General features: G+C 56.9%; 46 protein-coding genes, 1 pseudogene and 1 riboswitch. Of the genes and pseudogenes, 23 read left to right on the top strand and 24 right to left on the bottom strand.

What is annotated here, in order from left to right:
* Positions 1-12: 12 nt before the first annotated feature.
* Positions 13-1,320 (bottom strand): OFA family MFS transporter, encoded by a 1,308-nt coding sequence (locus DDA898_RS21235; RefSeq protein WP_038912310.1) that lies wholly within the window; start codon positions 1,318-1,320, stop codon positions 13-15.
* 642 nt (positions 1,321-1,962) lie between these two features.
* Here DDA898_RS21235 and DDA898_RS21230 point away from each other — a divergent pair.
* The 3 genes from DDA898_RS21230 (at position 1,963) to DDA898_RS21220 (ending at position 3,858) form a co-directional block, all read left to right on the top strand.
* Positions 1,963-2,859: a LysR family transcriptional regulator gene (locus DDA898_RS21230; RefSeq protein ID WP_038902435.1), complete on the top strand. Its 897-nt coding sequence runs from the start codon at positions 1,963-1,965 to the stop codon at positions 2,857-2,859.
* Positions 2,860-3,221: 362 nt separating this feature from the next.
* The gene (locus tag DDA898_RS21225; RefSeq protein ID WP_161624732.1) at positions 3,222-3,371 is read left to right on the top strand and encodes a hypothetical protein; all 150 of its coding nucleotides are present in this window, start codon (positions 3,222-3,224) and stop codon (positions 3,369-3,371) included.
* A gap of 4 nt (positions 3,372-3,375) precedes the next feature.
* A complete protein-coding gene (locus DDA898_RS21220) occupies positions 3,376-3,858 on the top strand; it encodes a GNAT family N-acetyltransferase (RefSeq protein WP_038912309.1) in 483 nt (160 codons plus the stop codon).
* Positions 3,859-3,876: 18 nt separating this feature from the next.
* On the opposite strand, the gene DDA898_RS21215 is transcribed toward DDA898_RS21220, so the two are convergent.
* A complete protein-coding gene (locus DDA898_RS21215) occupies positions 3,877-4,317 on the bottom strand; it encodes a MarR family winged helix-turn-helix transcriptional regulator (protein WP_038902432.1) in 441 nt (146 codons plus the stop codon).
* Positions 4,318-4,350: 33 nt separating this feature from the next.
* Between DDA898_RS21215 and DDA898_RS21210 the strand changes: the two genes are divergently transcribed.
* Positions 4,351-4,728, top strand: coding sequence for a DUF3861 domain-containing protein (locus tag DDA898_RS21210; protein ID WP_013320066.1), 378 nt, complete (start codon positions 4,351-4,353; stop codon positions 4,726-4,728).
* A gap of 140 nt (positions 4,729-4,868) precedes the next feature.
* The gene (gene glk, locus DDA898_RS21205) at positions 4,869-5,837 is read left to right on the top strand and encodes a glucokinase (RefSeq protein WP_038902431.1); all 969 of its coding nucleotides are present in this window, start codon (positions 4,869-4,871) and stop codon (positions 5,835-5,837) included.
* Between the two features lie 74 nt (positions 5,838-5,911).
* On the opposite strand, the gene DDA898_RS21200 is transcribed toward glk, so the two are convergent.
* The 6 genes from DDA898_RS21200 to DDA898_RS21175 all read right to left on the bottom strand — a co-directional run bounded on the left by DDA898_RS21200 (position 5,912) and on the right by DDA898_RS21175 (position 13,681).
* Complete coding sequence (locus DDA898_RS21200) at positions 5,912-7,030, bottom strand: alkylhydroperoxidase domain protein (RefSeq protein WP_038912308.1); 1,119 nt, start codon at positions 7,028-7,030, stop codon at positions 5,912-5,914.
* Positions 7,027-8,067 (bottom strand): putative FMN-dependent luciferase-like monooxygenase, encoded by a 1,041-nt coding sequence (locus DDA898_RS21195; RefSeq protein WP_038912307.1) that lies wholly within the window; start codon positions 8,065-8,067, stop codon positions 7,027-7,029. Before DDA898_RS21195 ends, DDA898_RS21200 begins: the two co-directional genes overlap by 4 nt.
* Positions 8,068-8,543: 476 nt before the next feature.
* The gene (locus DDA898_RS21190; RefSeq protein ID WP_038912306.1) at positions 8,544-10,208 is read right to left on the bottom strand and encodes a dipeptide ABC transporter ATP-binding protein; all 1,665 of its coding nucleotides are present in this window, start codon (positions 10,206-10,208) and stop codon (positions 8,544-8,546) included.
* Positions 10,205-11,065, bottom strand: a complete 861-nt coding sequence (locus DDA898_RS21185) for an ABC transporter permease (protein ID WP_038912305.1) — start codon at positions 11,063-11,065, stop codon at positions 10,205-10,207. Before DDA898_RS21185 ends, DDA898_RS21190 begins: the two co-directional genes overlap by 4 nt.
* Before the next feature lies 1 nt (position 11,066).
* Positions 11,067-12,008 carry an ABC transporter permease gene (locus DDA898_RS21180; RefSeq protein ID WP_038912304.1) on the bottom strand — a complete coding sequence of 314 codons (942 nt, stop codon included), beginning with the start codon at positions 12,006-12,008 and terminating at the stop codon, positions 11,067-11,069.
* Positions 12,009-12,037: 29 nt separating this feature from the next.
* Positions 12,038-13,681 (bottom strand): TIGR04028 family ABC transporter substrate-binding protein, encoded by a 1,644-nt coding sequence (locus DDA898_RS21175; protein WP_038912302.1) that lies wholly within the window; start codon positions 13,679-13,681, stop codon positions 12,038-12,040.
* 330 nt (positions 13,682-14,011) lie between these two features.
* Here DDA898_RS21175 and bhsA point away from each other — a divergent pair, with 330 nt between their 5' ends.
* On the top strand, positions 14,012-14,263 hold the full coding sequence (gene bhsA / locus DDA898_RS21170) for a multiple stress resistance protein BhsA (protein ID WP_013320057.1): 252 nt from the start codon (positions 14,012-14,014) through the stop codon (positions 14,261-14,263).
* Positions 14,264-14,772: 509 nt separating this feature from the next.
* Here the strand turns inward: bhsA and DDA898_RS21165 are convergent.
* Entirely contained in the window at positions 14,773-16,029 is a 1,257-nt protein-coding gene (locus DDA898_RS21165) for a valine--pyruvate transaminase (RefSeq protein WP_038912301.1), read from the bottom strand.
* 392 nt (positions 16,030-16,421) lie between these two features.
* Between DDA898_RS21165 and DDA898_RS21160 the strand changes: the two genes are divergently transcribed.
* The gene (locus DDA898_RS21160) at positions 16,422-17,630 is read left to right on the top strand and encodes an aldose 1-epimerase family protein (RefSeq protein WP_038912300.1); all 1,209 of its coding nucleotides are present in this window, start codon (positions 16,422-16,424) and stop codon (positions 17,628-17,630) included.
* 102 nt (positions 17,631-17,732) lie between these two features.
* On the opposite strand, the gene ghrB is transcribed toward DDA898_RS21160, so the two are convergent.
* Positions 17,733-18,695: a glyoxylate/hydroxypyruvate reductase GhrB gene (gene ghrB / locus DDA898_RS21155; protein WP_013320054.1), complete on the bottom strand. Its 963-nt coding sequence runs from the start codon at positions 18,693-18,695 to the stop codon at positions 17,733-17,735.
* 754 nt (positions 18,696-19,449) lie between these two features.
* Between ghrB and DDA898_RS21150 the strand changes: the two genes are divergently transcribed.
* From DDA898_RS21150 to ptuB, 3 genes are read left to right on the top strand one after another with little or no spacing between them, the layout of a single operon-like run.
* Positions 19,450-20,388, top strand: a complete 939-nt coding sequence (locus DDA898_RS21150) for a retron St85 family RNA-directed DNA polymerase (RefSeq protein WP_038912299.1) — start codon at positions 19,450-19,452, stop codon at positions 20,386-20,388.
* Positions 20,385-22,040: a retron Ec78 anti-phage system effector ATPase PtuA gene (gene ptuA, locus DDA898_RS21145; protein ID WP_038912298.1), complete on the top strand. Its 1,656-nt coding sequence runs from the start codon at positions 20,385-20,387 to the stop codon at positions 22,038-22,040. The genes DDA898_RS21150 and ptuA overlap by 4 nt, the downstream gene beginning before the upstream one ends.
* The gene (gene ptuB, locus DDA898_RS21140; RefSeq protein ID WP_038912296.1) at positions 22,037-22,684 is read left to right on the top strand and encodes a retron Ec78 anti-phage system effector HNH endonuclease PtuB; all 648 of its coding nucleotides are present in this window, start codon (positions 22,037-22,039) and stop codon (positions 22,682-22,684) included. The genes ptuA and ptuB overlap by 4 nt, the downstream gene beginning before the upstream one ends.
* Positions 22,685-22,742: 58 nt before the next feature.
* Here ptuB and DDA898_RS21135 read toward each other — a convergent pair whose 3' ends face one another.
* Complete coding sequence (locus DDA898_RS21135) at positions 22,743-23,198, bottom strand: N-acetyltransferase (protein ID WP_038912295.1); 456 nt, start codon at positions 23,196-23,198, stop codon at positions 22,743-22,745.
* Positions 23,195-23,755 carry a DNA-3-methyladenine glycosylase I gene (locus tag DDA898_RS21130; RefSeq protein ID WP_038902415.1) on the bottom strand — a complete coding sequence of 187 codons (561 nt, stop codon included), beginning with the start codon at positions 23,753-23,755 and terminating at the stop codon, positions 23,195-23,197. Before DDA898_RS21130 ends, DDA898_RS21135 begins: the two co-directional genes overlap by 4 nt.
* A 245-nt stretch (positions 23,756-24,000) precedes the next feature.
* Here DDA898_RS21130 and DDA898_RS21125 point away from each other — a divergent pair, with 245 nt between their 5' ends.
* The 3 genes from DDA898_RS21125 (at position 24,001) to glyS (ending at position 27,960) form a co-directional block, all read left to right on the top strand.
* Positions 24,001-24,807 (top strand): sulfite exporter TauE/SafE family protein, encoded by an 807-nt coding sequence (locus DDA898_RS21125; protein WP_038912294.1) that lies wholly within the window; start codon positions 24,001-24,003, stop codon positions 24,805-24,807.
* Positions 24,808-24,951: 144 nt separating this feature from the next.
* Complete coding sequence (gene glyQ, locus DDA898_RS21120) at positions 24,952-25,866, top strand: glycine--tRNA ligase subunit alpha (RefSeq protein ID WP_013320049.1); 915 nt, start codon at positions 24,952-24,954, stop codon at positions 25,864-25,866.
* A 9-nt stretch (positions 25,867-25,875) separates the two neighbouring features.
* Positions 25,876-27,960 (top strand): glycine--tRNA ligase subunit beta, encoded by a 2,085-nt coding sequence (glyS, locus tag DDA898_RS21115; RefSeq protein ID WP_038912293.1) that lies wholly within the window; start codon positions 25,876-25,878, stop codon positions 27,958-27,960.
* A gap of 95 nt (positions 27,961-28,055) precedes the next feature.
* Here glyS and DDA898_RS21110 read toward each other — a convergent pair whose 3' ends face one another.
* Complete coding sequence (locus tag DDA898_RS21110) at positions 28,056-29,165, bottom strand: ABC transporter ATP-binding protein (RefSeq protein ID WP_038912291.1); 1,110 nt, start codon at positions 29,163-29,165, stop codon at positions 28,056-28,058.
* Between the two features lie 337 nt (positions 29,166-29,502).
* Positions 29,503-30,702 carry an ROK family transcriptional regulator gene (locus tag DDA898_RS21105; RefSeq protein ID WP_013320046.1) on the bottom strand — a complete coding sequence of 400 codons (1,200 nt, stop codon included), beginning with the start codon at positions 30,700-30,702 and terminating at the stop codon, positions 29,503-29,505.
* 249 nt (positions 30,703-30,951) lie between these two features.
* On the opposite strand from DDA898_RS21105, the gene DDA898_RS21100 reads away from it, so the two are divergent.
* Genes DDA898_RS21100 through DDA898_RS21080 form a run of 5 tightly spaced genes read left to right on the top strand, consistent with a single transcriptional unit; the run spans position 30,952 to position 36,883 of the window.
* Positions 30,952-32,073, top strand: coding sequence for an ROK family protein (locus DDA898_RS21100; protein ID WP_050570300.1), 1,122 nt, complete (start codon positions 30,952-30,954; stop codon positions 32,071-32,073).
* The gene (locus DDA898_RS21095) at positions 32,070-33,827 is read left to right on the top strand and encodes a glucosidase family protein (RefSeq protein ID WP_038912290.1); all 1,758 of its coding nucleotides are present in this window, start codon (positions 32,070-32,072) and stop codon (positions 33,825-33,827) included. Before DDA898_RS21100 ends, DDA898_RS21095 begins: the two co-directional genes overlap by 4 nt.
* Before the next feature lie 52 nt (positions 33,828-33,879).
* Entirely contained in the window at positions 33,880-35,124 is a 1,245-nt protein-coding gene (locus DDA898_RS21090; RefSeq protein WP_013320043.1) for an ABC transporter substrate-binding protein, read from the top strand.
* Positions 35,121-36,068, top strand: coding sequence for a carbohydrate ABC transporter permease (locus DDA898_RS21085; RefSeq protein WP_022631591.1), 948 nt, complete (start codon positions 35,121-35,123; stop codon positions 36,066-36,068). Before DDA898_RS21090 ends, DDA898_RS21085 begins: the two co-directional genes overlap by 4 nt.
* The gene (locus DDA898_RS21080) at positions 36,065-36,883 is read left to right on the top strand and encodes a carbohydrate ABC transporter permease (RefSeq protein ID WP_038912289.1); all 819 of its coding nucleotides are present in this window, start codon (positions 36,065-36,067) and stop codon (positions 36,881-36,883) included. The genes DDA898_RS21085 and DDA898_RS21080 overlap by 4 nt, the downstream gene beginning before the upstream one ends.
* Before the next feature lie 159 nt (positions 36,884-37,042).
* Here the strand turns inward: DDA898_RS21080 and uca are convergent, their stop codons facing one another.
* The 6 genes from uca to DDA898_RS21050 all read right to left on the bottom strand — a co-directional run bounded on the left by uca (position 37,043) and on the right by DDA898_RS21050 (position 44,800).
* Positions 37,043-40,636 (bottom strand): urea carboxylase, encoded by a 3,594-nt coding sequence (gene uca / locus DDA898_RS21075; RefSeq protein WP_038912288.1) that lies wholly within the window; start codon positions 40,634-40,636, stop codon positions 37,043-37,045.
* Between the two features lie 100 nt (positions 40,637-40,736).
* Positions 40,737-41,372 carry an urea amidolyase associated protein UAAP2 gene (locus DDA898_RS21070; RefSeq protein ID WP_013320040.1) on the bottom strand — a complete coding sequence of 212 codons (636 nt, stop codon included), beginning with the start codon at positions 41,370-41,372 and terminating at the stop codon, positions 40,737-40,739.
* A 2-nt stretch (positions 41,373-41,374) separates the two neighbouring features.
* Positions 41,375-42,094, bottom strand: a complete 720-nt coding sequence (locus DDA898_RS21065; RefSeq protein ID WP_038912287.1) for an urea amidolyase associated protein UAAP1 — start codon at positions 42,092-42,094, stop codon at positions 41,375-41,377.
* Between the two features lie 16 nt (positions 42,095-42,110).
* Positions 42,111-42,890 (bottom strand): ABC transporter ATP-binding protein, encoded by a 780-nt coding sequence (locus tag DDA898_RS21060; protein ID WP_038902406.1) that lies wholly within the window; start codon positions 42,888-42,890, stop codon positions 42,111-42,113.
* 25 nt (positions 42,891-42,915) lie between these two features.
* Positions 42,916-43,728: an ABC transporter permease gene (locus DDA898_RS21055; protein ID WP_038912285.1), complete on the bottom strand. Its 813-nt coding sequence runs from the start codon at positions 43,726-43,728 to the stop codon at positions 42,916-42,918.
* Positions 43,729-43,744: 16 nt separating this feature from the next.
* Positions 43,745-44,800 carry a putative urea ABC transporter substrate-binding protein gene (locus tag DDA898_RS21050; protein WP_038912284.1) on the bottom strand — a complete coding sequence of 352 codons (1,056 nt, stop codon included), beginning with the start codon at positions 44,798-44,800 and terminating at the stop codon, positions 43,745-43,747.
* 71 nt (positions 44,801-44,871) lie between these two features.
* Positions 44,872-44,966: riboswitch (guanidine-I (ykkC/yxkD leader) on the bottom strand.
* A gap of 572 nt (positions 44,967-45,538) precedes the next feature.
* Here DDA898_RS21050 and DDA898_RS21045 point away from each other — a divergent pair.
* The 4 genes from DDA898_RS21045 (at position 45,539) to DDA898_RS21030 (ending at position 50,561) form a co-directional block, all read left to right on the top strand.
* Positions 45,539-46,249, top strand: a complete 711-nt coding sequence (locus DDA898_RS21045) for a DUF3053 domain-containing protein (RefSeq protein WP_013320035.1) — start codon at positions 45,539-45,541, stop codon at positions 46,247-46,249.
* Positions 46,250-46,739: 490 nt separating this feature from the next.
* Positions 46,740-48,647, top strand: coding sequence for a PTS mannitol transporter subunit IICBA (locus DDA898_RS21040; protein WP_038912283.1), 1,908 nt, complete (start codon positions 46,740-46,742; stop codon positions 48,645-48,647).
* 75 nt (positions 48,648-48,722) lie between these two features.
* Positions 48,723-49,871, top strand: coding sequence for a mannitol-1-phosphate 5-dehydrogenase (locus DDA898_RS21035; protein WP_038902401.1), 1,149 nt, complete (start codon positions 48,723-48,725; stop codon positions 49,869-49,871).
* A 159-nt stretch (positions 49,872-50,030) separates the two neighbouring features.
* The gene (locus DDA898_RS21030) at positions 50,031-50,561 is read left to right on the top strand and encodes an MltR family transcriptional regulator (RefSeq protein ID WP_033112155.1); all 531 of its coding nucleotides are present in this window, start codon (positions 50,031-50,033) and stop codon (positions 50,559-50,561) included.
* A 120-nt stretch (positions 50,562-50,681) separates the two neighbouring features.
* Here DDA898_RS21030 and DDA898_RS21025 read toward each other — a convergent pair whose 3' ends face one another.
* The 3 genes from DDA898_RS21025 to fdhD all read right to left on the bottom strand — a co-directional run bounded on the left by DDA898_RS21025 (position 50,682) and on the right by fdhD (position 54,637).
* Complete coding sequence (locus DDA898_RS21025; protein ID WP_038912282.1) at positions 50,682-52,568, bottom strand: methyl-accepting chemotaxis protein; 1,887 nt, start codon at positions 52,566-52,568, stop codon at positions 50,682-50,684.
* Positions 52,569-52,959: 391 nt separating this feature from the next.
* Positions 52,960-53,586 (bottom strand): superoxide dismutase [Mn], encoded by a 627-nt coding sequence (gene sodA / locus DDA898_RS21020; protein WP_038912281.1) that lies wholly within the window; start codon positions 53,584-53,586, stop codon positions 52,960-52,962.
* Positions 53,587-53,812: 226 nt separating this feature from the next.
* Positions 53,813-54,637 carry a formate dehydrogenase accessory sulfurtransferase FdhD gene (gene fdhD, locus DDA898_RS21015; protein WP_038912684.1) on the bottom strand — a complete coding sequence of 275 codons (825 nt, stop codon included), beginning with the start codon at positions 54,635-54,637 and terminating at the stop codon, positions 53,813-53,815.
* Between the two features lie 367 nt (positions 54,638-55,004).
* On the opposite strand from fdhD, the gene exaC reads away from it, so the two are divergent.
* Positions 55,005-56,543 carry an acetaldehyde dehydrogenase ExaC gene (gene exaC / locus DDA898_RS21010; RefSeq protein ID WP_038912279.1) on the top strand — a complete coding sequence of 513 codons (1,539 nt, stop codon included), beginning with the start codon at positions 55,005-55,007 and terminating at the stop codon, positions 56,541-56,543.
* A gap of 627 nt (positions 56,544-57,170) precedes the next feature.
* Here exaC and DDA898_RS21005 read toward each other — a convergent pair.
* Positions 57,171-57,671 (bottom strand): annotated as a pseudogene (locus DDA898_RS21005) (IS110-like element ISEch3 family transposase); the annotation flags it as partial.

Below are 57,671 nucleotides of genomic sequence, written 5' to 3'. Positions count from 1 at the left end.
GAATGTGGGTTGTTAGTGTGTTGTTATTAGCACGCCATTGGTTTCTTTCCAGACCGGCGGATGTTTCCAAAGTGGAATCAGAATGAGCCCGGAAAGTAGCGCCATGATGGAAGAAACAATAATGGTGAAGGGGTGGCCATAGGTGGAAATTAAATAGGCGGACAGCACGCCACCATAAATTCCGCCTAATCCCTTGGCTGAGGCATAAAGCATGCCGTAGTTGGAACCGGAAGCGACTTCGCCGTAGTAATAACCAACGATTGACGCAAACAGTGAATATAACGCCCCCCAGAAGAAGATCGATATAATACAGCTGCTGATGAACCCTGTTGCGCTACCCGCTTCAGCAAGAAACAGCGCGACAAGGGAAAACACACCGCACAGGATATAAAAGATGGTCATGGTTTTATCGATGCCAATCTTATCTGCAATCCAACCGCCCACAACCCGGCTAAGACCACTGGTGACTGCCATCCCGACGGTGACAACGGTGCCTGCTGTCAGGCTAAAGTGGAACGCTGACGCAAACTTGATGCTATTTGAAATAAAGGTTAAACCAGACGCGGATACCAAAACGAAAGAGGCAATTAACACCCAGAACTGCCAGGTATGCATTGCTTCTCCCATACTGTATTGCTTCTCACAAGGCCGTTTTGCCACTTTATTCTTTGTTGCCGATGATGGCGTGGAATGACGCCAGCCTTTCGGCGGGTCTTTCATTAATAGGCCCGTGATAATAATGACGCCGGAGATGACCGCGGTCATAATGAAAATAACATTGAAGAATGTACTGTCAGGGGCACTCTCCGGAATACTACGAATTGGGAAAATAAAAGGTAATGCTCCCCAGGAGAAAGCAGCAGAAATAAGACCTATGGTGATGTTCCTGTGGTCAGGGAACCACTTGTTGCAGGTGGTAATCGCCGCGTTATAGACGAATCCGCAGAAAAAACAACCAATACACCAGACAGTGAGCACGACGTTATAGGATAGCTCCTGCCCAAATGCACAAACCAGAAGACCGATGCCCGAAAAAATACCGGCGACGACAGAAACTGCCTTCGGGCCAAACTTGTCACGAAAAATCCCTCCGGGCAAGGTGCCGAACGCCTGAAAAATGACGAACATGCTAAACATCAGCGATATTTTGGTTGGCTCCCAGCCATAAATTTTTGCAAAATGCGGGGCAATAACCGACCAGGCGTATTCATAAGGACTAATAACGGACATTGCCAAAAAAGCCAATGCAAAAAGCCACCATCGGTTAAAACCGAGTATGTCCTTATCCGTTCGATTTTGCATAGTTATTATTTCACTCATAATACACTCTCCTGATTTAGAGAATTTGAAAATAAGAGTTGGAGCGAAACAGGAAGGGAATAATGTGGCCATAATAATAGCCACTTATTCACAACATGTTTACTTGATTTATCTATTTATGATTTCTTTTATTTGCAGGTGTATTGATTGTCTTACTTGCCTCCATTTCTTTACTTATTCCAACAATATGGCTTTACGCGATGGTTACATGTGTGTCGGATGAGTTATTTTTCACCCGACTAATTGATTCGGTTTTAATTATTTCTCTTCGCTAAAGGCGAAGTCTGATGGATTTTTAAATCACTGTATTTTTCTGGATACAGATGGTTACGATTTTAAAATCGAGAATGATTAAGAACATACTTATACAACTCATCAGAAATAGACCTCCTGCGTAATTCAATGTTATCGACGATAAAGCAATGTGAAACATTGTCGTTACTAATTAATAACCATTCACCTTTTATTTGTATTGACTGCTTCCTCTTTAATAAATTATGGAGGTTTTTCTGGTCATTTTGATAACTGATTTGTTGTCGTCATAATAAAATTGCTCTTCGTTCTTTTTCTGGTATTTATTAATAACCACAAGCTGCTGACTGTGGAAATTGTTTTTTTTTAATCTATCGATGACTTAAAATCATGAATATTTCAAATATATCGTTAAGACAGTTACGCATTTTTTTAGCCGTTGCAGAGCATCATGGCTTTAGCCGTGCTGGCAACATGATTTCCCTGACTCAGTCTGCTATGAGTCACAGTATCGGTGATCTGGAAAGCGAGTTGGGGATCCGGTTATTTGAGCGCACGACCCGGGAGGTGTTGTTAACGCAAGAGGGGGCTGAGTTGTCAGAAGCACTCCGTCGTGTGCTGGGTGAACTGGAAACGACACTCTGTACTGCTCAAAGCCGGGCGGAGCGACGACGTGGGTTGGTTCACGTAGCGACCAGTCCGACGATTTCGGCGGGAATCATGCCGGATTGCATTGCGCAGATTGTTGAAAATTACCCACAGATCAATCTGATAATCCATGATCAGGTACAACAGCAGGCTATGCAGATGGTATTGAATGGTGAGGTTGATTTTGGTGTGATTATCGAACCTTCCGTACCGTCTGACCTGTACACGGAAACGTTCATGGAGGAACCATTTTGTCTGGTATTGCCTGAGCACCACCAGATTGCACGTCTGAAAAAGGTGACGTGGCGTGACCTGCAGAATCAAGAGCTGGTGTTACTTGACTATGCCTCAGGCAGTCGCCCCTTAATCGATAATGCATTGATTCGTCATGGTGTTACTCCACATGTCATTCAGGAACTTGGGCATGTAACCACAATATTTCGCATTTTACAGTCGGGTATCGGGGTGTCGGTCATCCCGCAGCTGGCGTTATCTTCCCTTGAATGCTCTGGTCTGGCCGTACGTCAGTTATGGCCAATAGAGAACCGACGATTGCAATTGGTACGCCGTCGTAACCGTTCGCTCTCCACCGCGGCAACCGCAGTGTGGACGTTAATTCAGTCGTTGTGTCAGGTCTAAGTTTTACCTGTTTTCGTCAACGGGTACATTTCGTATACATAATGAAAAAACAGATTAACGATGAGCATTATAAACAAGCGGCTAACTCGCCTTGCCATCGGTTATTCTCTGGTCGATATTCTTCACGCTTGCAGAAAAACGAAGCTGGCAATGCTGAGAACCGTTGAGGAACGATAAAGGCCGGCTATTCGCAATATTCATTGCGCCAATATCAGGGAAGGTACCACGCTTCAGGTGGGTAAGCGTTTTATTTGCGAGGCTTGCCGACCAGAACCAACTGACATGCCATGCGGTGGTAATGTGTTTAAGGTTTGGATTTCGTCTCCGGCGATTTTTTGGATTCGCCGGGCAGAGAAGAGCAAATGTCGGATGCCGACGGCATTCGGGATTACGCCGTCGCCTGCTTACAGGCGGTGCTGCTGGTGGTGCCGGGGGTTTATCGTTGTCATCGGCGTTGTTCAGGTGGGCTGTCTGGTGGGATGATGAACCCTCATCACGATCAAAAGGAGTAATACTGTGTCAGCACAATGGGAGAAAAAAGACTACCAGGTATCGACGGATCCGCAGCGGCTCGAACTGGACATCATTCATGGCTACCTCACCACCTCCAGTTGGGCGGAGGGTATCGACCGGGAAACGGTCGCGCTGTCCGTCGCCAACAGTCTGTGTTTCGGGCTGTATCATCAGGCGCGTCAGATTGGTTTTGCCCGCATGGTGACCGATTTCGCCACCTTCGGCTATCTGTGTGATGTGTTTGTGCTGCCCGCGCATCAGGGCGCCGGGCTGGGCCGTTTTCTGGTGGAATGCACGGTAAACCACCCACGCTTACAGCGCCTGCGTCGTCAGCTGCTGCTCACCTCTACCGCGCCGTGGCTGTATCAGAAAGTAGGATACGAGCCGGTCAATCGTCAGGATTATGCCTGGACGTTTGTTCGCAAGGACATCTACAGCAATGATGTTTACAACAAAAACGTCTACAACACCGGGACGATGTCCTGAGCTGACCTGATGCCGGCGTTATTCCGGCGTCGTCAGGTTGGCCTTCATTTTCTGCAATACCTGCACAAACTGGCGGCGCTCTTCCGGCGTGACGTCGGCAAAAGCGCGCTGCAACAGGTCGGTGCGCGCATCGGCGAAACGGCGATGCGTCTCTTCGCCTTTTGCCGTTAGCGATACCACCTGCGCCCGCCGGTCGGCCGGCGAAGGCTGGCGGGTGATCAGCCCCAGCGTTTCCAGATCTTTCAGCAGACGGGCAATCTGCGCCTTGTCTCGCCCCATGTACTGCGCCAGAAAATGCTGGCTTTGGCCGGGATGACGGGCGATCAGCGCCAGCGTGCGCGCCTGAAACGGGGCGAGGCCCGTCTGCGTCAGCGCGTCGCTCTCCTGCAGACGCTGTTTAAAACCGTGGATCAGTTCTCCCAGTAACTCGAAGGTCTGGGTATCAAGGGTGTCACGCATTAATTTGTTGACCTTATCAACTATTCGGATTATATGGTTGACAATATCAACCATGTGGCGACGCCCGGTCGCCACTCATCGTGCCATTCAATCGCACCACTCAACCGCAAGGATAAAACTATGCCTTATCACTATCGTATCACGCTGGAAAATCTCACCGATAATCGCGACGAAACGCCGCAAAATCGCGCACTGACGTTTGACGTCATCAATCATGACGATATTCTGGAAATCATTGAGAAAGTTCGGTCAAAGGGGATTTTGCCGGACTCGGAAGTCGCCGCGTTCTGCACCGGATTGAAGCTGTTTAGCGAGGTCATGATGACTCATCGCAAAGAGGCTTTGTTCCAGGAATTGGCTCCCGCATTTCGGGACTTTATGCTGCGGCTGAAACGGGGGGAGACGGCCTGATTTATTGCGTCACGTCTCCCTGATGGCATGGACTGCCGGTGAATGTGAGTGAGATTCGGGCGTACTCGCCGTCATCGGCGCGCGGTTTTTTCCGGGCGCTCAAGTACGCATGATGATATTTCAATGGGAGATCGTAATTTATGCATCAGTATGCGCTGGTAGGTGATGTCGGTGGCACCAACGCACGTCTTGCCCTTTGCGAACTGGCGAATGGGCATCTGTCACACAGTAAACAGTACGCGGTTCAGCAGCATGACAGCCTGGAAGCGGCGATTCGTCTGTTTCTGGCGGAACACGCGGATCTCACCATCAAGGAAGCCTGTATTGCCATTGCCTGCCCGGTGACCGACGACTGGGTGGAGATGACCAATCATCACTGGGCGTTCTCCATTGACGCCATGCGGCAGAACCTGGGGTTTGAGCGTCTGGACGTGATCAACGATTTTACCGCCGTCAGCATGGCGATTCCGGTGCTGACGCCGGAGGATGTGATTCAACTGGGCGGCGCCGACGCGGTCGCCGGTAAGCCGGTGGCGGTGTACGGCGCCGGAACCGGGCTCGGCGTGGCGCACCTGCTGCCGGTGAACGGCACGTGGTTAAGCCTGCCGGGTGAGGGCGGTCACGTGGATTTTGCGCCCAACAGCGAAGAAGAGGACATCCTGCTACAGGTATTGCGTCAGGAGCTGGGACACGTCTCCGCCGAGCGCGTGCTGTCCGGGCCGGGGCTGGTGAATATTTACCGGGCGATAGTCAAAGCGGACGACCGGGTGCCGGAAGCGCTGACCCCGCAGGTGGTGTCTGAACGGGCGCTGGCGCACAGCGATGTTGACTGTCTGCGCGCGCTGTCGTTGTTTTGCGTGCTGATGGGGCGCTTTGGCGGCAATCTGGCGCTGACGCTCGGCACCTTCGGCGGCGTCTACATCGCCGGCGGCATCGTGCCGCGTTTTCTGGAATTCTTCCGCAACTCCGGTTTTCGCAGCGCTTTTGAAGACAAAGGCCGTTTCCGCGATTACCTCGCCGATATTCCGGTGTTCATGATCACCCACCCGCAGCCGGGGCTGCTGGGCGCCGGCGCGTACCTGCGTCAGGCGCTGGGTCAGACCCTGTAATCTACTCTCGTCAGCGTCCGGTAACCTTGCGGGTTACCGGATCGTCTGCGCTTTCATCCGCAGAACAACAGCATTTACCGCAGCGGCCAGAACGGTTCGCCCAGCGTCAGCATCAGCCGGTTAGCCCAGGCGAAGAACGCGGTGGACTGAATCAGGTCGAGAATCTCCAGCGTGTCCAACCCCTGCTCGCGCAGCCGCGCCAGATCCTGCGCGTTGGTCTGTGACGGCGTGGTGGACAGCCGGGCGGCGAAGGTGATGATCGTCTGCCAGCGCGCGTCCTGCCCGGCAGCGAGATCGCCGCCCGGCGGCACGTCGAGCAGGCGCTGTACCGCACCGTCCTGTTTCGACAACTGGCTGGCTTTGCGGGCATGCACCGAGGCGCAATAAATACAGCCGTTGACCTTGCTGACCACCGCGGCAGCCAGCTCCCGGTCTTTGCGCGGCAGGCCGCCGGACGTATAGAAAATCCCCTTGTCGGTGAGGGTGCGTTGTTCCAGCACCGGCAGATTACGGCCCAGCAGGCGGAAATAGTCGGAATCGGTATGGCCGAAACGCGCCAGAATCGCCTGCTCGTCGGCGGTGAATGCCGCCAGCGGTTTGGCGGGGATCCACGGTTCCCAGCCCAGTTCGGCCTGTGTAAATGCATCCGGGGCGGTTTTGCCGCTGTGGGTCTGCGGCTGGGTGTGCCAGCGACCGGCGACGGCGGCGGGCACGGAGAGCGCCGGGTCTTCAGCGTGACCGACCAGCAACCGGTAACCGTGCAGCAACCGGCTTTGAAAACTGACAAACGCCACTAACTGCGACAGGGTGACGATATCATCCCCCGACCAACCGGCCTGTTGCAGCGCCTGCAGTTGCTCCGGTTGCGCCGCCACCGGCTGGTGGGTCAGGCGTTCGGCATGTTCCAGCGCCCGGTCCAGCGCCGCATTGGGCGTCGGGGCCGGAAAGTCCGCCAGCCGTTGGGCGTAAAAGTGCTGTAACCGCGTGTTCTGATGCCAGCCGCTGACCTTTTCGGCGATGAAAAAGCGCAGCGCCAACGGCAGGTTACCGTCCTCAGTGTGGCTGAACAGCGCTTCATAACTGCCCTGCGCGTGACGGGTGGCGGCATCGCGGGTGGCTCTGGCTTGCGCCAGCGGTGAATCCGGGGCGATTTCCGCCAGTGTATCCAACATGTCGGATGTTGACTGTGTCATGCGACCTCCTGCCCGGCCGGGCTGGTGTGTTTATCTGTAGCGGGCGACCAGCCCAGCGCGGGCGCTACCCGGGCGGCGATCAGTTCCAGCGAGCGCAGAATATGGGCGTGCGGCGGGTCGATGGAGTGCACCTGAAACGCCAGGTCGGTGGTGCGCGCCAGTGAGCCGTCGGCCTGCAGCGAGGCGATGACGTCTTCCGGCGTGCCGACATGGCTGTCAAACGAGGCGATCAGCTCTTCCACCGAGCCGTTGCGGGCCGGGCGGCCCAACTGGGCCAGCCGGGCGGCGGAGCGTTGCAGCCCGGTTTGCGCCAGTTGCAGCGCCAGCGCCCGATCGTCGGCCACAAACACGCTGCGCGAGCCCATGATGCGCGGCGCGACGCCGGGCGGCAGCGCGTCCAGATAGGCGTCGATCATCGGATTTTGCAGGTCGGCCAGCGTGGCGTCAGGGAAGCCGTCCGGGCGCGGCTGGGTGCGGGACAGCATCAGCCCGTCGCCCGCCTGACCGGCGCGGATGGCGCCTTCCACCGAAAAAGTGGCCTGCCACACGCGGCGGTTGAGGTGCGGTGCGGCCGGGTAAAGCCGGTTGCCGTCGGCGCTCAGCGGTTCGCCCGCCCAGGCGGCGCGCACCTGCGCCAGATAGCGGCCCAGAATCTCGCCGCGCTGTTCGCTGTTGTGGCCGAAGGCGGTAAACGACGACGGCGTACCGCCGGAACCGATGCCGACTTCCAGCCGGCCGTTGCTGAGCAGGTCAAGCACGGCGGTGTCTTCCGCCACCCGCAACGGTTGTTCCATCGGCAGGGTGATCACCCCGGTGCCAAGCCGGATGCGGCGGGTCTGCGCCGCGACCTGCGCCAGAAACACCAGCGGCGACGGCAGGCCGCCTTCGTCGGCGTGAAAGTGATGCTGCGCCACCCAGGCGCTGTCGAAGCCCAACTGCTCGGCTTTGATGATTTGCTCGGCGGCCAGCCGGTAACGCTGCCCGGCGGGCACGTCATCCAGCAGTCGGGTGAAAAACCCCAGACGTTTTTGAGTCATGATTAAATCCTTGGTTTAGGCGTTGTCCTTTGAGGATGTTGGCAAAAAACCGCGTTGTTTTAGCGAGCCATGTCAGAACAGAGAGTGGTTTCGTGCTGGATAAACCGCCTCACCTTCTCTGTCACGTCATCGCACGCACGACAAGGAGAGGTTCAAGCGCCACCTCTCCTTGACCTCGGGCTGGTGGCTAAACTGCGCCGCTACGCGGTGCCTTCGGTATTCGTCACCGCTGTTCGGGCCGCCTATGACGCGGTTACTCGCCCCATTCCTGGGGCTCGCCCTTCGGGCCAGCGTAAACGCTGTTCAAAAACGTTCCCGACGTTTTTGTCCGACGCGGCATGGGCTTTCGCCGCGTCCTGCGGCTCACCCGGCGGTGTCGCCTACCTCAGCGCAGTTTTTGACGCCAGAAAACACACCAACCCGCACTTATTTAGATTTGTCGCCAGCTTGAAGACGCGCTGGTTAGGCTGTGTCTCTTAAGAGACGTGGCGCTGGCCGGGAATCGCGTCGATCAGTTCCCGGGTATAGCGCTCGGCCGGCTGGGCGAAAATTTGCTCGACCGGCCCGGATTCCACCTGTTTGCCGTGATACAGCACGGAAACGGTATCGGCTATCTGCCGCACCACGGCGAGATCGTGGGAAATAAACAGATAGGTCAGCCCCAGCGACGCTTGCAGTTCCTCCAGCAAACGCAGGATCTGGGCTTGTACCGTGACATCCAGCGCCGAGACGGCTTCGTCCAGCACCAGCACTTTCGGCGCCAGCACCAGCGCGCGGGCGATGGCAACCCGCTGGCGTTGGCCGCCGGACAGTTCCGCCGGTCGGCGTTGCAGCAGCGACGCGGGCAGCGCCACCCGCTCGAATATCTCGTGTACCCGGTTGGCCCGCTCTGCCCGGGCGTAGCGGTTAAAATTGCGCAGCGGCTCTTCCACGATGTCGAACAACCGCTGCGACGGGTCGAGCGAGCTGAACGGATTTTGATAAACCAGCTGGATGGTCTGGCGGAACTGGCGCAGCGCTTCGCCGCGCAGCCGGGTAATGTCGGTGCCGTCGATCAGGATGCGGCCGGCGGTCGGGCGCTGGAAACCAAGAATCATGCGCGCGGTGGTGGTCTTGCCGGAACCGGACTCGCCGACAATGGCGTGGGTGGTGCCGGGCGCCACGCTGAACGACACCGCATCCACCGCCCGGAACGGCTGTTTGCGGTTGCCCGCCGGCGGGAATTCCTGCACCAGCTGTTCCACCTGCACAATTAGTTCACAGGGAATGGGTTGACCGGACGCGGCAGGTTGAGCGGCGGCGCGTGACGGACGGCGGGCCGGGGCCAGCGACGGGATGTTCGCCAGCAGGGTGCGGGCGTACTGGCTTTGCGGCGCGCTCAGCACCTGTTGGGTCGGCCCCTGCTTCTGAATATAGCCTTTCTGGAATACCAGCAGGCGGTCGGCGCGCTCGGCGGCGACCGCCAGATCGTGGGTGACGAACAGAATGGCGGTGCCGTTTTCCCGGCGCAGTTCGTCCAGCAGGTCGAGAATGCGTTTTTGCACCGTGACGTCCAGCGCGCTGGTCGGTTCATCGGCGATGATCAGCGCCGGTTTCAGTGCGATGGCGATGGCGATCAACACCCGCTGTTTCATGCCGCCGGAGAGCTCGTGCGGGTACTGGCCGGCGCGCAGCTCCGGCTCGGTCAGCCCGACGCGCGTCAGCAGCGCCAGCGTTTGCCGGCGCAGGCTGTGGCGGTCGCTTTTCTGGTGCAGCCGCAGAATTTCATCCACCTGCTCGCCGATGGTTTTCACCGGGTTGAGCGAACTGCCGGGATCCTGCGGCACCAGGCTCACCACGCGACCGCGAATACTATCCAGCCGCGGTTGCGACCAGCGGCTGATATCGGCACCGTTAAGGCGGATCGCCCCGCGCGTCAGGCGGCCGTTGTCCGCCAGCAGGCCGATCACCGCCTGTGCGGTAGTGGTTTTGCCGGAACCGGATTCGCCCACCAGCGCCACCACTTCGCCGGGTTGGATGGCGAAGGACACGCCTTCCACCACCGTGCGTTCGCCGTCGTCGTCGCGGTAGGCGATGGCGACGTCTTCCAGTTCCAGCACCGGTGTTGTCGTGCTGCTTTGCAAGCTTAGCGGCAGGCTCATCGCGTTGATCTCCGGATTGACTGGCTGATGCGGTTGGTCGCCAACACCACGGCGACCACCAGCAGGCCGGGGAAGGTGGTCAGCCACCAGGCGGTGGCGAGGTAGTTGCGGCCTTCGGCGATCAACAAGCCCCACTCCGGCGTCGGCGGCGGCGCGCCGTAGCCGAGGAAGCTCAGGGTGGCGAGCGCCAGAATCGCGCTGCCGAACTGCAACGCGGCGAACGCCAGCACGCTGGTGAGCGAATTGGGCAGAATGTGGCGCCACAGTACGCCAAAGAAGGTGCCGCCGCTGCCAAACGCCGCTTCGACGTAATCGCTGCGGCGTACGCTCAGCACTTCCGCGCGCACCAGTCGGGTAAAATTCGCCACCGAGGTCACGCCGACCGCGATAGCGGCGTTGAGGTTGCCGAACCCCAGCAGGATGATGACGCTCAATGCCAGCAGCAAGCCGGGGATCGCCAGCAGCACATCGACGCTCCGCATCACCAGCGTATCCAGCCTGCCGCCGACCGCGCCCGCCAGCAGCCCCAGCAGGCTGCCGAACACCAGACCCAGCGACACGGCGATCACCGCGCCGGACAGCGAATGCGCCGAACCGTAGACGATGCGGGTGTAGAGGTCGCGCCCCAGTTGGTCGGTGCCGAGCAGGTAGTCGCCGCCCGGCGCCAGCCGCTGCGCGCCCGGTACGCCCTCAATCGGCGACGCGTGGGTAAACAGACTAGGGAAAAGCGCCCACAGCGTTACCGTCAGCAGCACCAGCCAGGCAAGCGCCAGACCGGGTTGCGCGGCGTAACGGCGCAGGCGCGGCGTCTTGCGCAGCAGCGGAAAAGCGATTTTTTCCAGTTGAATGCTCGCCATATCACACCTCCGAGGCGGTTTTCAGACGCGGATCAAGCCACGGGTAAAGCAGGTCGACCAGCAGGTTGACCGCCACGAACGCCGTCGCGGAAACCAGCACGATGGCCTGCAATACGCTGGCGTCCTGGGTGTTGACCGCTTCCTGCGTCAACTGGCCCAGCCCGCTGCGGCCGAACACGGTTTCGGTAATCAGCGCCCCGGCGATCAGCTCGCCCAGCAGCAGGCCCGCCAGCGTCAGCGCCGGCAGCATGGCGTTGCGCGCCACGTGGCGCCACAGCACGCCGCGACGGCTCAGACCCTTGGCGCGCGCCACCGCCACGAACGGCTGCGTCAGCACCTGATCGATGCTGCGCATCAGCACCTGGGCGATGGGGGCGGCAATCGGCACCGAGAGCGTCAGCACCGGCAGAACCAGCCCTTCCCACTCGCCGGGGTTGATCACCGAAATCCATCCCAGCCGGAAGGAAAACACCTGAATCAGCACGATGCCTAGCCAGAAGGTGGGGATGGATATCAGCAGCGACGGCACCGACTGAAACAGCTGGCGCAGCCAGGCGAACGGGGTCAGCGCCGAGAGAAACGCCAGCGCGAACGCCAGCAGCAGCGCCGCGCCGAACCCCAGCACCGCCAGCAGCAATGTCGGCGGCAGGTTAGTCGCCAGCAGGTCGCTGACCGGCAGCCCAGCTTGCAGCGACAGCCCGAAGTCGCCGTGCAGCAGGCGCGACAGCGACGCCGCGTACTGGGTCAGCAGCGGCACATCAGCGCCGTAGGCCAGCCGCAGTTCGGCTATCTGGCTGGCGCTTAATCCCAGCTCCGGGCTCATGAATTTGATCAGCACCGCATCGCCCGGCAGCGCCTGCAGCAGCATGAACGACAGGGTAAATGCCGCCCACAGCACCAGCAGCGCCTGCCCGAGGCGTGTCGCCAGATAGGTTATCCGCACGTTTTGCCCTCCGTCGTCGGTTTGCCCGGTTACTTGTCCAGCCAGGTGTTGTAGAAACTGGGGCGGCCCACGGCTTCAAAGCCGATCCCTTTGGTAGCGGTGCGCCCGGCGAACACCTGCGGTTCTTCAAAAATTGGAATCACGTACGCCTGATCGATCAGGTAGTTCTGTACTTCGCCCACCAGCGCCAGCCGTTTGCTGCGATCGGTGGCGGAGGCGATGCCGTCCAGCAGCGTGTTGAGGTGCGCGTCTTCAAAGGTTTTCACCTTGTCGCTGGCGCCGCCTTTTTGCAGCAGCACGTTGCGCAGCGTCGGGTAATACTGGCTTTTCAGCACATCCGGGTCGGCGCGGCCCACCATGCCCGGCGACACGCCGGTTTTCAGCGGGTCGAGACTGTCGACGGTTTTGGTGCCCGCGTCGCCCGCCAGCACGTTCAGTTTCACGCCCACTTTGGCCCACTGCTGCGCCACCAGTTGCAGCATCTCTTTGTTTTGCGGCTGCGGCGGCGATTCGTAAGCGGTCAGCACTAGCGACTGGCCGTCTTTCTGGCGGACGCCCTGCGCGCCGGCTTTCCAGCCCGCGTCGTCCAGCAGGCGGGCGGCGGCGGCCGGGTCGAACGTCAGTTTGTCGGCGAGGTTGACGTAGCCGGCGGCGGTTTTCGCCAGCACCGAGGTCGCCTGCGGGTAGTTATCGGAGTAGAGCGTCTGGATGATTTCTTTCGGGTTGGTGGCGTAACGCAGCGCCTGACGCACGCGGATATTCGCCACCAGCGGGTTGTCCGGGCGGAAGTTGACGCTGTTATTCACGCCGCGGGTGGGCGCGGCGTAGATCCGTATGCCTTCGCTCTGCACCCGCTTTTCGTCATAAGCCTGAATCTGGCGGATGAAATCCGCCTGACCGGACACCAGCGCGCCGATGCGCACGCTGTCTTCCGGCGTCACCAGATAAGTGATGCCGTCCAGATAGGGGCGGCCCTGATGGGTGAACTTCACCGGCGCCCAGTTGTAATCTTTGCGCGCCGCCAGTTTCAGCTCGCGTCCCGGTTTTTCGCTGCTGACCACAAACGGGCCGGAGCCGATGATGCGGGTGGCGTCGCCCAACTGGTTGAAGTTGCGCGCCAGCGTGCTCAGCGACACCAGCCCGGAACCGATGGCGGCGGTGCCTTGCAGGAAGCCGGGCGACGGTTTTTTGAAGTAGAACTTCACCGTCAGCGGGTCGATGACTTCGCTGCGCAAATAGTTATTGATCACTTCGGAAACCGGCTGGTTCAGTTCCTTGTTGCCCAGCCCGTAGGTGTCGAAATTTTTAGCGACGGCGTTGGCATCCAGCGGGGTGCCGTCGGAGAAGGTGACGCCGGGGCGCAGCGTGAAGGTGTATTCGGTACTGTCGGCGTTGATAGTCCAGGATTCGGCGATCCAGGGCTCGATTTCCAGCGTTTCCGGGTTCTGGTAGGTCAGCTTGTCGGTGATTTGGTTGAGGATGCCGCCGTTGGGGTAAAAACCGCCTGCGGGCGGATACAAATTGGTGTGCGGCTGTTGTTCCAGATAGATCAACGTACCGCCGGTTTTGGGCGACGCGTCGGCGGCCAGCGCCTGCGCGCCATTCCCCAGTAGTGCTAATGAAACAAGCAGACCAATCCCCCGCTTCTGCCGAGCGTTCAAGAAACCAGACATGGTTTTTTCCTTTTAGTTATCAGAGTGCTATCAGCCGCTGTGCAGGTGATGTCAGGGCTGGGAAAAGGCTGTCATACGAAAGGGATACTTCCACAGGCATGCGGAAACCACAAAGTACAATACCGGTAATAAATATCTGGTTTTGGGGTAAGTGGAGGTGGGGAGAAAATCGTCGAAATCGCGGGTTTTTTTATTTCATAAAATTTGAATGATATCTACAAATAAACCCGTTTTTAACGCGCCGGCAACAGGTCTATTATCACTTTCATCGAAGGCGATAACGCCTCCAGTTAAGAACACTAACCGAATTCAATGTGAAGGATATTGACCATGAAAGCTATCAAAAATATTGTTGCAGTTATCGCCCTGGCTACCGTTTCTTTCGGCACCTTTGCTGCGACAGAAGTACAGCACAGCGCCAGCCAGTCCGTCGGCACCGTGAGCGCCACCGCCGGTACGCTGGACGGTCTGCAAGCCAGCCTGTCTGAAAAAGCCAACGCAGCCGGCGCTAAATCATTCCGCATCATCTCCGCGACCGGTAACGACAACCAACTGCGCGGTGTCGCAGAAATCTACAACTGATAATCGGTTTCCCAGTTGCTCAGGCCGCCTTCGGGCGGCTTGAGGCTGTTGGCAAACAGCTATGTTGTCTTGTGAATGGTGAAGTTTGTCCGGTCAGTGAATAGTTTCGTGCGGTATAAGCGGTGTAATTTCTTTGCTGTTTCATCGCACGCACGACAAGGAGAGGTTCAAACGCCACCTCTCCTTGACCACTGGCTGGAGGCTAAACTGCGGCGCTGTGCGCTACCTTCGGCATTCGCCTTCGCTGTTCGGGCCGCCCGTGACGCGGTTACTCGCCCCATCCCTGGGGCTCGCCCTGCGGGCCAGCGTAAACGCTGTTCAAAAACGTTCCCAACGTTTTTGTCAGACGCGGCACGGGCTTTCGCGACGTCCTGTCGCTCACCCGGCGAAGTCGCCCACCTCAGCACAGTTTTTGACGCCGGAAAAATGCTTCATCCTGTACTTAAGGACTTTGTCGGCAATCTGAGGCCGCCTTCGGGCGGCTTTTTTGTGTCCGGAATGTTCAGATATCAGATGCCGCCTTCTTTCCGCGCCCGCTCTACTTCTTCGGCCAGAATGGCGACGCCCTGCTCGATTTTTTCCGGTTCCGGCACATAGTTCATGCGCAGGCACTGGTGAGCGTGCGGCCATTCCTGTTCCAGACCGGGGAAGAAGTAATGGCCCGGCACCATCAGCACGCCGCGCTGTTTCAGCCGCTGGTACAGCACGTCGGTGGTGATCGGCAGGTCTTTGAACCACAGCCACAGGAAAATCGCCCCTTCCGGTTTGTGGATCAGGCAGATTTCCGGCGACAGATAGCGACGGATGATGGCGATGGTCTGTTCCACCCGCTGACGGTAAAACGGCCGCACCACATCGTTGGACAGCCGCAGCAGGTCGCCGCGCTGGATCATCTCGTGCGCCAGCGCCGGGCCGATGGAGCCGGGCGCCAGGCTGACGATGCCGTTCATGTTGCCCAGCGCTTCGATTAGCTGCTCCGAACCGATCACGATGCCGCAGCGCGAACCGGGCAGGCCGAGTTTCGACAGGCTCATGCACAGGATGGTGTTCGGGTTCCACAGCGGCGTGGCGTCGCTGAAAATAATGCCGGGGAACGGCACGCCGTAGGCGTTGTCGATCACCAGCGGGATCTGATGTTCGCGGGCCAGCGCATCCAGATGCTGTAACTCTTCGTCGGTCAGCACGTTGCCGGTGGGGTTGGTGGGCCGCGAGACGCAAATCATGCCGATGTCGTCGGTGATGCGCAGTTGCTCGAAGTCGACGTGGTATTTGAATTGCCCTTCGGGCAATAGCTCAATCTGCGGGCGAACGGAGACGAACATGTCCTCATCCAGCCCGGAATCGGCGTAACCGATGTATTCCGGCGCCAGCGGGAACAGCACCCGGCGGCGCTGGCCGTCGTCGGTGCGGCCGGCAAACAGGTTGAACAGGTAGAAAAACGCGCTCTGGCTGCCGTTGGTCAGTGCAATATTCTGTGGTCCAATCTCCCAGCCCAGTTGTTCGCGCAGCAGGCCGGAGAGCGAATGCAGCAGCTCATCTTTGCCTTGCGGGCCGTCGTAGTTGCACAGCGCATCCGTCAGTTTTCCTTGATCCAGCAGGTCGCGACACAGCTGCTGAAAGTAATCGTCCATGGCCGGGATATGGGCCGGATTGCCGCCGCCCAGCATGATGGCGCCGGGGGTACGCAGCCCGTCGTTCAGGTCGTCCATCAGTTGGGTAATGCCGGCATGGCGGGTAAATTTGTTGCCGAAACGGGAAAAGTTCATAGTTTGTCAATAAAGGGTGAAGCACAGGTAAACCGACACCTTAGCGCGCGTGTCGGGCAGGTGCAATCGTAACGGAAAACCCTTATCCACTCTTTATGCTGTCTATTTTCGTTATTACGGAATAGTTAACTGCTACGGTTGCTGGCTGCTTCAGCGCAACCCACTCGAATGACGCCAAAAGCTGAACGCGCGTCAGCTTTTGTCTGATTCCTCTCACGTTTTTTCTGCAAAAACACTAACCATGCTTAGTAATTTTGTGATGAACAATCCAAATTTATCGCGAAAAAATGGCAGTTGGTTATCTGGTGATAGCAGTCACATTCTCCCGTCAGCCGGATTTGTAGTCTTTTAGCTCCACAGGCTTAATCAATTCAGCTAGAAGGACGCATGGGATGAAAAATGTACTGGCAATAAGTATCGCTCTGGCGCTGGTTTCCTGGCAGGCATCGGCTCAGACCTTTGTGCTGACGGACGTTGAAAGCAGCACCGAGAAAGGAAACTGGCAGATCAGCAGCGACGCGCTGAAGATCAAGGATCAGCGCTTCAGCATCGAGCAAAAAGTGCTGCACGGCGGGCGTCAGGAAGGCAGCAAAATTCTCACCATCACCAGTCCGAACGGGCTGAAAATCACCCTTAGCCCGACCCGTGGCATGGATTTGCTGCATGTCACCGGTAAAAACATCCGGCTGGGCTGGGATTCACCGGTGGACGAGGTGGTGAACCCGAATACGATTACGCTGGAAAGCCGCAACGGACTGGGCTGGCTGGAAGGTTTCAATGAGATGATGGTGCGCTGCGGTTATGAGTGGACCGGCCACCCGGTCACCAGCGACGGTATGATTTACACCCTGCACGGCCGCGCAGGTAATACGCCGGCGTCGAAAGTGCTGGTGGACGTCAGCGACAAGGCACCTTACACCATCACGGTGCGCGGTTTGCTGAAGGAAAACAGCTTTAAGAAATCCAATCTCGAAACCTGGACTGAACTGCGTTACGTGCCGGGCAGCGAGTCGTTTACCGTACACGATGTGTTGACCAACAAGTCGGATTACGCCCGCGACTATCAGATCATCTACCACAGCAATTTTGGTACGCCGATTCTGGAAGACGGCGCGCGTTTCCTGGCGCCGGTGAAAGAGATTTCGCCGTTCAACGACTACGCCAAAGCGGGTCTGAAAAGCTGGCAGACGTATAAAGGGCCGACCAAAGACTTCGACGAGATGGTGTTTAACATGACGCCGTACGCGGATAACGAGGGTAAAACCCTGGCCGCGCTGGTGAACCGCGCCGGCGACAAAGGGGTGTCCATCGCCTTTGATACCCATCAGTTGCCGCTGCTGACGCTGTGGAAAAACACCGACACCCTGAAACAGGGCTATGTCACCGGCATCGAGCCCGGCACCAATTACGCCTACCCGGTCACCATCGAACGTCAGCAGGGACGGGTGAAGAAGCTGCAACCCGGCCAGAGCACTACTTTTGAGCTGACCTACAGCCTGTTGAGCAGCCCGGCGGCGGTACAGCAAACCGAGCAGAAAGTGAAAGCGATTCAGGGCGATCGCACCACCACGCTGACCGAAAAACCGATCGCGGTGGAGTGATCGATCTTAGCGTAGCTTAAGGTCAGGGTTCATGCCGTTATTCCCCCTTCCTGATATCCGGAAGGGGGAATATTGAATTGATAACGGAGGTAACTGGCTGAATTACTTCAGCACGTCCGGATTGACGCAGTTCTCTTTGACATTGCCGCTCAGTGCGGCGATCAGGTTGTCCACCGCGCAGGCCGACATGTTATAGCGGGTTTCATGGGTGGCCGAGCCGATATGCGGCAGCGCGACCACGTTGGGCAGCTTCAGCAGCGGCGAGTCTACCGGCAGCGGTTCCTGCTCGAACACATCCAGCCCGGCAGCGTAAATAGTGCCGTCGGTCAGCGCTTCAATTAACGCCGGTTCGTCGATAACCGGGCCGCGGCCGATGTTGATCACAATCGCGCTGGATTTCATTTTCTTCAACTGTTCGCGGCCGATCAGATGGTGGGTCTGCGGGGTCAACGGCAGGGTGATGCACAGAAAATCCGACTCCGCCAGCAAGCCGTCGAGGTCGCGGTAACCGGCGTTGAAGCGGGTTTCCGCTTCCTGATGATGACGGCGGGCGTGGTACAGCACCGGCATGCCAAAGCCCAGATGCGCGCGCTGCGCCACCGCCAGGCCGATGCGCCCCATACCCAGAATACCGATGGTTTTGTGGTGCACGTCAATGCCAAACCAGTCTTTATCGACACTGGTTTTCCACTCTCCGGCTTTAACCCGCTCTGCGACTTCCAGCCCGCGGCGGGCGGTCATCAGCATCAGCGTCAGCACCGCATCCGCCACTGTTTCCGTCAGAGCGGTCGGCGTGTGCATCAGCAGCGCCCCTTTGTCGTTAAGGGTGGCGAGATCGATATTGTCGTAGCCGACAGAGATGGTGGAAACGGCGCGCAGGCGCGGCAAATGGGAGAGAAATTCCCGGCTAACCGTGGCGCCGGAGCCGATCAATCCTTCCACCCGTTCAAGTACGGGGTGATCGACCGGCGGCAGCCCGTTGAATTCATGCACGGTGGCGTATTGCTCAAGGCGGGCGCGCAGCGCGTCAGGGATACTTCTGTAGAGGATCACTTCAGGTTTCATCAGTTCACTCCGGCTGATAGGCGATTGTCTGATTAAAACGACGCTTGTATTTAAAAGCGGTCTTTTAAAAAAGGGTGCTCTACTAGCTTCGCATATTGATGCCCGGTCTTTGCCGTGCCATCGCCCAAAAACGATTGGAGGATTCAATAAAATATCATGATAAACAATCAGATATTATTATTTTTTATCTCTTAACGTGTCGAGTTGTGAGGTGATATAGCTCTCCCGCACAGGGGCTGCCCAGCTTGTAGTACAACAACCGGCCTGATGAAACGCAACCGTTATCAAGCGTTAAGTAACATCATAAATGGTAAAGATAACCCTCCAGATGAAGGGAAGTTTTATGAAGTTTTTCAGCGCGATACTGTGGCACCTGACAACCTGAAAGAGTGATGCCCAGTTTGACTGTAGGTACCAATCAGGCCCAAATCTTATCCTCCCAAATCATCGTTCACGACTTGCATATTTTATCATGCATTATAGATTACATTTCAAGTAATTATATGAAATTAAACAAGAAAAACGGAGTTGTTTATAGTGGGATAGTGAGTTAAGCTTACGAAGCTCTTTAGTGTTGGACGTATTACGTCTTGTCGGGTGATTAGCCAGACACTAATTTATTGAACGTATTTAGGGTTGCGAAAGTGTCGCAACCTGAATTCGTTCCTCCTTCAGGTTGCGACACTTTCGCTTCCTCTAGTAAAGAGTCGAGCCCGGAAGCACCTTTGCTACCGGGCTTTTTATAGGTAAAGTCATGCAGATTATCAAAGCGTTAGCTGCGATCTTACGGCAAAGTGAGTCGGATGTAAGACTCTATCTGCAAAACGCCCCTCTCAAGTACAAGGTCTATCGAATCCCCAAACGAACGAATGGATTCAGGATCATCGCTCAGCCAGCTAAAGCTCTTAAAGAGTATCAGCGAGCGTTGATACAGCTTTACTCATTTCCTGTTCATGATGTTGCTATGGCATATCGGAAGGGTAAAAGTATCCGAGATAATGCGATCGCTCATGCCAACAACCGGTACCTTTTGAAAACAGATCTGGAGGATTTTTTTAATTCAATCACTCCTACAGTTTTTTGGCACTGCTTCGAGCAGTGTTCTGTAGATACCCCACAATTTTCTACGCAAGACAAAAATTACGTGGAGAAAATCTTATTTTGGCAACCAGTAAAACGCAGCAAACATACGTTGATGCTGAGCGTGGGGGCTCCTTCATCTCCAACTGTCTCAAATTTCTGCCTCTATGAGTTTGATCGGTTGTTGAGTGACGAATGCCTGAGATTGGATATTGTTTATACAAGATATGCTGATGACCTAACGTTTTCCACTAACACACCAAACCTGTTGAGGTTATTACCCTCTTTTATTCAGGTATTGCTAACGAAACTATATAAAAATGCTTTGCGGTTGAATCATGGCAAAACGGTATTCTCATCAAAGGCATACAACCGTCACGTCACCGGTATCACGCTTAATAATGAAGGACAGTTATCTTTGGGCCGTGAACGGAAGCGCTTTATAAAGCATCTAATCAATCAGTACAAATACGGCTTACTGGATGAAGCTGATATAGGATATCTGTGTGGCCTTCTGGCTTTTGTTAATCATATCGAACCCGAGTTCATTATAAAAATGAATGAAAAGTATACTGTTTCTTTAATCAGCAGTATCCACAGGAGCAATCAATGACTAAACAACTTGAAAGAAGAGCTAAGGGAGGGAATTTGCTTTCTGCATTTGAGCTTTATCAGCATTTTTCCAAAAGCGACACTCCCGATAGCAAAGAAAAAGCCAGGGAGTGGTTTGATCGCTGCTGGCGCTACTTGCAGGTTGGTGAGGTAAACGAATTAAACATATTTCGTCCCGAAAATGATTTCTATCTACGTTCTTTATCATTGACTGACTTTCGTCGTTTTGCGTTTTTGGACATGAATTTCGAAGACGATCTCACCGTGATTATCGGTAACAATGGTGAAGGAAAAACCAGTATTCTTACTGCAATTGCCAAAACACTAAGCTGGTTTAGCGCAAATATTCTAAAAGAAGACGGCATTGGTCAGCGTTTGAACGAAATAACGGATATCAGAAATGGTTCTGAAAAAAAATATGCTGATATAAATAGTAATTTCTATTTTGGTAAGGGGCTAAAAAATATACAAGTTCGACTTTCGAGATCTGCACCGGGAACGTCTACGCGACGGGATGGGATCGTCAAATCGGTCAAAGAAGTATCAGATATATGGCGGATAGTAAATGCGCATGAAACTGTGAATCTTCCAATATTTGCATTTTATTCTGTCGAACGTTCTCATCCATTCAATAAATTAACAAAAGACGCTGGGGAACTGAGACTGAGGGAAGAACGCTTTGATGCATATACCAATGCCTTAGCTGGGGCTGGGCGTTTCGATCATTTTATAGAATGGTTTATCGCACTGCATAAACGAACCGCCGATGATGTGTCTGTTTCAGTTGACATATTGCGTCAGCAAGTCAGCGAGTTACAAGTATCGATTGATAATGGTCTGTTATCGGTAAAACCTTTACTTGAGCAGACTAAGATGAAGCTTAATGAATTAATATCAAAAGAACGAAAAAACAATAATCTGCCAGAATCTTTACAGAAAAAATTAATTGTTTATGCTATTAGCACTGTAGTGCCAAGTATCAGTGATATTTGGGTTGAAACGTCTTCCGGTGTCGATGTGGTTAAGGTTATCAATGACGGTAAACAGGTAATAGTTGAGCAACTTTCTGACGGACAACGTGTTTTCCTTAGTTTAGTCGCCGATCTTGCCCGACGGATGATTATGCTAAATCCGCTAATGAAAAACCCGTTCGAAGGAAGAGGCATTATATTGATTGATGAGATTGAGCTTCATCTTCATCCCAAGTGGCAGCAAGATGTAATTGAAAATCTGAGAAAAGTCTTTCCCAATGTCCAACAAATCATAACTACACACAGCCCTATAGTACTTTCAACTGTTGACAAAAGATGCATACGACAATTCAGAGACGATGGAGATGAGACTGAAGTAGTACTTGATTCGCCAAAGTTTCAAACTAAAGGTGTAATTAACTCTGACATTCTTGAACAGGTTATGAACGTGTTTGCATTACCGCCTCGTGTTGCAGAGTCTCATTGGGTTGGGGATTTTGAGGTTATATTGGAGCAAGGCGATTACGAAAATAACCTCGAAGCTAAAGAGTTATATAAAAAAATAAGCGAACACTTCGGGCCGGATAGTTTCGAACTGAAGAGATGCGATAGCCTAATTCGAATCAAGTCAATGAAGCTGAGGGCACTAGCAAGGAAGCAGGATAAGGGTCGGCAAGGATGAAAAAATTAGATAGGTCTGAAGCTCCAGAATGCTTAAATCAACTAATCGCTGGTCATGATCATTGGGGCGCTGCGAATAAGGATGAAATCTGGACTGCCTTGGATGCTATGCAACATGGTTTTTGTGCCTATTGTGAATGCCGTTTAAATCGTAAACACATTGAGCATTTCAGAACGCGTGAAGAGCATGCTGATTTAATTTTTGACTGGGCAAATCTGTTCGGCTCTTGCGGTGATACTTCGCAGAAGGGTGGATGGTTGCGTTGTGGGATTTATAAAGATAACGGCGCTGGTGGATATAGACCTGAGAATTTGATTAAACCGGATGAGGAAAATCCGTCATTCTTTCTTCATTTTTTGACGACTGGGAAGGTTCGCCCCCGTACTGGTCTTACCGATGCTGAGCATGTAAGGGCTTCGGAAACTATTCGTGTTTTTAATTTAAATGATGACACTGTTTTGTTTAATAGCAGGAAACAAGCTATTAACGCGGAACTTAAAGAAATTGAAGAGTTTTACAGTCTGGAAAATGAACTAACAGAAGAAGAGTTGGATGAGCTTTTACAGGAGACATTGTCAAGGGTATATGCTCTTGAGTTCAGTACTGCTCTCACCCATGCCTGGAGTTATAACGAGCAATATTAAGGTGACGCTGGATCGTCAGCGTCGTGCTAACCGTCTCCCCGGTTACCCAAAACCAGATTCAGGACATGACGGAGGCGAGCAGCTCTTGATCCTGCCAGTGCATGACAAGCAGGTTAGCCTGGGTTTCGGGTTGATAGCTTTCCTGCACGGTAATAAACCCCTGTTTGCGGTAAAAGGTGCAGGCGCGGCGGTTTTGTTGGTAGACCTCCAGGCTGAGCATGGGAAAGCGGTGTTGGATGTGCTGCATCAGCGCGGCGCCCACGCCCTGGCCGTACAGGTTGTGGTGGACAAACAGCGCGCCGATAAAACGCTGATCCATCACGCTGATAAAACCGCCGATGCCCTGCGCATCCTCATAAATCCAGGTCTGCGAGTGGGGAATATAGTGCCCGCGCACCAGTTCCTCGCTTTCCAGCCAATAGCGCGGCGAGATAAACGGATGCGCCAGCGTCGTGCTTTCCAGCCATAACACCACCAGCGGTTCCAGGTCCTGCGGCCGGTAGGGTCGGATCACGACGCCTCCGGGTGGCAGAAGCACGCGGTGGTATGATCGTTCACCAGCCCGGCGGCCTGCATAAAGGCGTAGCAGATGGTGGACCCGATAAAGGTAAAGCCGCGTTTTTTCAGCGCTTTGGACATCGCGTCCGACACGGCGGTTTTCGCCGGCACGTCGGCCAGCGCCGCGGGGTGATTGATCACCGGTTGATGGTTGACGAACGACCAGATAAAGGCGGCGAAATCTTCCCCTTGCTGTTGCATCGCCAGCCAGGCGCGGGCGTTGCGGATAATAGCTTCGATTTTACCGCGATGGCGAATGATGCCGGGGTCCAGCACCAGCCGGTTTACGTCGTCGTCGGTCATGGCCGCGACGCGGTGAGGATCGAATCCGTGGAAGCAGCGGCGGTAGTGCTCGCGCTTTTTGAGCACGGTTATCCACGACAGCCCGGCCTGCTGGCCTTCCAGACAAAGCAGTTCAAACAGCGCCCGGCCGTCGGTGCAGGGTTTTCCCCACTCGTTGTCATGGTAATCCTGATACAGCGTATCCTGCGTGACCCATCCACAGCGTGTCATCCTCTTCTCCCTTACTCCACGGTTGTTATCTACAGACAGTGTTTATCTGCAGACATTGGCTATCCACCGGCATTGCTACTCACCGGCATTGTTGGTATTGATGATGGCCGATTTCGGCGCACCATCCGCGTGGTGTGGCGATCATCAGCCTAAGCATGGTGCGATGCAACCCTGCGCAGACAGGAGCCGTGTGAGGCATGACGCCGGAATCAAATGACAAAGAGTATAAGCGACAGGGGACGATAATGGGGATTGAGTGGATTCTGGCCTATCTGGCGCTGGGCGCCGTGGTGGGATTTATGGCCGGATTACTGGGTATTGGCGGGGGCGGCATCATGGTGCCGGTGCTGACGGCACTGTTTGCCGCACAGGGCGTGGAAGCGTCGCATTTGGTGCATCTGGCGCTGGGCACCTCGATGGCGGCGATTGTGATTACCGCCATCTCCAGCCTGCGTACCCACCATCAGCATCAGGCGGTGCTGTGGCCGGTGGTGTGGCGCATCACGCCGGCGATTCTGGTGGGGACCTTCGCCGCCACCTGGCTGGCGGCGCTGTTGCCGACCCACGCGCTGGCGATTTTCTTTTCCTGCTTTATGGCGTACGTCTCGTTGCAGATGGTACTGAACATCAAGCCTAAACCCCACCGTCAACTGCCGGGCGTGCCGGGGATGTCGCTGGCCGGGCTGACTATCGGCGGTATTTCCGCGCTGGTCGCCATTGGCGGCGGGTCGCTCACCGTGCCGTTTCTGACCTGGTGCAACGTGCGTATTCAACAGGCCATCGGTACCTCGGCGGCGGTCGGCCTGCCGATTGCCTTGTCCGGCGCGCTGGGTTACATGATCAACGGCTGGTCGGCGACCGGCTTACCTGCATTCAGCGTCGGTTATGTCTCGCTGCCGGCGGTGGCGCTGATCTCCGCGGTCAGTTTCTTCACCGCGCCGGTGGACGCGCGTCTGGCACACCGGCTGCCGGTCGTCACGTTGAAAAAGGCGTTCGCCGGGTTATTGTTGCTGCTGAGCCTGAAAATGCTGCATACCGTGTTCGCGGGCTAATCGCCGCGCGGGAACTGGAAGAAAAACTCCGCTACAGAATAATGCGGCCCAAGTTGTTGCCGCATTCTGGCTGTATATCTTGCACTCAGAGGGTATACTGGCGCCTTCATTGTAAAAACCACTTGTATCGCGTGCGAATCCAACATGCAAAAGTTTGATACCAAGACCTTTCAGGGCCTGATCCTGACGTTACAGGATTACTGGGCGCGTCAGGGCTGCACCATCGTCCAACCGCTGGACATGGAAGTCGGCGCCGGCACTTCTCACCCTATGACCTGCCTGCGCGCGCTTGGCCCGGAGCCGATCGCCGCCGCCTATGTGCAGCCGTCCCGCCGTCCTACCGACGGCCGCTACGGTGAGAACCCCAACCGCCTGCAACACTATTATCAGTTTCAGGTGATCATTAAGCCGTCGCCGGACAACATTCAGGAGCTGTACCTCGGTTCGCTGAAAGAGCTGGGTATGGACCCGACCATTCACGACATCCGTTTCGTGGAAGATAACTGGGAAAACCCGACGCTGGGCGCCTGGGGTCTGGGTTGGGAAGTGTGGCTGAACGGGATGGAAGTGACTCAGTTTACCTATTTCCAGCAGGTGGGCGGTCTGGAGTGCAAACCGGTGACCGGCGAGATCACCTACGGTCTGGAACGTCTGGCGATGTACATTCAGGGCGTGGACAGCGTCTACGATCTGGTGTGGAGCAATGGCCCGCTGGGTAAAACCACCTACGGCGACGTGTTCCATCAAAACGAAGTGGAGCAGTCCACCTATAACTTCGAATACGCCGACGTGGATTTCCTGTTTACCTGCTTCGAGCAGTACGAAAAAGAAGCCCAGCAGTTGCTGGCGCTGGAAAAACCGCTGCCGCTGCCTGCTTACGAGCGCATTCTGAAAGCCGCCCACAGCTTCAACCTGCTGGACGCGCGCAAAGCCATTTCCGTGACCGAACGTCAGCGCTATATCCTGCGGATTCGTACCCTGACCAAAGCGGTGGCGGAAGCCTACTATGCCTCCCGCGAGGCGCTGGGCTTCCCGATGTGCAATCGTAAACAGAGCTGAGAGGCAGCGATGACAGACAAAACATTTTTGGTGGAAATCGGCACCGAAGAGCTGCCGCCGAAAGCTTTGCGTACCCTGGCGGAATCTTTTGCCGCCAACTTTACCGCTGAACTGGATGCCGCCGGGCTGGGTTATCAGTCGGTCAACTGGTTCGCCGCGCCGCGCCGTCTGGCGCTGAAAGTAGCCGGTTTGAGCGCTTCTCAGCCGGACCGGGAAGTGGAAAAACGCGGGCCGGCCATCGCGCAGGCGTTTGACGCCGAAGGCAAACCGACCAAAGCGGCGGAAGGCTGGGCGCGCGGCTGCGGCATCACCGTCGATCAAGCCGAACGCCTGACCACCGACAAGGGCGAATGGCTGCTGTTCCGCGCTCAGGTGAAGGGTGAAGCGGCGCAGGCGCTGTTGCCGGGCATGGTCAGCACCGCGCTGGCGAAGCTGCCGATCCCGAAACTGATGCATTGGGGCGATAAAGAAACTCAATTTGTGCGTCCGGTACACACCGTGACTCTGCTGTTGGGCGACGAACTGGTGCCGGGCACCGTATTGGGCATCGATTCCGCCCGCACCATCCGTGGTCACCGCTTTATGGGCGAGCCGGAATTCACTATCGATAACGCCGACCAGTACCCGCAGATTCTGCTGGAGCGCGGCAAGGTGCTCGCCGATTACGAGGCGCGTAAAGCCAAAATCAAAGCCGACGCCGAAGACGCGGCGCGCAAGATTGGCGGCAATGCCGACCTGAGCGACAGCCTGCTGGAAGAAGTCACCTCGCTGGTGGAATGGCCGGTGGTGCTGACCGCCAAATTCGAAGAGAAATTCCTGGCGGTGCCGGCGGAAGCGCTGGTGTACACCATGAAAGGCGACCAGAAATACTTCCCGGTTTACGACAACGACGGCAAGCTGCTGCCGAATTTCATTTTCGTCGCCAACATTGAATCGAAAGACCCGCAGCAGATCATCGCCGGTAACGAGAAAGTGGTGCGTCCGCGTCTGGCCGACGCCGAATTCTTCTTCAATACCGACCGTAAAAAACGCCTGGAAGACCATCTGCCGCGTCTGGAAACCGTGCTGTTCCAGCAGCAGCTGGGCACGCTGCGCGACAAGACCGACCGCATCGCGGCGCTGGCGGGCTGGGTGGCCGAACAGATCGGCGCCGATGTGAATCACGCCAAACGTGCGGGCCTGCTGTCCAAATGCGACCTGATGACCAACATGGTGTTTGAATTCACCGACACCCAGGGCGTGATGGGGATGCACTACGCCCGTCACGACGGCGAAGCCGAAGACGTGGCGGTAGCGCTGAACGAACAGTATCAGCCGCGCTTTGCCGGTGATGAACTGCCGTCTTCGCCGGTGGCCTGTGCGCTGGCGATCGCCGACAAGATGGATACCCTGGCGGGGATCTTCGGTATCGGCCAGCATCCGAAAGGCGATAAGGACCCGTTCGCGCTGCGCCGCGCCGCGCTGGGCGCACTGCGCATCATCGTGGAAAAACGCCTGCCGCTGGATCTGCAAACCCTGACCGAAGAAGCGGTGCGCCTGTACGGCGACAAGCTGAGTGCTATCAATGCAGGGAACGCCAACGTGGTGGACGATGTGATCGAGTTCATGCTGGGCCGCTTCCGCGCCTGGTATCAGGAAGAAGGTCACAGCGTGGACACCATTCAGGCGGTGCTGGCGCGTCGTCCGACTCGTCCGGCGGATTTCGACGCCCGTGTGAAAGCGGTAAGCCACTTCCGTACGCTGGAGCAAGCCGAAGCGCTGGCCGCCGCCAACAAGCGCGTGTCCAACATTCTGGCTAAATCCACCGAAACGCTGAACGACAGCGTGCAGGCGGCGTTGCTGAAAGAGAATGAGGAAATCCAGCTGGCGACCTACGTCACCGCGCTGACCAGCAAGCTGGCGCCGTGGTTTGCCGAAGGCCGTTATCAGGAAGCGCTGGGCGAGCTGGCGCAACTGCGCGAGCCGGTGGACAACTTCTTCGACAAGGTGATGGTTAACGCCGATGACCAGCAGGTGCGTATCAATCGCCTGACGCTGCTCAACGAACTGCGCAACCTGTTCCTGAAAGTCGCGGATATTTCGGTGTTGCAGTAAACGCCCGGATAACCAGCGCAGAGCGCTGTGTATGCCAAAGCCTCCTTTCCGGAGGCTTTTTTGTCATTGGATATCGCTAAACCGGGCTGGCGTTGTCAGGCCAGGTCTTGCTTTTTGGCAGCCAGCGACAGCCCATCACTGAGCCGGAACAGGTGCAGGCGTTCGGTCGGTAATGCCAGCATCAGCAAATCCCCTTCGGCGACATGGAGGTTGTCCGGCAGGTGTAAGGTTGTTTTGCTATCGTTGCCTTCAATATGCCCGTACATATAGGTTTCTGTGCCAATCATTTCCGCGTAATCCACCCGGAAAGGCAGCGCCTGTTTATGAGTGGGGTCTAATTGCAGGTGGCTTGGGCGGATGCCAAGTTCGATAGCCATGCCAGGCTCTGCCAGCTCTGGATTGACCGTCAGCGTCAGCGGGGGGAAGGCATCGATAGCAATCGACGCCTGATTGCCTTGTAATGCCGTAATGGTTCCCGCGTAAAAATTCATTTTTGGCGAGCCGATAAAACCGGCGACAAAACGGTTTCTGGGGTGATGGAAGAGCTGCAGCGGCTTATCGAACTGCTCCACTTTACCTGCATTGAGGATCGCGATGCGATCCGCCATCGTCATGGCTTCTATCTGATCATGGGTCACATAAACGATGGTACTTTTGAGCCGTTTGTGCAGCTTGATGATTTCCGAACGGGTATCCACCCGCAAGGCGGCATCCAGATTGGATAAGGGTTCATCGAACAGAAACACACTGGGGTTGCGTACAATGGCACGGCCGATGGCCACGCGCTGGCGCTGACCGCCGGAAAGCGCGCGCGGCCTTCTGGTCAGATAGGGTTCTATCTGTAGCATGCGGGCGGCTTCCTGCACGCGGGCCTGGATATCGGCTTTGGACATACGGGTGTTTTCCAGGCCGAAAGAGAGATTCTGCGCGACCGTCATGTGCGGGTAGAGGGCGTAGGACTGGAACACCATCGCGATACCGCGATCGCTTGACGAAACCTGCGTGACGTCATGGCCGCCAATGGCAATGGTACCGGACGTGCAGTCTTCAAGACCGGCTATCAACCTGAGCAACGTCGATTTTCCGCAACCGGAGGGGCCGACGAAAACCACAAACTCGCCGTCTTTAACATCAAGGTCGACACCCTTGATGATCTGCGTGTTACCGAAGGATTTCGTGATATTTTTTAGCCTAAGTTGTGCCATCAGATCGTTCCGTCCACCGCTCATTGTTGAGAGACGCGCTAGCCGATGTAAACCCGATCGGCTACCGGAGTGGATGACATCATGACGGAGCTTTATTTAGTTCGTCAATATGTCGAACTAAATAATTAAAAAAATGTGACATCAGGCAGGAATGAAGAAAATCACTTATAATTTAGGTGGTTATGATAGTTTTTTCTTATCGCTACGTTGAGGATCGCTGTCAGCCAGCGGTTCGATAGGGGGATATATCGGGCAAGAAAAGCGTGTTTTCCCGCGTGACCTGGCGGTTGCCTCAACTCTGCCATGCCGGAGTGATTCTCCGACATGGCGGGTAGGATCAGAGATGCTTCGGCAAGGAGATCTGCCGCGATAACTCGGGTAAGCCAAAAAGATAATTATGTAATTTATTCAGTGATATAGCTACAGACCCGGTGAGCACCGACTGTGACCCGAGGGTACTGGACTTGAGCTGGATTGGGTGAGGCGAGCAATTGTTCAGGTAAAAACGAATGCGCTCGGTCAGTTCCGGGCGGATGCCAATATTACCGCCAATGATAATGCTTTCAGGGTCAAACATCAGTGACACCGACAGGACCAGTAAGGCGGCGGTACGGGCGGTTTCTTCGATGGTCACGATGGCGGCGGGCTCTTTATCGGCGTAACGGCTTAGAATCTCCCGGACCGGCGTATTGGCGGCGCCGCCTGCAAAATGGTAGCGCTTGCTGATGCCTGCGGCTCCCAGTACCGATTCCAGCGTCCCCTGACGTAGACTCTCTGACGTATAGGCATCGCCGCCCAGCGGCAGATAAGAGATCTCACCGGCCGCACCCATCGCGCCGCGCAGCAGAATCCCTTCCAGTATCAGCCCCAGACCAATCCCGGTACCCAGCGAAATGAAGGCCAGTGAGTGATCATCCTGCCCGCATCCCCGCCAGTATTCGCCGATGGCCGCGGCATTGATGTCGTTTTCGATCAGCACTTCACAGCCGAAAGCCTGCTGCATGCTGTCTCGTAGCGCGAAGCCGCTCATATTTTTCAGGTTGGGCGCCATATCCAGCGTGCCGGTTTTCTGATTGATAACGCCGGGAATGGCGACGCTGACGCTGTGCAACTTACGTTCGTCTATCTGTTGCTGAGCCAGCAAATCCTTTTTTAACTGGCACAGGCGATTGACCAGGTTGATGCCGCCCGAGTTATCGTTTTCCTCTTCGTAATGCGCTATTTCATTGCCGCGGAGGTTAACCAGGCTCAGCCGAATGCTGGTGGCGCCGACGTCCATACCCAGCACGTAAGCCAGATCGTCGGCGATCTCGTAATTCATGGCGGCGCGCCCGACCTTACCTGATTCGAGCCCACAAGGGCGAACCCACCCCCGCTCTTCCAGGATCAGAATCACTTCAGACATGGTCTGCTTGGATAGCCTGGTCGCTTTCGCCATCGCCGCGCGGGATGCCGGTCCCGCATGCAGCAGGTACTCCATCACGGCACGGACGGATATCTGGCGAAGAACTGGAACATCATTTTCTATTTCAATCACTTATTTGTTCTCAATTATTCATCGGGACGGTATTGAATCAGGAAACGCGATCACCAGAGATGCCTGCATATTATGCAATAAAAGTGTTATCTCGCTCTCGTTTCTGTTCATCTGCCAGAGAAAATTATTATTTGACTCATGGTTCATGTTGACGGTATTCACCGGAAAGGATATTAATTCGTCATGTTGATGAACTAATTATAGCAGTTATTGATGGCAGTAATCCACGTCGGAGAAAAAGGACGTTATATGGCGAACTCGCAGCCACTTGGTAAAACTCTTGCAAACGCGCTTTCTCAGTTGGAGCGTCTGTCGCTGGAAACGACTTCCGGCTGGGCTGCCGCCCTCGATATTACGCCGGGGAGTGTGCAGAATTTGATGAATTTTATGGAAAAACAGCACATTATCCAGCAGAAGTCACCGGGTGTTGAATTACACCCGCAGTCGCCTGTGGTGATTGGTTTTGATCTGGGCGGCACAAAAGTCAATGGGCGGCTGACAACGTTGAGCGGGGAGGTATTGGCGCACACGTCGCAGCCTACCGCTAAAGGTGATGAACAGGCGGCGCTGCAACACATGTCGTCGCTGGCGCAGGCACTACTGCAACAGGCACATATCACACCGAACCGCTTGAAACATGTCGCTATCGGTATTCCCGGTTCAATCGATAAACAACGCAATGTACAGCTTTCGCCTAACCTGCGCCTTCCCGCCCGCTTACCCAACCTGTTTTCTCTGCCTGATGGGCAGTCGTGCCCGGTGGTATTCGAAAATGACGTCAACCTGGCAGCATTGGGGGAATACCACTATGGGCATGGCAAAGGCAGCGACTCGCTGGTGTTTATCGCCTTCGGTACCGGTGTCGGTATGGGAATTATTACACAAGGCAGCATCATCAGCGGGCACAACGGTATGGCGGGGGAAATCGCCTTATTACCATTGAGCGCAACACCTTACGACGACGCCAGAATTTCCGCAGGCGGGGTGTTTGAAGATCGCGTCAGCAGCAGCGCGATTCGCCAGCGTTATCTGGGCGGAGAGACTGAGGTTATCGATATTTTCCGCCGGGCGGAACAAGGGGACGAGCAGGCGCGTACCGTGCTGGAACACACCGCACAGATTGCCGCGTTGGGCGTGGCTTCAGCAGTGAGTTTGCTTAATCCTGAATGGCTGGTGCTGGGCGGCGGAATTGGTGCGAGACCCGCGTTTCATGAGCGCGTCCGTCAGCATGTACAGACATTGCTGCCGGTGCCGGTTCAGTTGGTCGGCAGCGCCTTGCTGGATGAAGCGGGTGTGGTCGGGGCCGTGCATCTGGCCAGAGAACACTGCCTGGCCGCATTAGCCTGGCATGATGTGAGGGAAGCGGTATGAACAGCAATAACATTTCGGTGTTGCCGTCAGAATGGGTATTGAAACCCCAGTTGGACGGACAACTGCTCAGCACCGCCGCGCCGTTACTGCCCTTTATGGCACGGCGCGTACAAGGGTCATTCTCTGCCGAAGAGGGCATCATGCAACTGGCCCTATGGGGCAGCGGCACGCTGGGACGTATTCATGTCGCACCGTTTAGCGGGCCTTGTACCTTTGCACCCAATCGTCTGCTGAGCGAAAAACAAGGCTTTTATGTGGCGCAATCACAGCCTGTGGTGTTGCTCACGCAGACTACGTTCCTGCGCTTTTATCCGGCGAAAAGACGTGCCTGGTGGGATCAGCAGGCTGGACGGGCATTGCGTGATAAGCAAGGGACGCAGCAGCGGTGGGTACTGCCCTGGGGGGTAGTGATTGTCGAGCAACGCGATAACGATGTACTGATCGCCGCCGGTAACGATGATGCGGAAGCGTTGCGCGGTCTGTCGCTCAGCACCGAGCAGATCAGGCTGGAGGCGCAGCGTTATATCGATGACTGCGACCAGTTACCACAGGCGCAACCGCTACTGCGTAGCATGGTGCAACAGAGTTTGCATGCCGCGTTGTCGAGCATCCGTTACGACCATACCGGGAAGTTCGCCGGGCTGGCGGCAGGGATGGACTACAGCGCCCCGGCTCGCACGTATTATCGCGACGGTTACTGGACGTTGCAGGCGTTGCTGCCGTTACAGCCGCAGATTGTGCTGGAGGAAATCCACCTGATGGCGGCAGGGTTGCAGCCGACCGGCGAAGCGCCGAGCGGGGTTATCCTCAATGGCCCCGGTTTGTCCGCCGCCTGGGAAGACGCACGACGCCATAACCCCGCCGTCAAAGAAAACCACAGCCGTCCGCAAGACTGGTGGAGTGACCATTTTGACAGCCCGCTGTTCTTTATTCTGACGATTGCCGACTACGTGCGGGTCACGGGGGATGTTTCTCCCTGCGAGCAGTACTGGCCGCAGATCGCCACCATCATTACACGTTACGAAGGCTTTATTCTCCATGAGGATGGCCTGCCTCAAAAACCGTCGCACAACGACCGGGACTGGGCGGATAACGTCTACCGTTTTGGCTACGTTGCCTACGATCTTGGCCTGTGGTTTGGCGCGGTTAACGCGGTGGCGCAATGGGCGGCAGAACGCGATCCGGCGCTGGCGGAGCGTTGCGCACGTCTGGCGTCTCAGGCGTCCCGCCACCTTGATGCCGTGTTATTACAGCCGGATGGTCATTACGCGGATTATGGTCGTCCGGGGGAATTTATTGAAGACCACCTCACGCTCGACAGCCTGACGTTGCTGCGCTACGGCGCGGTGGATGCCGGGCGTGCCGAGGCGGTGTTGCGTCGGGTTCAGGCCCGATTGGAGAGTCGTCACAACAGTGAACAGCGTTATGGCGACTGGGGGGTGCTGTGTGCGTGGCCGCCGTTCAAACGCCGCAGCGATACACGCGCCAAGTCGGCCTTTGCCCTGCGTTATCACAATGGCTCTGACTGGCCTTATCTGGATGGGTTGTACGCCGATACGTTGTTGCAGTACGGCATGCCGGGCAGTGAATACCCGCTGACGCGTTGGTGGATGACCTGTCTGGAACAGGGATGGGCCGGTGCGGTGGAGTACTTCTCACCGCCGTTTGGCCGGGGATCGTTATTACAGGGGTGGAGCAGTATGCCGGCTGCGGTGGTGATGAAGTATCGTCATCACTTTGACGGCGGACAGTAATCGCAGCGTAGTTTGACTGTGTGATGCAATAACATTGATCAGGAAACACATCATGAAGAAAAAGACTGTTATCGCAGTACTGGCTGGTGCTATGACGCTTGCATGTTCATCATTGCAGGCGGCCGAGTTGACGATCATGTGGTACGAGACGGATAAAAATGAATCCACCGTACTCAAGCAGCTACTGAATGAATATACGCAGCAGCATCCACAGACCACCTTTAATCTGCAACTGGTTCCTTATGACAATGTGATCCAGAAATTCCGCCAATACGCCGCATCGGGTTCCGGTATGCCGGACATCTCCAAAACGTCGTCGATGGAGGCAGTCATTCGCCCCTATCTGGTCGATTTCAATCAGTATTTTGGCAAAGACTACCTGAATCAGTACATCAAAGGATGGGCGGACGGCGCCAGACTCGGTGATAAAGCGATAGCAGCCCCGCTGTATGTGACGTCCACCGGGCTGTTGCTGAATGCCGATGCCTTCAAGAAGGCGGGTGTTGCCCTGCCGGATGTGCAGACCGGCTGGACGTGGGAAGAGTTCCTGCCGAAGATTAAAGAAGTCGCACAGAAAGCCCATGTCCGTTATCCGCTGGTGTGGGACGTTTCCGCCAGCCGTTGGATCATCCACGAATACCATTATGGCAACCATGTTTTTTCCACCGAGCCGCCGTATAAAGTGGTGATGGATAAACAGAAAGCGGCCAAAACGCTGGCGGATTTCGTGAAAATCGCCGATGACTACATGCCGCGCGGGCAGTGGTCAGGCTCCAGTTCGGATAACCCGAAAGAGCTGTTTATCGGTGGGCAGGCGGTGGCCTGGATGACCGGTAGCTGGCAGTTAAGCTCGCTGGCGCAACGCGCCAAATTCGACTGGCGTGCCGGCTATACCCCACGGGGTACGGTGAAATCCAGTGTGTACGGCGGCGAATACGTGGTGGCGTTCAACACCAGTAAACACCTCGATGAGTCTACCAGTGTGATCAAATGGCTGACCTCGCCGGATGTCCTGAAACGTCTTTCCGTACCGATCGGCATGATCCCGGCCACCTTGTCCGATGAGCCGGTGAAATATGAGGATCCGAAAATCAGCCAGGCGATGGCGCTGATGCAGCATGAACTGGTGGAAAGCCCGGCTTATGCGGCGGCGGATCAGGCCAATGAAGCGATGCAGTTCGTCTGGGCACCAATGAAAGACGCGGTTATGCAGGCGGTTACTCATCAGATAACGCCAGAGCAGGCCATCGAGAAAATCATGAAGGCTGCCCAGGATGGACTAGGGGCATCTCAATGAAAGTGATGAATCCGGAGCCGGCCAGTCTGGCAGTCATGTCGCAAGGTTCGGGAGTGTTTACTCGTCGTCTCAGGAAGTACTGGCCTTATTTGTTGATATTGCCGTCGTTTGGGTTGTTGCTGTTGTTCACCTTCTATCCATTACTGCAAGGGTTTTGGATGTCGGTATTTCAACGCGGTGTGGTGGTGTTGCCTCAGGTCGCCAGCACGCAGCCTAAATTCGTCGGGATCGATAACTTTATCCAGGTATTTACTGACCCCGAATTTCAGCATGTGCTGCTGCGCACGGTGGTGTTTGTGGTATTTGCCGTGCCGCTTAATCTGGTCATCGCTCTGTGTATGGCGCTGTTGCTGGCGCCCCAGATGCGGGGATTCGGACTGGCGCGAACCATCGTCTTTTTCCCGTCGATGATAAGCCTGCTGACCATCGGCATCATGTGGAAATGGCTGTTTGGTTATAACTCTGGATTAATCAACTATGTACTGAGCCTGGTGGATATCAGCCCGGTTCCCTGGCTACAACAGGAAACCATGGCGCAGATTGCGGTGGTGATTGTGTGGGTGTGGGCCAGCGCGGGCTTCAATATGATGATCCTGTTGGCGGGATTAACGGCCATTCCGGAGGATTTGTATGAGGCCTCCCGCATGGACGGAACCAGCCGCTGGCGCACCTTCTGGCGCATTACCCTGCCGCTGCTGCAACCCAGCGTGGTGGTCGTGGTGGTGCTGTCATCGATAGAAGCCTTCAAGGTCTACGAACTGGTGATTTCGCTGACGGGCGGTGGGCCGGGACGCGCCACCGTCTATCTGATTCAGACCATTTATGAAAATGCCTTCATGCAACCGGCGACAGCAGGGGTTGCAGCGGCACAATCGGTGGTGCTGTTCGTGATTTTGTTCGCGCTGTCGGTCATCCAACTTCGTCTGTCGAGGAGTTTCAAATGAAGGGGTCATCTCTGCTGACGCGCTGGATAATCATTGGTTTCATGCTGCTGTTTTTCCTGTTGCCGCCAATCTGGATTTTTTCCAACGCGCTGAAGTCGGTCGATGAGATTTTCGCCTGGCCGCCATCGCTGTGGCCGCAAAACGCGACGCTGGAGAATTTTGTCGATGTGTTCGTCAACACCAACTTTGTTCATACGCTCGGCAACTCCTTTTTCGTTTCCGTCCTGTCATCGCTGCTGTCGGTCACGATCAGCGTGATGGCGGGCTATGCGCTGGCGAAATTCCGGTTTCGGGGGGATACGCTGGTTTTCATGGTCATCATGTGTGCGCTGATGATCCCGCTGCAGATTATCCTGATTCCGATTTTCCTGCTGCTGCGCGACCTGCATCTGCTCAATACGCTGTGGGGGGTGATTATCGCGCCGGCGGCGACGCCTACCGGGGTGTTCCTGATGCGGCAGTATATCCGCAACATTCCTGACAGCCTGCTGGAAGCGGCGCGTCTGGAAGGCACCGGAGAGTGGCGAATCCTGTGGCGTATCGTGGTGCCGCTGTCGTTACCGGCAATCGCCACACTGGCGGCCTTTACCTTCGTCTGGCGTTGGAATGATTTTCTGTGGCCGTTTCTGGTCATCAGCGATCAGAGCCAATGGACGGTGCAACTGGCGCTGGCCAGTAACGTCGGTCAGTTTGATATCAACTGGCCGCGCCTGTTAGCGATGTCGGCGATGGCGGTATTGCCGATGCTGGCGATTTTCCTGGCGCTACAACGCTATTTCATGAACGGATTGATGGCTGGCGCGACCAAGGAGTAAGTGGCGTCCGCTTGATGTCTTGATGCAGTGATGCAGTGAAATGAAATAAACCCGCACGCTACCAACGCGCGGGTTTATTGTATGCATGTTTTATTGGACTGACGCTTTATTGGACTGATGTTTTACTACTGAATGTTTGACTACTGAATGTTTTACCGGTTAATGCTCCGCCGGTTCGATCACCATCAGCAACTGCCCCGCTTGCACCTGATGGCCGGGTTGACGGTGCAGCGTGTGGATAATGCCCGCGACCGGCGCGGTGATGGGAATTTCCATTTTCATCGACTCCAGAATACCGACGATTTGCCCGGCGCTGACGCTATCGCCGGGGGCGGCAAGCCATTGCCACACGCTCCCTGCCACCTGACTTTCCACACCGTAACCGTTAGCCGGGATCACCTCATCGTCGCTGGCCGTCTCTTGCAGGCTGCTGTCGAAGGTGAACTGGCCGTCGGCGCGCCAGCGCGCCAGTTCCTCGTCAAATGCCCGCTGGCGTTGCTGCTGGAAAGCGTCGATCGCCGGTTGCTGCTCCACCAGATTCCGCTGATAGTCGGCGAGGCGGAACTCCCCTTCTTCGGTACGCAATGGGTAATCTCCCCACGGAAAGCGCTCGCGGGCAGCCAGCAGCTCCTGCGCGCTGACCGGATAAAAGCGAATCTGATCGAAGAACCGCAGCAACCAGGGCTGACGAAAGGCGTCGGTTTGTCGATCGCGGTTCCACATCTGTAACGTGCGGCCGATGAACTGATAGCCGCCAGGGCCTTCCATGCCGTATACACACAGATACGCGCCGCCGATGCCGACCGAGTTTTCCGCCGTCCAGGTGCGGGCCGGGTTGTACTTGGTGGTGACCAGCCGGTGGCGCGGGTCGAGCGGGGTGGCGACCGGCGCGCCGAGGTAGACGTCTCCCAGCCCCATCACCAGATAGCGGGCGCTGAACACGATGTCTTTAACCTGATCCGCCGAATCCAGCCCGTTGATGCGACGGATGAATTCGATGTTGCTGGGGCACCAGGGGGCGCCGGGCCTGACCGACTGGGTATAGCGGGTGACGGCCTCGCGGCAGGCGTCGTCGTCCCAACTGAGCGGCAGCCACACGGTGCGGGAGGGAACGGCGGCATCCTGCAGATTGCCGAGCGCGTCGTCCGCTTGCTGCAGATGCGCCAGCAGTGCATCGCGCGGGCATTGCAGGCTATCGAAATGGATTTGCAGCGAGCGGATACCCGGCGTCAGCTCCTGCACGCCCGGCAACGGATGCCGTTCCAGCCACTGCATCAGCGCGTGCACGCGAAAACGCAGGGCGATATCCAACTGGTGCTCGCCATACTCCAGCAGCAGGAAACGGTCGCCTGCGGCGAGGCAGGTCACCGATGGTCGATCGTCTTGCGCCGGTCGGCGGTACAGCACGGGCGATGGGCAGCAGGCGGCGAGGGTCGGCTCCACGATCGGGCGAGCGGCGGAGATGGCGCATTCCGCTTCGCGCGCCAGTTCGTCGGCCTGTTCCAGCGTTACCGGCATGAAACGAATGCTGTCACCCGCTTTTAACTGGCCGAGTTTCCATAAATCGGCGTGGATCACCGTGGCCGGGCAGACGAACCCGCCCAGCGACGGGCCGTCCGGCCCCAGGATGACCGGCATATCGCCGGTAAAATCCACCGTGCCGAAGGCGTAGGCGTTGTCATGGATATTGGACGGGTGCATGCCAGCTTCGCCGCCGTCGGTTCGCGCCCACTGAGGTTTCGGGCCAATCAGCCGGATGCCGGTGCGGCTGGAGTTGTAATGCACCTGCCAGTCGGCGGCGAAAAACGCCTCGATATCCTCTGGGGTAAAGTAGTCCGGCGCGCCGTGCGGCCCGTAAACCACCCGTAATTGCCAGTGAGAGTTCCAGTCGGGGGCGGGTAAGACGGCGTCAGCGACCGGCAGCGCGGGGGCGGCCAGATGCAGTACGTCGCCGGCGCGCAACGCCCGCCCGGCATGGCCGCCGAATTTGCCGAGCGTGAAGGTGCTGCGGCTGCCCAGATACGTCGGGCAGGCCAGACCGCCGGCCAGCAACAGGTAGCTGCGGCAGCCGGCGCCCTGAATATCGCCAAGCGTCAGCGTTTGCCCGGCGCGGGCATGGTGAGTCCGCCAACTGGCGAGTGGAACATCATCCAGCCGGGCGTCGATGGCGGCGCCGGTGATAACGAACGCACAGTCGTGGTTGAAGCGCAGCGTCGGGCCGCGCAGGGTGATCTCCAGCCCGGCGGCATCCGGCGCGTTGCCCAGCAGCTGGTTGCCGAGCCGGAAGGAGCGAACGTCGAACGGACCGGAAGGCGGCACGCCGACATGCCAGTAGCCGGTGCGGCCGGGCGCATCCTGCACGGTGGTGAGCGTGCCGCCGCCGAGGACATCCAGTGTCGCGGGCTGCCAGACGACGCTGCCCAGCGTCGCGGTGATGATGTCTCCACACCTGACGGCGGGCAGGGTCAGCAGGTGGCGCAGCCAGTCGAGATTGGTTTCGATGCCGTACAGCGACGTGGCGTCTAGCGCCTGCGCCATACCGTCGAGCGCGGCGTCGCGGCTGGCGCCGTGAACGAGGACTTTCGCCAGCATCGGGTCATAAAATGGCGACACCTCGCTGCCGCTGTCCAGCCAGTGGTCGATGCGCAGGGTGAGGCCGGGCAGCGCCTGCGGAAAGCTGACGTTGCTCAGCAACCCGGCACACGGCTGGAACTGTTTGGCCGGGTCTTCGGCGTACAGCCGCACCTGAATAGCGTGGCCGCGCGGCGCGGCGGCAAGCGTGTGGAGCGGCGGCAGACAACCGGCGCCCAGCGTCACCATCCATTGCACGATGTCGACGCCGTACACCATCTCGGTCACGCCGTGTTCCACCTGCAGGCGGGTGTTGACCTCCAGGAACCAGAACTGCTTGCTGCTTTCGTCGTACACATACTCTACCGTGCCCGCGCTGCGGTAGTTCACCGCCTGACACAGCCGGATGGCGGTGGCCTGTAGTTCGGCGCGCACGCTGTCGCCAAGGTTGGGGGCCGGGGTTTCCTCAATCACTTTCTGGTTGCGACGCTGGGCGGAACAGTCGCGCTCGCCAAGGGCTATCACGTTGCCCCGGCCGTCGCCGAATACCTGCACTTCGATGTGGCGGGCGCGGGCGATGAATTTTTCCAGAAACACGCCGTCGTCGGCGAAGTTGTTGCCCGCCAGCCGTTTCACGCGGGTAAAGGCATCGGCCAACTGGTCTTCGTCATTGCAGCGCTGCATGCCGATGCCGCCGCCGCCTGCGGTGCTCTTTAACATCACCGGATAACCAATGCGTCGCGCCTGCTCGCAGGCGCTGTCCAGCGAGGTGAGCAGGCCGCTGCCGGGCAACAGCGGCACGTCATTCTGCTGCGCCAGCGCGCGCGCCTGATGCTTGAGGCCGAAAGCGGTCATCTGCGCCACGGTCGGGCCGAGAAAGACCAGGCCCGCCTGTTCGCAGCGAGTAACAAAGCCGGCATTTTCGCTCAGAAAACCGTAGCCGGGGTGAATCGCCTGCGCGCCGCTTTGCGCGGCGATGTGCAGTAATTTGTCCTGATTCAGGTAGGTGTCGCGCACCGGGCCGTCGCCCAGCGGCCAGGCTTCGTCCGCCTGACGCACGTGCAGCGAATGACGATCCGCTTCGGCGTAAACGACGATGGCTTTCACGCCCATTTTTTTCAGGGTGCGGATGATACGCACCGCGATAGCGCCACGGTTGGCAATCAGTACTCGCTCAAACATGACAGAGTCTCTTACGGGCAGGTCGTCCTGCGAAGTCTCGGACGCTGCTGCGGGTCGTCCCGCGCGTCGCTGTTCCCGATGCGTGCCGTTGCCGCCGCGTTTACCAGACGGCGATGTCGATCGGGGTGGGGTTGTAGCCGTTACAGGGATTGTTCAACTGCGGACAATTGGAGATCAGCACCAGCACGTTCATTTTCGCCACCATTTCCACGTATTTCCCCGGTGCGGAGATGCCGTCGGCGAAGGTCAAACCGCCGTCCCGCGTGACCGGCACGTTCATGAAAAAGTTGATGTTGTGGGTGATGTCGCGTTTGGTCAGGTGGTATTCCGGGTGTTGCGCCACGGCCAGCATCCAACTGTCGCGGCAGGCGTGCATGTGGCGTTTTTCCAGGTCGTAGCGCACGGTGTTGCTCTCGGTGGCGCAGGCGCCGCCGAGGGTGTCGTGACGCCCGCAGGTATCCGCCACGATTTCCAGCATCGGGCGGTCCTCATTGGAGCGTAGTACGCTGCCGGTGGTGAGAAACACGTTGCGCTGACCGCGCAGCGTATCGGTCACGCTGTAGCGCTCGGCGGTATCGTCGGCGTTGTAGAACAGGGTGTCGGCGGCCTGATTACCTTCGAGATCGGTAATACGCAGCGTCTGGCCGGCTTCGATGCGGTGCAGCCAGTAGTCGCCGGCGGGAAGGGTGGCGCGGTAAACCGCCGTGGCGGGGTCGCGCTGACTGGTCTGGATCATAATCAGACTCCTTGTGGTTGCTCAGCCAGATAGTAAAGCGTGTTGTTGCGCAGCCCGCGTCGGTTCTCCGGTCGCGCCAGACAGATGTCCGGCAGCGGCGCGCGCTGATAGTCCAGCGTCAGCAGGGCCGGATGGTGCGGATAGTCGGCGGCGGTGTTGAGCGGATGCGGGCAGGTATGCAGGATAACCAGCGTATCCATAGCGAAACGCAGCGTGACGCCAGCGCCGGGTTGCCCCTGCTGTTCCAGCGTCAGGTTGCCGTCGTCGTCGCTGCTCACGCGGGCGAAAAAGTTGACGCAGGCGGCCATGTCGCGTTTGCCGAGGCCGTATTTCGCCAGTTCCACCAGAAAGCTGTCGTAGCCGTTTTGGTGACGGCTGTTACGCGCCTGCTGGTAGCTCAGTTCGCCGAACTGACGCGCCACCTGCTGCGCGTTGCTGGTGCCGCACACGGTTTCATGCCAGCCGAAACTGTCGGTTTCGATGCCGCAGAAAATACGGCCCATATCCGAGTACAGGCAGTGGCCGGCGGTCAGGCGAAACGTGTGCTGGCATTTGAGCGTGTCCGGCGCGTTGTAACGCTCCAGCGGATTTTCCGGGTTATAGAACAGCATGCCCACGTTGGTGCCGCCTTCGATGTCGGTCAGGCGCAGCGCGGTACCGCGGCGCATCACCAGCGACCAGTGCGAACCGGCGGGCAGTTCAGTCTGATAATGATCGTTCATTGTGTGATTCCTCCCATCAGGCGACGTGCCGCCGCCCGTCAGTCAGTTCTCCCATTGAAGCCGGCACACCGGCAGGCGCGCGCTCCAGAGGAAGGTCGTAGGTAATGCTGGCGCCAAACGCGTCCGGCGCTTGCGGGTCCTGGCGGATCTTGTCGAACACCCACAGGCGCGACCCGAGCGAAAAACCTTCTTTAAGGTCGTGGGTGATCATGAAAATGGTCAGACGGTGCTCCTGCCATAACTGGCTGATCAACTGGTGCATTTCGGCGCGGATGCCGGGGTCCAGCGCGCCGAACGGTTCATCCAGCAGCAGAATACGCGGCCGTTTGATCAACGCCTGCGCCAGCGCCAGCCGCTGCTGCATGCCGCCGGACAACTGGTGCGGGTACTTATGGGCGGATTGCTCCAACCCTACCTGACTGAGCATCGCCATCGCTTCGGCGCGCAGGGCTTGACGACGTTGGCCCCATACCCGGCCCAGCCAGCGGGCTTCGGCGAATTCCGCGCCGAGCATGACGTTTTCCGCCACGCTGAGGTGAGGGAAAACCGAGTAGCGCTGGAACACTACGCCGCGGTGTTCGTCCGGCTCCTGCGGCATCGGCGCGCCGTCGAGCAGCAACTGGCCGCTGCTGGGGCTTTCGGTGCCGAGCAGCATCTTGAGAAAGGTGGTTTTGCCGCAGCCGGATGCGCCGACGATGGAGACGAATTCGCCTTCCTCAACCGAAACATTGAGCCGTTCCAGCACCACCTGACCGTCGTACTCTTTCCTGATGTTTTTTAGCGTTAATAACGACATAGGTTCTCCTGCATTCCGCAACGGCTCATTTCGAGTAATACCAGGGCCAGCCGCGACGGCTGATGACTCGCAGCAGCACATCGAGCAGGAACGCCAGCGCCGTGATCCAGGCGACGTAAGGCATAATGACGTCCATCGCCAGATAGCGGCGCATCAGGAAGATGCGGTAGCCCAGCCCCTCGGTGGCGGCAATGGCTTCGGCGGCGATCAGGAACAGCCAGGCGGAACTGAGCGACAGGCGCACCGCATCCAGCAAGCGCGGCATCAGCTGCGGCAGGATCACCCGCCACAGGATCTGGCCGCTGTGGCCGCCGAGGGTTTGCGCCTTCACCAGTTGCTCTTGCGGCAGGCTCTGGATGTAGAGTTGCAGGTCGCGGATGATGAACGGTGTGATACCCACCATGATCAGCACCACTTTTGACACCTCGCCCAGCCCGAAACAGATGAACAGGACTGGCAGCACCGCCAGCGGCGGGATCAGCGCAAACAGGGTGATCAGCGGCGACAGGGTGGCCCGTACCGACGGCAGTGCGCCGCACAGCAGGCCGAACACCAGCGCCAGCAGCGCGCTTAAGCCCACGCCGGTCAACAGCCGCAGCAGGCTGGCGGCGGTGTCGACCCACAACAGGTATTCGCCGGTGCGCTCGTTGGGCTCAAACGCCATGCGATGCATGGCTTGCGCCATCGCGCTCAGGCCTGGCAGCAGTTTGTCGGCGGCGTTCGCCGCCAGCCGGGCGTCGGACGCCATCAGGTAGACCAGCAGCAGCGCCAGTAGCGGCAGAAACCCCATCATCCCGCGCGTCAGCGGCAGCGGCTGGTAGTTGATCAATTTGCGCATCCGGCGTTCTCCCGTGTTACAGCTTGTTGCCGGCCGCCAGCTTCAGGAACTCGTCGCTGAAGCGCAGTTTGACGTTGCCGGTGTTGCCCCACAGACCAGCCGGAGTGGAGACCCCCACCACGTCTGCGCCCGGCGCGCCGTCGCCCAGCAGGCCGTGACGGAAGGAGAACTCCGCTACTGACTGCATGGTGGTTTTCAACTGAGCGTTCTGGACGAACTCCAGCGCCTGTTGCGGGGTGGCGAACAGGTGGGTGGCGGCCAGTTGCTCGTCAAATCCGGCCAGGTCGGTACCGGCGGCCTGGCCCATGAAGGTGCGGGCCTGACGCGCGGCGCTGCTATCGCCGGACATGGCTTGCAGAGTTTCATACCAGGCGCCGGTCAGGGCTTTGCCCAGTTCGGGGTGTTGCTTCAGCGTGGCGGTATTGACCACCAATAGGTCAAGGATTTCGCCGGGGATTTGGGCGGAAGAAAACGCCAGCTGGCTGCCCGGCTGTTTTTTGGCTTCCGCCAGCAACGGGTTCCAGGTAACGATGGCCTGCACGTCCGACGTGCCGAAGGCGGCGACCAGATCGGCATCGGCGGTATTCACCACTTTGATGTCTTTCTCGCTCATGCCGTTCTTTTCCAGCGCCCGCGCCAGCAGGTAGTGAGACACCGACAACTGGACCAGATTGATCGGCTTGCCTTTGAGCGCGGTCAGGCTGTTGGTGCCTTTGATCAGAATGCCGTCGTTGCCGTTTGAGTAGTCGCCGACGATAAGCGCGGTGCTGTCCACGCCGCCGGCTGCCGGAATGGTCAGGGCGTCCATGTTGGTCATGGCGCAGCCGTCGAAGCCGCCGGCGGTGTACTGATTAACGGATTCGATGTAATCGTTGACCTGAACAAACTGGATATCGATGCCGTATTTGTCGGCCCATTTTTTGATGATGCCTTGTTGTTGGGCGTAGTCCCACGGCATCCAGCCGGCGTAAATAGACCAGCAGAGTTTGAAGGCGGGTTTGTTGGCGGCCAGCGCATTGGCGCTGCACAGCGCCAGGGCGCAAACAAGCAGTAATCGTTGAATCGTTTTCATGGCGAATGTCCTCTGACGTTGGGCGCAACCACTAAAAAAGCAGGAGGGCGGCGAGCATGCATCTCGCTGTATCCTCCCGGGCTTTTATCCCGCCGTGTAACCGCCAGAGGGCGGTCGGTGACTCTCGGACCTGCGCAGTGAAGCCGGAACCCTAGTCACCCATTTCCAAATTGTCTGGCGACACCGGTTGCCCGCTATCGCTCCTGCTACCGGTGATACAAAGCAAAATACTTGCCAGGTCGCGCGTCGATACGAAGTCGTTGCGGGCGTTTTTCTTATTTTTTATTTATTTTTCAATTTATTATATTTTTTGCGCGATGGTGTTAGCCAGCCCATCTGTCGCCGGCGATTACCTGCCGTGCATTGTCGGGATGCACTACTTGTGTGCAAGATAGTACGTTGTGTGCAAGATAGTGCGTTGTGTGCAAGATGATATGCAACCTGCGCGAAGCGGTGTGATCGTGGTTGTAACAGAACAGCGGTAACAGAACAGACGATTCTGTGGGTGGCATGGCGTCGATCCGGCGTAGAATAGCGGTCCTTGATTGATGAACCGGCCGTTAGGCGAAAAAAACAGGCGTGGTGTTTCCCTCGCGGCGGCAGGTTCGGTTACGCTTATGGCGACATGACTCGTCGGGTGACACGGCTCGTTGGTGATAGCTCATTGGTGATAGCCCGTTGGTGATAGATAGTAGTAAGGCCGCCGGGTCACGGTGGTGAAAATAAACAGGAGTAGTAATGATGTTGGCGGATTACCGTTCGCGCTGGCTGCTGCCAGTGGTTATGTTGGTTGCGGCATTGCAACTGTCGGCCTGTGGAGACAAGGACAAGGACGCGCGTCAGGCGTTCATTACCTTCCTGCAGGGGATTTCACAGCAGGAAGGGCGCCAGTTGCCGGCGTTGTCCGAACAGCAGAAACAGAGCTTCGGGCGTTTTACCCAGGATTACGCTGTCATGACCGCTTTCAATCAGCAGCTGGATCAGGCGCTGGCAGGCAGCCTGACGCCGATGCTGGACGTGGTGTCCCGCATTCGCGTGCCGCAGGATTACGTTACTCAGCGCGATAACCTGCGCCAGGCGCTTGGCGGCCTCAATATGCTAAGCCCACAGGTGCAGAACGCCAAAACCCAGGCGGATAACGCCCACCGGGCGCTCAAACAGCCGGAAGAATTGCAGACGGTATACGACAAAGTTTATAACCGCGCCGTTTCCCTGCCGGCCAATGCGATGGTAACCGTCGTGCCGGCCAGCACGTCGTTTGCGCAGAGCGTGGTGCAGGTGGGAGATTATCTGCAGACGCAGGGCAATCAGGTGGTGTTTGGCAACAACGGCGTACAATTCCACACCCAGCAGCAGGTGGATCAGTACAACAGCATGATGACCGATATCGCCAATCAGCAGCAGAAACTGTTCACGACGCTCAAATCCCAGAATTTCCTGCCCCACTAAGGTGGTTTCGGCACGGGGTGGTTTTCTTGCGAAGGCCGGTTCGTGCCGAAAATATATTGTGATTTAAATCACATATTTCGCATAAATCCAATCACTAGAATAGTGATATTGATCACTATCTATTGTGGCCTGATTGGTTTTTTTTCGACCATTTATCCGATTTTATTATTTTTTTGTGAATTGTGTCACTCATTTGTGGCGGATTTGTGGGTGTATTTTGTGATTTATGTCACGTTTGTGCCACGAGTTGCGGTCTGAAAATCACGTGCTAGAGTCCGCTGTGATAACGGGTTTTGGGGGCCACGCCGGTGGCGCACGCTATTGAGATTTTTCGCCGTCACGCGATGCCGTGATCGCGATACGGCAATAGCGTTATGCACACATTGCGGTACACGACCTCATGATTCCGACGGAAGTCATCACGCTGTCTAACAATCAATAATTACCGCGCGAACGCTTTCCGCCGCGCGTTTCAAAGGGGTGTATCTCTATGCTCTCACCAGATACCAAGGTCAAGGTGCAGAATTTTGGCCGCTTCCTGAGCAATATGGTGATGCCGAATATCGGCGCCTTTATTGCCTGGGGGATTATCACAGCACTGTTTATTCCTACCGGATGGTTCCCCAACGCGACGCTGGTCAAGCTGGTCGGCCCGATGATCACTTATCTGCTGCCGTTGCTGATCGGCTTTACCGGCGGGCGTCTGGTAGGGGGAGAGCGCGGCGGCGTAGTCGGCGCTATCACCACCATGGGCGTGGTGGTCGGTTCCGATATCCCGATGTTTCTCGGCGCCATGATTGTCGGCCCGCTGGGCGGCTGGGCGATCAAACACTTTGACGCTGCGGTTGACGGCAAAATCAAAAGCGGCTTTGAAATGCTGGTCAACAACTTCTCCGCCGGCATTATCGGCATGTTGTTGGCTATTCTGTCCTTCCTGGCGATTGGTCCGCTGGTCGAAGTACTGTCGCGCATTCTGGCCTCAGGCGTGCACCTGATGGTGCAGAACAACCTGTTGCCGCTGGCGTCGATTTTCGTTGAACCGGCGAAGATCCTGTTCCTGAATAACGCCATCAATCACGGCATCTTCTCGCCACTGGGCATCCAGCAGGCGACGGAAGCCGGGAAATCCATTTTCTTCCTGATTGAAGCCAACCCGGGTCCGGGCATGGGCGTGCTGATGGCTTACATGCTGTTCGGCCGCGGCAACGCCAAACAGTCCGCGCCGGGCGCGGCCATTATCCACTTCCTGGGCGGGATTCATGAAATCTACTTCCCGTATGTGCTGATGAACCCGCGTCTGATTATCGCCGTTATTCTTGGCGGGATGACCGGCGTGTTCACGCTGGGCGTGCTGAACGGCGGTCTGGTGTCTCCGGCCTCGCCGGGCTCCATTCTGGCGGTACTGGCGATGACGCCGAAAGGTGCCTACTTCGCCAATATGGCTGCGGTCGCCGCCGCTTTCGCGGTCTCTTTTGTGGTGTCGGCCATCCTGCTGAAAAGCAGCAAAGTGAAGGACGATGACGAACTGGAGCAGGCGACCCGTCGCATGCAGGAAATGAAATCCGCGTCCAAAGGTCAGGCTGCCAGCGGCGTGAGCGGCGATCTCAGCACCGTGCGTAAAATCATCGTCGCCTGCGACGCCGGCATGGGCTCCAGCGCCATGGGGGCGGGGGTGCTGCGCAAGAAGGTGCAGGATGCCGGCCTGCGCAACATTTCGGTGACCAACAGCGCCATCAACAACCTGCCTGAAGATGTGGATCTGGTGATCACCCACCGCGATCTGACCGAGCGCGCCATGCGCCATGCGCCGCAGGCTCAGCATATTTCGCTGACCAACTTCCTCGATAGCCATCTGTACAACGACTTGGTCGCCCGTTTGCAGGCGGCTCAGCCCGGCGATGCCAAACCCGCCGCCGCCGCTCCGGTTGCCGAACCGGCCGACGCGCCGCAGACGTTGTTCCAGTTGACGGAGAAAAACGTCTTTCTGAACCTGCAGGCCGCCGACAAGGAACAGGCCATCCGTTTTGCCGGCGAACAGCTGGTAAAAGGCGGCTATGTTGAGCCGGAGTATGTCGAGGCGATGCTGGAGCGCGAGAAACTGACTTCCACCTACCTGGGTGAGTCGATCGCCGTGCCGCACGGGACGATTGCAGCCAAGGACCGGGTGCTGAAAACCGGCGTGGTGTTCTGCCAGTATCCGCAAGGGGTGCGCTTCGGCGACGATGAGGATGACGTGGCCCGTCTGGTGATCGGTATCGCGGCCCGCAACAATGAACACGTTCAGGTCATCACCAACCTCACCAGCGCGCTGGATGACGAGTCGATAATAGAACGGCTGGCTAAGACGGAAAATGTGCAGGATGTCCTCGACCTGCTTTCCGGCAAGTCGCCTGCCTGACAGATAAAAAAGTGCCGCCTTCGGGCGGCGCTTTCTTTCCCGGATTGTTAAATCTCAGTAGTAAGGTTATGCATGATGAAAGCATTACATTTTGGGGCCGGTAATATCGGCCGTGGGTTTATCGGCAAGCTGCTGGCGGACGCGGGCATTTCCCTGACGTTTGCCGATGTGAACCAGCCGTTGCTGGATGCCATCAATCAACGCGGTAGCTATCCGGTGCGGATCGTCGGCGAACAGCAGCAGGTGGAGACGGTTAGTCAGGTCAGCGCCGTGCACAGCGGCAGCCCGCAGGCGGTTGAGTTGATTGCCGGGGTTGATCTGGTGACAACGGCCGTAGGGCCGCAGATTCTGGCGAAGATCGCCGGCGCCATCGCTCAGGGGCTGGTGAAACGTCATGCAAACGGCAACACCTCGCCGCTGAATATTATCGCCTGCGAAAACATGGTGCGCGGCACCAGCCAGCTTAAGCAGCATGTGCTGGCGCAATTGCCGGAAGATATACAGGCGTGGGTCGCTCAGCATGTCGGTTTTGTCGACTCGGCGGTGGACCGTATTGTGCCGCCGGCCGAAGCGGGTGAGTCCGATCCGCTGGCGGTCACGGTGGAAACCTTCAGCGAATGGATCGTGGATAAAACCCAGTTCAACGGCGAGCCGCCGGCGATCGCCGGTATGGAGCTGACCGATAACCTGATGGCGTTCGTTGAGCGCAAGCTGTTCACCCTTAACACCGGTCATGCCATCACCGCCTACCTCGGCCAGCGTGCCGGGCATAGCACCATCCGCGATGCCATTCTGGACCCGGCGATCCGCCGCGTGGTGCAGGGCGCGATGGAAGAGAGCGGCGCGGTGCTGATTCGTCGCTATGGTTTTGATGCCGACAAGCATCAGGCTTACATCCGCAAAATTCTCACCCGTTTTGAAAACCCGTGGCTGCACGATGAGGTGGAGCGCGTCGGCCGTCAGCCGCTGCGTAAACTCAGCGCCGGCGATCGGCTGATCAAACCGTTGCTGGGCACGCTGGAGTACGGTCTGCCGCATGACAACCTGATTCAGGGCATTGCCGCCGCGATGCATTACCGCAGCGAGCAGGACCCGCAGGCGCAGGAACTGGCTGCGTTGATCGCTTCGCAAGGGCCGAAGGTTGCGCTGGCGCAGATTTCCGGTCTGGACGCCGACGGCGAGGTTGTCGGAAAAGCGGTGAGTGTGTATAACGCCATGCAGTAATCGGCGCGTCTCGGCACAGGTCAGGCTGTGTCCCTGCTTTTCAATCGAGTGCGTTGGATAGGACGGGGCGTTGAAGATGAAAAGCCATGCCCCGTGGAGTCAGCCGCTCCACCGCGCAGGGGCGACACTGTGCGCGGAATTAACGTACGAGAAGCGACGATGGACGATACGCAGGCATTTGAAAACCGGGTACTGGAATCCCTGAATGCATCGAAAACGGTCAGAAGTTTTATGCTGATGGCCGTCGAGTTATTGGCGGAAGCCGTCAGCCTGCTGATGCTGCAGGCGTTTCGTAAAGACGATTATGCCGTGAAGTACGCCGTCGAACCGCTGTTATCCGGCAGCGGGCCGCTGGGCGAGCTGTCGGTGCGGTTGAAGCTGATTTACGGTCTGGGCATGATCAGCCGTAAAGAATACGAAGATACCGAACTGCTGATGGCGTTGGGCGAGGAGCTCACCCACGATGAGCACGAGTACCGGTTTACCGATGACGAAATCCTCGGGCCGATCAGCGAGCTGCATTGTGTGAGCAGCCTGCCGCCGTCGCCGATGCTGCCGCCGAGCGTCGATCCCGACGACGCATTGCTGGCGGCCATGCAACAGCAGCGTTATCAGCAGATGGTGCGTTCCACGCTGGTGTTGTCGTTGACCGAACTTATCGCCGGCATCAGCCTGAAAAAAGCGTTCTGACCGCAGGATATCAAATAACAAAGGGCAGCCCGTTTGGGCTGCCCTTTTTGCGTTGATGACGTTCACGCTTATCCCTTTTGTTGCAGGGGCGGCGCTGTGCCGTCCGGCTGTGATCTGCCGTTACCGCTTATAAGACAGTTGCTGATGATGCCCGGCAAACGGTAAACCGTGGCTGGCCGGCGCCAGTTCATGCGCGGAAGAGAGACGGAAAGCCGACACGGTGTTGGAGAGCATGACCGCCTGTTCTTCCAGCGAGCTGGCGGCGGCGGAAGACTGCTGCACCAACGCGGCATTCTGCTGGGTGGTGCTGTCCATTTCGACGATCGCCTGATTCACCTGAGCGATACCACGGCTTTGTTCATCGGATGCGACGGTGATTTCACCCATGATATCGTGCACATGCGTCACCGCGGTCACAATTTCCTGCATGGTTTTACCGGCGTTGTGCACCAGATGGGCGCCTTTGGATACCTGATCGACCGACGTGGAAATCAACCCTTCGATCTCTTTGGCGGCCTGCGAACTGCGTTGCGCCAGATTGCGCACTTCATTGGCCACCACGGCGAAACCACGGCCCTGTTCACCGGCGCGGGCGGCTTCCACCGCGGCGTTAAGCGCCAGAATGTTGGTCTGGAAGGCGATGCCGTTGATCACCGAGGTGATTTCCGCGATGCGTTTGGAACTGCCTTCGATGTCGGACATGGTTTGCACCACGTCTTCCACCAGTTTGCCGCCTGCTTTCGCCGTCTCGGTGGCGTCCAACACCAGTTTGTTGGCCTGATGCGCGTTAGCGGCATTCTGTTTCACAGTGGACGTCAACTGTTCCATGCTGGCGGCGGTTTCTTCCACCGAGGCGGCCTGGGATTCGGTACGAGCGGCCAGGTCGTTGTTGCCGGTGACGATTTCGCTGGCGGCGGTGGTGATCTGACTGACCCCCATACGGATGTCGTCAATCATGTTGTGCAGATTGGCTTTCATTTTCGCCATCGCGCCGTACAACATGCCCAGTTCGTCTCGGCGTGTGGTTTCAATCGATATAGTCAGGTCGCCAGTGGCGATACTTTCGGCGATGGCGACGGTATTGTTCAGCGGGTGGGTAATCTGGCGAGAGATATACCAGGCAATCAGCACGCCCAATATCAGGGTAATCAGCGCAGTGATGGCGATCTGCCATTCGGCGTTGGTGATATCGTTCTGGGTGGCTGCGGTTTCCTCGGTAACCATCTTGTCGACATTATCAAGTAACTGATTAGCCGTCTCGCCCAGCTGTTTGGCCTGATTCATCTCCCCCTGATAAGCCGGAAGATAGGCCAGTACCTGCGTTTTGTAGGTCGATAGCGTAGAGACTACCGGCGCCATGATGGCTTGTTGCTCCGGTGTCAGCGCCTGAATAAACTGATTCAGCGCCGCCTGTGCGTCGTCCAGCGCGGTAACCAGCGGTTTTTCCGCATCGCTGTTCAGCGACAGCAACAGACCGCGCACCAAATAACGGACCGTCACCAGCTTCTGGTGCAGCGTGCTTAATTGGAATTGTAATGGCAAGTTGCCGGCAACCTGTTGCTCGATCTGCTTAAGGGGTTTTTCCGAATCGGAAAGGTTCCAGCTTTTTCTGACGTCATCTTTTTTAGCGACGGCATCGGTATAGTTTTTTTGTCTTTCTTTATATTGGCTGATGAGCTTTGCGATATTCGCCAGTTTGTCGTCGTAATCGCCGCGCCAGGATTTATCCTGAATTGAAGAAATTAAATTAATAATGTTATCAATGTGTTTGGTGTTTTGCTGAATGCTATCCGTATTATAACTTGTACTATACAATACCCGATAATAACGGGCTTCATTAACCTCATCGCTGATTTGATTGCTGAAGATTACTTTTTCAAAACGCCCTTTCAGTGTTTCGATGTAGCGTACGCTGACTGCAGCAATAATGACGGTCAGCAGTAGGATTAAGGAAAACCCTAATCCTAACTTCCTGCCAACTTTGATATTTTCGAGTTTTATAGCCATTTTTTTTCTTTCCATCATTAATTAGGCTGAGTGATGAAGTAAGGTGATTAATAACTGTTTACGGTGAGTGTGAAATTGCCATACTGGCGGCTGTGTGCAGGCTATGACAAGAACATGCAGAATCTATCGGCGCACCATAGTAAAACTTTATACTGCTTTTCGTAGTGATAATCCGGAAAATAAAATAAAAAAAACCCGGTATAACAAATGTTATTCCGGGTTTGTCGCGTTAATTTCTGATTTATACCCGTCATACTTCAAGTTGCAGGTGCGTTGGCTTTCCTCGCTCACCCCAGTTACTTACCTGAGTAAGCTCCTGGGGATTCGCTGTGTCGCCGCCTTCCTGCAACTCGAATTATTTAGGGTATAGAAATTAATTTTTACCTTTTACTTATTTTTGGGCTTCAGCAAAACGTTTAGCCGCTTCGTCCCAGTTAACGACACTCCAGAATGCTTTGATGTAGTCCGGACGGCGGTTCTGGTATTTCAGGTAGTAAGCGTGTTCCCATACGTCCAGTGCGACGATCGGGTAGCCGGACGCGCCGGAAATCGCTTCGCCCATCAGTGGGCTGTCCTGGTTGGCGGTGGAAACGACAGCCAGTTTGCCGTCATCTTTCAGTACCAGCCATGCCCAGCCGGAGCCGAAACGGGTTGCTGCTGCCTGCTCGAATTTTTCCTTGAATGCGTCAACGCTGCCGAAATCGCGCTCAATGGCGGCTTTCAGTTCGCCTGTCAGCGTGGTGCCCAGTTTCAGGCCTTTCCAGAACAGGCTGTGGTTGGCGTGGCCGCCGGCGTTGTTACGCAGCGGGCCTTTTTTGTCGGCCGGCAGTTGATCCAGTTTGGTGATCAGCTCTTCGGCGGACAGGCCGGCAAACTCAGGCAGGGACTCCAGCGCTGCATTAGCGTTATTGACGTAAGCCTGATGGTGTTTGGAGTGATGGATTTCCATCGTTTGCTTGTCGAAGTGCGGCTCCAGTGCGTCATAAGCATAAGGCAGGGATGGCAGTGAATAACTCATGTTTAGCATCTCCATTGTTGTCGTGCGCAATTAGTATTGAGCGGCACCGTTGCGTGTTAGCGCCGCGTAAGCATTAGGTTCATTATAGTTAATTAAATGATCTTGAAAATGATTATTCGTGGCACGGGGCGGTTTGTCGGCGTGCTTTATTCCAAGATTACAAGCGTTTATGCCGTAATCGCCCCAGCTAACAACAAATCGGTCTAAGCTATGCCTGGCCTGACCATCATGCCCGCAACCGCTGCGGGTGGGTATAGACGGTGGCGCGACCGGGACGGCAGAAACCGACCAGCGTCAGATTGCAGCGCTCGGCCACTTCTACCGCCAGCGAGGTGGCGGCTGAAACCGCAAACAGGATTTCTACCCCGCACATGGCGGACTTCTGCACCATTTCATAGCTGGCGCGGCTGGATACCAACGCCGCCCCCTGCTGCCAGGGCTGACGCGCCCGCGTTCCCAGCAGTTTGTCCAGCGCCACATGGCGGCCCACATCTTCACAGCCGCCCAACAGTTCCCCTTCTGGCGACAGCCAGGCCGCGGCGTGGGTTGAACCGGTCAGCGCGCCTGCCTGCTGTACGCTTTTCATCGCCCGCAACGCCTGTTCCAGATGGGATAGCGAGAAATGCTGGGTGAACGGCAGCGGCGACACCGGTTTGCCGATTTCTTCCAGCTGTTCCACCCCGCAGACCCCGCAGCCGGTGCGTCCGTCCATTGCTCGCCGGCGCGCTTTCAACCCGGCAAAACGGCGGCTGGACAGCTCGATCTGCACTTCGATGCCGTTACACACCGGCACGACATCAATACCGTAGATGTCCTGCGGCGATTGGATGATGCCTTCCGACAGGGAAAAACCGAGCGCAAACGGCTCCAGGTCTTTTGGCGATGCCATCATCACTACGTGTGAAATACCGTTATAGACCAGCGCCACCGGCACTTCTTCCGCCAGCCAGTCCTGCCGCGGCGTATCCAGTTCACCCTGATGCCAGACGGTGCGCTGGCAGGCGCCGGCTATCAATCTCTCTGCGAGGCCCTGAGAATCATCATTGTTCACGGTGTTATGCCCGCTGTTGCGTGAATCCATTTTGACATTATTTCACCGCCGTGGCGGGGATGCGAATTTTTATCCCGTTAGCTTCCATCCACACCCTACGGATAAAAAAGTATGGCTTTGATATGGAAATAACAAACTGTGCGCTGCGTCGAAGAGTGGCATTTTTCCCTGCGGTAGATCTTTTACAATCTGGTAACAATGTATACGATTTAATCATTACTTTTTGTGAGGACTTATCAGCCAGACAGGGCTTTTCATTCCTGCCGGTTTCGCCCTGGCAGGTTCTGGCTGCCGCGGCGCAGGGGGAGCCGACATGACGTCGGGCATCCGCCTGCGATGACACCCTGTAGCACTAAAGGAGATAGACATGGCCATCGATACCGCAGGAAACCGGGTGTTGCCCGGTGAATATGGACCCGCCCTCACGCTGAAAAAGCGCTACGACAACTTTATCGGCGGCGCCTGGGTGCCGCCATCCAGCAACGAATATTACGTCAACCTGACGCCGGTGACCGGCCAGCCGCTGTGCGAAGTCGCCAGTTCGAACAACCGCGACGTCGAGCATGCGCTGGATGCGGCTCACAAAGCCAGCGCCGAATGGGGGGCGCTATCCACCCGCGAACGGGCGCAGATCCTCAACCGCATCGCCGATCGCATGGAGGCCAATCTGGATCTGCTGGCCAGCGCGGAAACCTGGGACAACGGGAAACCGATCCGGGAAACCCGCAATGCCGATGTGCCGTTGGGCATCGATCATTTCCGCTACTTTGCCGCCTGTATTCGCGCGCAGGAGGGGGCGATCAGCGAAATCGACCATGACACCGTCGCCTACCATTTTCACGAGCCGCTGGGCGTGGTCGGGCAGATTATTCCGTGGAACTTTCCGCTGCTGATGGCGTGCTGGAAACTGGCGCCGGCGCTGGCGGCGGGTAACTGCATCGTGCTGAAGCCCGCCAAGCTGACGCCGCTGTCGGTGTTGTTGCTGATGGAGCTGATTCAGGATGTACTGCCGCCGGGCGTGCTGAATGTGGTTAACGGCGCCGGCGGGCAAATCGGCGAGTACCTGGCGACGTCGCCGCGTATCGCTAAAGTCGCTTTTACCGGTTCGACCGAAGTCGGCCAGCAGATCATGGGTTATGCGGCGCAGAACGTCATCCCGGTGACGCTGGAGCTGGGCGGCAAATCGCCGAATATCTTCTTTGCCGACGTGATGGATCAGGAAGACAGCTTCTTTGACAAGGTGTTGGAAGGGTTCGCGTTGTTTGCTTTTAATCAGGGCGAGGTGTGCACCTGCCCGAGCCGGGCGTTGATTCAGGAGTCGATTTACGAACGGTTCATGGAGCGCGCCATCAAACGGGTGGAATCCATCCGGGTGGGCAATCCGCTCGACAGTCAAACCATGATGGGCGCGCAGGTATCGGCGGGGCAACTGGATACCATCCTCAATTACATCGATATCGGCAAAAAAGAAGGCGCACAGGTGCTGACCGGCGGGCACCGTAAAGTGCTGCCGGGGGAACTGGCGCAAGGTTACTATCTGGAGCCGACCATCCTGTTCGGCCAGAACAGCATGCGGGTATTCCAGGAGGAGATCTTCGGGCCGGTGCTGGCGGTAACCACCTTCAAAACGCCGGAGGAGGCGCTGGCGATCGCCAACGACACCCCTTATGGTCTGGGCGCTGGGGTATGGAGCCGCAATGCCAACATCGCCTACCGCATGGGGCGTGGCATCCAGGCTGGCCGCGTCTGGACCAACTGTTACCATGCCTACCCGGCACATGCGGCGTTCGGCGGTTACAAACAGTCCGGTATCGGGCGTGAAACCCACAAGATGATGCTGGAGCACTACCAGCAGACCAAATGCCTGCTGGTGAGTTACTCCGAGAAACCGCTCGGCCTGTTCTGAGCCAGTCGTCTGTCGGGAGAGGGCCGCTTTTGCGGCCCTGAGACTGTTGACAAACAGCCATGTTGTCTTACGAACGGTGAATCTTGTCTGGTAAGTGAATAGTTTCGTGCGGGATAAACGGTGTCGTTTCTCTGCCATTCCATCGCACGCACGACAAGGAGAGGTGCAAGCGCCACCTCTCCTTGACCACTGGCTGGTGGCTAAACTGTGCCGCTACGCGGTCCCTTCGGCGTTCGACTTCGCTGTTCGGGCCGCCCGTGACGTGATTACTCGCCCCATCCCTGGGGCTCGCCCTTCGGGCCAGCGTAAACGCTGTTCAAAAACGTTCCCAACGTTTTTGTCCGGCGCGGCACGGGCTTTCGCCGCATATATGGACGCTCCCACATTTGCAATCTGTTTTCTTTAAAACGGCATGGCAGGTTGTGCAGTCATATATCCGGTTTTTCGCTTTTGTCGCGACACCATAATGAAATCCGCCAGGAGAACGTCTTACATCCCTTCGGGCTCAAAGCCCACGCGGCGAACGACCTGTTTCTCCTGTGGTCTTACCTGTTTTGCCATTACTGTGATTACACCTTGCACTTTTCAGAACCGCCTGACTCGTTTCCTTCCTTTAAAACCCGTCCTTCAGACAGGCGCGATTTCCCGGTATTCACTCCCGCCTCTCAACATTGACCACAAGATTCTCGCTGTTCTGCCTGCCTGGGCGACCACTGCCACGTTGAACGGTTTTCTCTTCAGCAGGCTATAAAACCATGTCTGTTTATCACGGTGTCGCTCTATCACTGCCGCCAGTGCTCTTGCTCCATGTATCAGCAGATAGCGAAAATAACGGTCACCCCGCTTACTTATGGGGCCCAGCCACTGCTTGCCTCCACTGGAGTGCTCCTTCGGCGTCAGCCCCACCCACGCCGCAAACTGTTTTGAGGAGGTAAACTGTGAACCATCCCCTACTGCTGCAACCATATACGTCGCCGTCAGCATGCCAACTCCGGGGACTTTTTCCAGCCGCCTGCAGGCCTCCTGACTGTGGAACCACGCGCTTAACTCACGTTCAACTTCTGCTATCTGGTGCTCCAGCTCCCTCAGATGCGTTAGTTGACGTGCTGCACTGCGCCTTGTCAGCGC

The sequence above is a fragment of the Dickeya dadantii NCPPB 898 genome, assembly GCF_000406145.1.
Lineage (GTDB): Bacteria > Pseudomonadota > Gammaproteobacteria > Enterobacterales > Enterobacteriaceae > Dickeya > Dickeya dadantii.
This window is presented reverse-complemented; position numbering and strand designations above follow the sequence as displayed.

Bases quoted from the DNA above. Each gene is read 5' to 3' on its own strand.
- DDA898_RS21235 (WP_038912310.1), bottom strand. From the start codon at position 1,320: ATGAGTGAAATAATAACTATGCAAAATCGAACGGATAAGGACATACTC.
- DDA898_RS21230 (WP_038902435.1), top strand. From the start codon at position 1,963: ATGAATATTTCAAATATATCGTTAAGACAGTTACGCATTTTTTTAGCC.
- DDA898_RS21225 (WP_161624732.1), top strand. From the start codon at position 3,222: ATGTCGGATGCCGACGGCATTCGGGATTACGCCGTCGCCTGCTTACAG.
- DDA898_RS21215 (WP_038902432.1), bottom strand. From the start codon at position 4,317: ATGCGTGACACCCTTGATACCCAGACCTTCGAGTTACTGGGAGAACTG.
- DDA898_RS21210 (WP_013320066.1), top strand. From the start codon at position 4,351: ATGGTTGACAATATCAACCATGTGGCGACGCCCGGTCGCCACTCATCG.
- glk (WP_038902431.1), top strand. From the start codon at position 4,869: ATGCATCAGTATGCGCTGGTAGGTGATGTCGGTGGCACCAACGCACGT.
- DDA898_RS21200 (WP_038912308.1), bottom strand. From the start codon at position 7,030: ATGACACAGTCAACATCCGACATGTTGGATACACTGGCGGAAATCGCC.
- DDA898_RS21195 (WP_038912307.1), bottom strand. From the start codon at position 8,067: ATGACTCAAAAACGTCTGGGGTTTTTCACCCGACTGCTGGATGACGTG.
- DDA898_RS21190 (WP_038912306.1), bottom strand. From the start codon at position 10,208: ATGAGCCTGCCGCTAAGCTTGCAAAGCAGCACGACAACACCGGTGCTG.
- DDA898_RS21185 (WP_038912305.1), bottom strand. From the start codon at position 11,065: ATGGCGAGCATTCAACTGGAAAAAATCGCTTTTCCGCTGCTGCGCAAG.
- DDA898_RS21175 (WP_038912302.1), bottom strand. From the start codon at position 13,681: ATGTCTGGTTTCTTGAACGCTCGGCAGAAGCGGGGGATTGGTCTGCTT.
- bhsA (WP_013320057.1), top strand. From the start codon at position 14,012: ATGAAAGCTATCAAAAATATTGTTGCAGTTATCGCCCTGGCTACCGTT.
- DDA898_RS21165 (WP_038912301.1), bottom strand. From the start codon at position 16,029: ATGAACTTTTCCCGTTTCGGCAACAAATTTACCCGCCATGCCGGCATT.
- DDA898_RS21160 (WP_038912300.1), top strand. From the start codon at position 16,422: ATGAAAAATGTACTGGCAATAAGTATCGCTCTGGCGCTGGTTTCCTGG.
- ghrB (WP_013320054.1), bottom strand. From the start codon at position 18,695: ATGAAACCTGAAGTGATCCTCTACAGAAGTATCCCTGACGCGCTGCGC.
- DDA898_RS21150 (WP_038912299.1), top strand. From the start codon at position 19,450: ATGCAGATTATCAAAGCGTTAGCTGCGATCTTACGGCAAAGTGAGTCG.
- ptuA (WP_038912298.1), top strand. From the start codon at position 20,385: ATGACTAAACAACTTGAAAGAAGAGCTAAGGGAGGGAATTTGCTTTCT.
- ptuB (WP_038912296.1), top strand. From the start codon at position 22,037: ATGAAAAAATTAGATAGGTCTGAAGCTCCAGAATGCTTAAATCAACTA.
- DDA898_RS21130 (WP_038902415.1), bottom strand. From the start codon at position 23,755: ATGACACGCTGTGGATGGGTCACGCAGGATACGCTGTATCAGGATTAC.
- DDA898_RS21125 (WP_038912294.1), top strand. From the start codon at position 24,001: ATGGGGATTGAGTGGATTCTGGCCTATCTGGCGCTGGGCGCCGTGGTG.
- glyQ (WP_013320049.1), top strand. From the start codon at position 24,952: ATGCAAAAGTTTGATACCAAGACCTTTCAGGGCCTGATCCTGACGTTA.
- glyS (WP_038912293.1), top strand. From the start codon at position 25,876: ATGACAGACAAAACATTTTTGGTGGAAATCGGCACCGAAGAGCTGCCG.
- DDA898_RS21110 (WP_038912291.1), bottom strand. From the start codon at position 29,165: ATGGCACAACTTAGGCTAAAAAATATCACGAAATCCTTCGGTAACACG.
- DDA898_RS21100 (WP_050570300.1), top strand. From the start codon at position 30,952: ATGGCGAACTCGCAGCCACTTGGTAAAACTCTTGCAAACGCGCTTTCT.
- DDA898_RS21095 (WP_038912290.1), top strand. From the start codon at position 32,070: ATGAACAGCAATAACATTTCGGTGTTGCCGTCAGAATGGGTATTGAAA.
- DDA898_RS21090 (WP_013320043.1), top strand. From the start codon at position 33,880: ATGAAGAAAAAGACTGTTATCGCAGTACTGGCTGGTGCTATGACGCTT.
- DDA898_RS21085 (WP_022631591.1), top strand. From the start codon at position 35,121: ATGAAAGTGATGAATCCGGAGCCGGCCAGTCTGGCAGTCATGTCGCAA.
- DDA898_RS21080 (WP_038912289.1), top strand. From the start codon at position 36,065: ATGAAGGGGTCATCTCTGCTGACGCGCTGGATAATCATTGGTTTCATG.
- uca (WP_038912288.1), bottom strand. From the start codon at position 40,636: ATGTTTGAGCGAGTACTGATTGCCAACCGTGGCGCTATCGCGGTGCGT.
- DDA898_RS21070 (WP_013320040.1), bottom strand. From the start codon at position 41,372: ATGATCCAGACCAGTCAGCGCGACCCCGCCACGGCGGTTTACCGCGCC.
- DDA898_RS21065 (WP_038912287.1), bottom strand. From the start codon at position 42,094: ATGAACGATCATTATCAGACTGAACTGCCCGCCGGTTCGCACTGGTCG.
- DDA898_RS21060 (WP_038902406.1), bottom strand. From the start codon at position 42,890: ATGTCGTTATTAACGCTAAAAAACATCAGGAAAGAGTACGACGGTCAG.
- DDA898_RS21055 (WP_038912285.1), bottom strand. From the start codon at position 43,728: ATGCGCAAATTGATCAACTACCAGCCGCTGCCGCTGACGCGCGGGATG.
- DDA898_RS21050 (WP_038912284.1), bottom strand. From the start codon at position 44,800: ATGAAAACGATTCAACGATTACTGCTTGTTTGCGCCCTGGCGCTGTGC.
- DDA898_RS21045 (WP_013320035.1), top strand. From the start codon at position 45,539: ATGATGTTGGCGGATTACCGTTCGCGCTGGCTGCTGCCAGTGGTTATG.
- DDA898_RS21040 (WP_038912283.1), top strand. From the start codon at position 46,740: ATGCTCTCACCAGATACCAAGGTCAAGGTGCAGAATTTTGGCCGCTTC.
- DDA898_RS21035 (WP_038902401.1), top strand. From the start codon at position 48,723: ATGAAAGCATTACATTTTGGGGCCGGTAATATCGGCCGTGGGTTTATC.
- DDA898_RS21030 (WP_033112155.1), top strand. From the start codon at position 50,031: ATGGACGATACGCAGGCATTTGAAAACCGGGTACTGGAATCCCTGAAT.
- DDA898_RS21025 (WP_038912282.1), bottom strand. From the start codon at position 52,568: ATGGCTATAAAACTCGAAAATATCAAAGTTGGCAGGAAGTTAGGATTA.
- sodA (WP_038912281.1), bottom strand. From the start codon at position 53,586: ATGAGTTATTCACTGCCATCCCTGCCTTATGCTTATGACGCACTGGAG.
- exaC (WP_038912279.1), top strand. From the start codon at position 55,005: ATGGCCATCGATACCGCAGGAAACCGGGTGTTGCCCGGTGAATATGGA.